Below are 41,266 nucleotides of genomic sequence, written 5' to 3' on the forward strand. Positions count from 1 at the left end.
CTGCCCACCGCGGTGGACGCCAGCGCCGTGGCGCTCTGGACCCCGACGTCACCGTGAACCCTCCGAGCTGATCAGGCTTTCACTCAGGACAAGGCCCAGCAACGCCGGGCCTTGTGCCTTGCCCCGCTAAGCCAAGCTGCTCCGGTCGGAAACGCCTATTTGAACCACGCCTCCTGGCGCCCACCACCGGGTGCCGGACGCGAGCGCTCGCGCGTCTGGCAGGGCTTCATCGACGCCGTACCTATTCGGTCAGGGCCTACCAGGTCGAGTACCTCTTGCTCGCTTTATCCTGTTGGTATAACGTAATTACAAAGTACCAATGATGGTTTGACAGCCGTGTGTTCTCTAGTTGGGTTTCATGGGGGCCATGGCTGCGCTGTTCAAAGTCGTCGCCACTATTGTCTTTCGTTATAATAAAAAACACATGGAGTTCGTTCATGATCGAAGTCATCAACCCCGCCACCGGGGCCGCCATCGCGACCTACTACACCCACACGCCGGCCCAGGTCGAAGCGCGCCTGGCCCAGGCCGCCGCGGCGCAGCGGTCATGGGCGGAGCGTCCTCTCACCGAGCGCTGCGCGGCTCTGGTACGCCTGGCCGCCATCTTGCGCGCCGGTCGCGATACCTATGCGCGGCTCATCGTCAACGAGATGGGCAAGCCGTTGGTGGAAGCCGAGGCGGAGATCGAGAAATCCGCGCTGACCTGCGAGTTCTACGCCGAGCGGGCGCCTGGCTTTCTCGCCGATACCCCGGTGGTCAGCGCCGCCGCCGACAGCCGGGTGGTCTACGATCCGCTGGGTGTGGTGCTCGCGGTGATGCCCTGGAACTATCCGTTCTGGCAGTTCGTCCGCTTCGCCGCACCGGCGCTGGCCGCCGGCAATGGCGCCATTCTCAAGCACGCCAGCAACGTGCCGGGCTGCGCCCTGGCGCTCGAGCAGGCGTTCGCCGAGGCTGGCCTGCCCACCGGCCTGGTGGCGACCCTGCTGATCGGCGCGCGTGACGTGGCCGGCGTGCTGGCCGATCCGCGTATCGCTGCCGTCACCCTGACCGGCTCCACCGCGGTCGGCCAGCAGGTGGCCAGCCAGGCCGGCGCGCTAATGAAGAAGCAGGTGCTGGAACTGGGCGGCTCGGACCCCTTCATCGTACTGGCCGATGCCGACGTGGCTCTGGCGGCGCAGACGGCGGTCAAGGCGCGCTTCGGCAACGCTGGTCAGAGCTGCATTTCCGCCAAGCGCTTCATCGTCGCCGAGGCAGTGGCCGATGCCTTCACCGAGGCCTTCGCCACCGCTGCCGCCAGCCTGCGGCTGGGCGATCCGCTGGAGCGTGCCACCCAGATCGGTCCGCTGGCCCGCGCCGGTCTGCGCGAGGATCTGCAGCGCCAGGTGACGCTCAGTCTCGCCGAAGGCGCGCGCCTGGTACTGGGCGGTACGCCCCTTCCAGGGCCGGGCTTCTTCTATCCGCCCACCGTGCTCGACCAGGTGACCCCGGAGATGACCGTGGCCCGCGAGGAGACCTTCGGGCCGGTGGCCGCGATCATCCGAATCGCCGACGAAGACGAGGCGATCCGCGTCGCCAACGCCAGCGAATTCGGCCTGGGCGCCGCCCTCTGGACCCGTGACCTGGCGAAAGCCCAGCGGCTCGCCCGGCGCCTCGAGGCCGGCGCAGTGTTCATCAATGCCCTGGTGGCCTCGGATCCACGGGTGCCCTTCGGCGGCATCAAGCAGTCCGGCTATGGCCGGGAGCTGGGCGAGTGGGGCATCCGCGAATTCACCAACGTCAAGACCGTCTGGCAAGGCGCCCAGTCCTGACCCAAGAAGACTTTAATGATCAAGACCGATTCCGCTGCCTGGCTGCTCAAACCCGAGGCCATCGCCAAGCACGACCGCGGCGGTGGCGCTGCTACCACGCCGCTGGTGACCGCCGGTCTGGGGGCGCGCACCTTCATCAACGGCTACACCGAATTCCAGGGTGGGGCGCAGATTCCCTTCCATTTCCACAATTGCGAAGAGAGCGTGATGCTGGTGGAGGGGCGGGCGATCTTCGACATCGACGGCCAGGAATTCGCCCTCGCACCCCAGGACGTCACCTATATCCCCGCCGGGGTGCCCCATCGCTTTCGCAATGCCTCGGCGACCGAGCCCATGAAGATCCTCTGGATCTACGGCTCGGCTGACGCCACCCGCACCCTGGTGGAAACGGGCGAGACGCGCCCGATCGCCGCCGAACACCGTACCCAGTCCTAGGAGATAGTCATGCCGGAAATCATCGTTCACGCCGTAAAGGGTCGTAGCGCCGAACAGAAGAAGTTGCTGATGAAGCACATCACCGAGGCGGTGGTGGATAGCTTCGGGGTGGCTGCCGACCGTGTCATCGTGCAGATCGTCGAGGCCGAGCCGGAAGACAAGGCGCGCGGCGGAGTGCCCTACAGCGAACGCTGAAACGGGCGCTGGCAAGCGTTCGCCAGGCACGAACGCTGCGTTGGCCAAAGGTCAATTTTCGCTGGGCAGCGGGTTGCCTAAGGTGGCGCAAGCGGGTCGGACGGTTGCCTTGGCGCGGACGTCGGACCCTTCCAGTCGGTGCCAGGAGAGCCCTATGTACGCCTATGTCGGCAGCCGAACCACCCGCGCCCGCCAGGCCCGCGGGGAGGGGATCAGCGTTTACCGGGTCACGCCCCAGGGCGCGCTGGACCTCGTCCAGGTGGTCGGCGACCTGATCAATCCGTCCTACCTGACCCTCAATCGGGCGGGTGACCGTCTCTATACGGTGCATGGCGACGAGCAGGCCGTCAGCGCCTTCGCGGTCGACCGGCAGAGCGGTTGCCTGACCCTGCTCAACCAGCAAGCCAGTGGCGGTCGCAATCCCGTGCACCTGGCGCTGGCGCCGGACGATCGCCACCTGGTGGTGAGCAATCATCTCGGTCGCAGTCTCGCTGTCCTGCCGGTGGCGGCGGATGGACGGCTGGAGCCACTGGTCCAGCTGCTGGAGCTGCAAGGCAAACCCGGGCCGCATCGCCAGGAACAACCCCATGCCAAGCCCCACTGCAATCCCTTCGACCCCAGTGGCCGCTTCGTGCTGGTGCCGGACAAGGGACTGGACCGGATCTTCAGCTTCGCCTTTCACGACGGACGCCTGGTGCCGGTGGCCGAGGTGGCGACCCGCGAGGGCGCGGGGCCACGGCACCTGGTCTGCCATCCGCACCTGCCGCGGGCCTATGTGGTCAACGAGCTGGATTCGACCCTCACCAGCTATGCCTTCGATGCCCGCTCCGGTGTTCTCGAACCCCTGGCCATCCACTCGACGCTGCCAGCCAGCTTCACCGGCAACAGCCGGGCGGCGGCCATCGAACTGGATCGCAGCGGGCGTCTGCTCTACACCTCCAATCGCGGCCACGACAGCCTGATGGTCTTCGCGCTGGATCCCCAGAGCGGGCTGCCGACGCCGCTCGGCAGCCTGGCGAGCGGTGGCTGCACGCCCCGCGCCTTCGCTCTGGCGCCGGATGGCCGCCAGTTGTTCGCCCTCAACGAAGACAGCGACAGCATCGTCACCTTCCTGGTCGACGAGACCCGGGGAATCCTCGAACCCACCGGCACGGCGGTGCGCTGCGGCAGCCCGGTGTGCCTGGTCTTCAGCCGCTGAAGATCGCCGCCGCATCCTACAACAACAAGATCGGCCGCCTCGTCGCGGCCCTGTGAGGCCATCATGAACACCACCCCCGTGAGCCGGGAGCAGGCCATCATCCGCAAGGTGACCTGGCGCATCATCCCCTTCGTCTTCCTGCTCTACATCGTCTCCTACCTGGATCGGGCCAACATCGGCTACGCGGCGTTGCAGATGAACGCCGAGCTGGCGCTGTCCAGCGAAGTCTTCGGCTTCGTCTCGGGTATCTTCTTCATCGGCTACTTCCTGTTCGAGGTGCCGAGCAACCTCTTGCTCGAACGCTTTGGCGCGCGGGTATGGATCGCGCGCATCCTGGTCACCTGGGGGGTGATCGCCGCGGCCACGGCCTTCGCCCAGACCGCCATGCACCTCTATGTCCTGCGCTTCCTGCTAGGTGTCGCGGAGGCGGGTTTCTTTCCCGGCATCATCGTCTACCTGACCTACTGGTTTCGCTCCCGCGAACTGGCCACCACGGTGGCACTCTTCACCGCGGCGATCCCGGTGCCCTACATCATCGGTGCGCCGCTCTCGACCTGGATCATGGACAACGTGCACTGGCTGGGCTGGAGTGGCTGGCGCTGGATGCTGTTCCTGGAAGGTATCCCGGCGGTGTTCCTCGGCGTGCTGTGCTATTTCTACCTCACCGATCGGCCCGAACAGGCGCGCTGGCTGACGACCGAGGAAAAGGCCTGGCTGCTGGCCGAGCTGGAGCGTGATCGCCAGGCGCGCAAGGACGTCAAGCATTTCGGCGCGCTCAAGGCCATGAGCAATCCCAAGGTGCTCTATCTGGCCTTCATCTACTTCGTCTACCAGTGCGGCAGCCTGGGCGTGGGTTATTGGATGCCGCAGATCATCAAGGGCTTCTCCTCCGCGCTGAGCCACACCCAGATCGGCTTGATCGCCACCATCCCCTACATCGTCGCCACCCTGGTGATGATCGCCTGGTCGCGGCGTTCGGATCGCCATGGCGAACGGCGTCTGCATTCGGCCATTCCGCTGGCGGTCGCGGCGGTGGCGCTGGTGGGTGCCGGCCTGGTGCACGATCCTTACCTGGCGATCGGCTTAATCAGCCTGGCGCTGGCCGGCCTGTACAGCTTCAAGTCGCCGTTCTGGGCGCTGCCGACACTGTTTCTCAGCCGCTCCACGGCCGCGGTATCCATCGCCGTGATCAATTCCATTGGCAACCTGGGCGGCTTTGTCGGACCCTTCATGATCGGCATGGTGAAGGGCAATACCCAGAGCGCCTCGGCGGGCCTGCTGTTTCTCAGTGCGCTGCTGGCGATCGCCTTCATCATGACCCTGCTGATCCGTCTCGACCGTGGCGACGACGATACCCGCGCCGCCGCGGTCACCACCTGACCTCCAAGGAGTTCTCCCATGACCCCCAGCTCAGCGGTACTCGCGGACCTCGCCCCCCAGGGCGCATTGCGGACGGCGATCAACTACGGCAATCCGGTGCTGGCGCAGCGCGGCGCCGATGGCCAGCCGGCCGGGGTCTCCGCGGCCCTGGCCCACGCCCTGGCCGAGCGCCTGGGCGTGCCCGTGCAGTTCAGCACCTACGACGCCGCCGGCAAGGTCTTCGCCGCCCTCGAAGACGAGGCCTGGGACCTGGCCTTCTTGGCCATCGAACCGGTGCGGGCGGCGCAGATCGACTTCAGCCATCCCTACGTCATCATCGAGGGCACCTATCTGCTGCAGGACGCCGATCCCGCCCAGGGCGTGGCCGAGCTGGATCGGGCCGACCGCCGCATCGCCGTGGGGCAGGGCGCCGCCTACGACCTCTACCTGAGCCGCACCCTGACCCAGGCCGAACTGGTGCGGGCGCCGACCTCGGCGGCGGCGGTGGACTGGTTCGTCGATCAGGGCCTGGACGCCGCCGCCGGCGTGCGCCAACCGCTTGAGGCCTATGCCCGGGCTCACGCCGGCTATCGGGTGCTGGCCGACAGCTTTACCGAAATCCGTCAGGCCATGGCCGTGCCCAAGGGGCGCAGCGCCGGCGCGGCCTTCGTCCGGGATTTTCTCGACGAGCAGATCCGCAATGGCTTCGTCGCCCGCGAACTGGCCGCCAGCGGTCAGTCCGAGGCACGGGTCGGGCCCGCATTGAACGCCTGACATCGGCTGGACCTGGCTGCGGGCACGTACCCGTAGCCAGGTCCAGCGGTCGCCGCACCGTCTCAGCCGGCGCTAGGGCGATTCCCTGGTCACCGGCTCGACCGAGCGTGCGCACCAGCGCCGATAGAGCGGTTCGGCCACCGCCATCACCACCACCAGCCGCAGGATCTGCATGGCGGTGACGGTGCCTACGCCCAGCCCCAGGGCCTCGGCCGTCAGGTACATCTCGGTGGTGCTACCCGGCGTCATGCCCAGGCCCAGGGTGGTGAAGGGCAGGGCGAACACCTGGGCCAGCAACCAGGCGATCAGGAAGGTGGCGACCAGGCAGAGCAGGGTGTAGAGGGTTGCCAGCAGCAGAAAGCGCGGCGAGCGGCGAAAGAAGGCGCGGTCGAAGTGACACCCCAGGGTGACGCCGATGAGCACCTGGGCCAGGTGGCTCAGCGTCGGCGGCAGGCTGGTGACCAGGCCGCTGGAGGCGGTGACCAGGCAGCACAGCGCCAGGGGGCCGAACATCCAGGGGTTGGGCCAGCCGCGACGCTTCCAGGCCAGGGCCGCCACCAGGCCGGCCGCCAGCAGCGGGGCCAGCCAGCGCCAGTCCGGCGGCGGTGGGACATGGGCGGCCTGGGCGATACCGGGGACGCCCCAGAGCATGGCCGGCGGCACCACCAGCACGATGATCACCAGCCGCAGGGTATGGGCGGCGGCGACCTTGGGTGCATCGGCGCCGTGGCGTTCGGCCAGATTGATCATCTCGGCGAAGTTGGCTGGCATGAAGGCGAAGAAGGCGGTCTTGGGTTCCGTGCCCAGGCGTTGCACGACGGTGATGCCGACAAGTGCGAGTACCAGGGTGGCGATGGCCGCCAAGGCCATCAGCGGCAGGTGCCTGACGACCTCGGTCAGTATCGCCGGGGTGAAGTGCAGGCCGATGGCCGTGGCGATCAGCCATTGCCCGGCGGGGCGACCGTGGGGAATGGCGGTGATGCGCCAGCCGAGGCAGCGACAGAGGGTCACCGCGATCAAGGCGCCGGTGATCCAGGGCAACGGCCAGTGCACCAGGCTGGCGAGCCAGCCGCCGAGCAGGCCGACGAAGGGAGTGGGCCACCAGGGGCCAGGGGCGAAGCGGGAGGTCGACATGGCGTGGTACAGGATCCGGTTGCAGGGTTCAGGGACGCAGATGACCGACAAAAGCCTTGGCCACCGGTGACAGCGCACTATAGCGTCGCACCACCACGACGATGGCGCGGCTGGCCCAGGCTTCGTCCAGCTCCAGGGCCACCAGTTTCATCGGCTTGAGATAAGGCCGCACGATGGACTCGGGCAGCACGCACAGGCCCAGGCGAATCGCCGCCAGCCGGCACATGGCCTCGAAGCTGCTGATGCGCACGCGTTGACGGATGCCGCGCTGGAGCAGCGCCGCCTGGCGCGAGAGCAGGGCGTTCATCGAGCTTTCCACGTGAGGGCCGATGAATTCGTGATCCAGGGTCTCGGCGAAGCTTACCCGGTCACGTCCGGCCAGAGGATGATCCGCAGCGGCAATCACCACCAGTCGCTCGCGGCGATAGGCGAAGGTCTCCAGGTCTAGGGCGGCGGTATCGGCCGCGACGATGCCCACATCCGCCCGGCCTTCCGCCACCGCCTGGACGATGCTGCTGCCCACACGCTCCTCGATGTCGAAATCCACCCGCGGATAAAGGCTCATGAAGCTGGCAAGATCGGGGGTCAGATGATTGGTCAGCGCCGAGGTGATGGCTTGCAGGCGGATATGGCCGGTGGCGCCGCTGCCGTGCTCGTTGAGTTCCAATTGCATGAGGCGCAGATCGCCATGCACCCGCTCGACGTAATGCAGCATGGTCTCGCCGGCGGGGGTGAGCCCCATGCCGCGGGCGTGGCGGATGAACAACGGCACCCCGACCTGGTCTTCCAGCTCGCTGATTCTCTTGCTCACGGCGGAGACCGCCAGATGGCAGAGCCGCGCGGCGCGGGTGACGTTACGCTCCTGGGCCACCACCCGAAAGACGTTCAGGCTGACCAGATCGTAGCGGGGCGCAGAGCCGCTCATGGGCGATCCTCGCAAGGGGTCAGGGGGCGACGGCCAGGGCCCGTTCGAAGAAGTCCGGCGTGCCGAAGTTGCCGGATTTGAGCGCCAGGGCGATGTCCCCCCGGGCGCCGCTGCCCAGGGTCCAGGGTACGCCCGGGGCGATGGGCGCACCGATGCGCAGGCTGGCGATCGCCAGGGCCTTGACCACCGCCCCCGAGGTTTCGCCGCCGGCCACCACCAGCCGCGTCACGCCACGCGTGTGCAGGCCCTGGGCGATGCGGGCCAGGGCGTCTTCCACCAACTGGCCGGCGCGCTCCACGCCCAGCTGTGCCTGGGCCTTGCGCACCTCTTCGGGGTCGGCACTGCCATAGATGAGCACCGGCCCGGTAGCCAGGCGCGCTTCGGCCCAGGCGAGCGCGGCACCGACCTGATCGTCGCCCGTGGCCAGGGCCAGCGGATCGAGGCGGAAGCCAGGGCGGTGCTCTAGCCAGAGGGCCACCTGGCCGCGGGTCGCGGTGGAACAGCTGCCCGACAGCACGGCAGCCAGACCGGGTGCAGCGGGCAGGGCTGATGCTTCGGCATGGGCGGCCAGCAGGCCGCGGCGGCGGAAGTTGGCCGGCAGCCCCAGGGCCACGCCGGAACCCCCGGTGACCAGTGGATGATCCGCCACGGCTGCACCTATGGCGTGCAGGTCGGCGTTGTCGATGGCGTCGACGATGGCATGGCGAACGCCCTGCGCCTGGAGGTCGGCCAGGGCCGTGGCCAGGGCTGCGCTGCCCTGACGCACCTGGGGCAGGCGTACCAGGCCGACGGGATGGGGTGTTTGTGCCTGTAGTACCCGCACCAGGTTGCTGTCGGTCATGGGGGTCAGCGGATGGTGGCGCATGCCCGACTCGGCCAGGGGCTGGTCGCCGACGAACAGCTGGCCGAGGTAGAGCGTCCGGCCGTTTTCGGGAAAAGCGGGGCAGGCGATACTCAACGTGGCGCCCAGGGCACCGGCCAGGGCATCGGCGACCGGTCCGATGTTGCCGGCCGCGGTGGAATCGAAGGTAGAGCAATACTTGAAGAAGAATTGACGGCACCCCAGCGCGCGCAGATAGGCCAGAGCCGCCAGAGACTCGGCGACCGCTTCGGCGGCAGGCAGGGTACGGGTCTTGAGGGCGACCACCACGGCGTCGACGTCGCTGGGCAGGGGACCGTCCGGCACGCCCAGTACCTGAACGGTGCGCATGCCCTGGGCCACCAGGGTGCTGGCGAGGTCGGTACCGCCGGTGAAGTCGTCGGCGATGCAGCCCAGGAGCGGCGTGGCCATGGAGATTCTCCTTGTTCTTGTCAGGGGGCTCTGGGGCGCGCACGCCCCGGAGAGGCGGGTATGACCTCAGCCGCGCAGGACCTGGGCCACTGCCTGGCCGAAGGCGGCGCAGCCCAGGCTGCCACCCAGGTCGGCGGTGCGCTTGGCCGGATCCTCCAGCACCTTGTCCACCGCCTGGTCGATCGCCGCGGCCGCTTCCTGCAGCTTGGCATTGCCACGGTGCTCGCCCATCCAGTGCAGCATCATGCCGATGGACAGGATCATCGACACCGGGTTGGCCTTGTCCTGACCGGCGATATCCGGCGCCGAGCCATGCTGGGCCTGGGCGCAGCAGTGGATGTTGCTCGCCATGATGGAGCCGGCGAGGCCCAGGCTGCCGGAGAGTTCGCTGGCCAGGTCGCTGATGATGTCGCCATAGAAGTTGGTGGCCACCAGCACGTCGAAGCGCTCGGGGTTGCGCACCAGGTGCGCGGTGGAGGCGTCCACCAGCAGATCGTCGAGCTGCACCTCGGGGAATTCCTTGGCCACGTTGCGCACGCATTCCAGGAACAGGCCGTCGGTCATGTGGAAGCTGTTGGCCTTGTGAATGGCGGTGACCTTGCGCCGGCGCTTCATCGCCAGCTCGAAGGCCTGGCGCGCGATACGCTCGCTGCAGTGACGGGTGATCTTGCGGGTGGACAGCGCCATGTCCGGGGAGGGCATCACCTCGCCCCAGCCGCGGCTCATGTTGCGATCCGGATAGAAGCCTTCGGTGGCCTCGCGCATGATCACCAGGTCCATGCTCTTGCCTTCCCTCATGTTGGAGGCGAGGAACGGCCGGGTGCGCGCCGGGCGCACGTTGGCATAGAGATCGAGGCCGATGCGAAAGCCGGCAGAGACGTTGCGACCGCCTTTTTCGGGCGCCGGGTAGTCGGCGTGGGATTGGGTGCCAAGGATCACGCCATCGTAGGTCTTGGCCTTTTCCAGGGTCTCGTCACGCAGGGTAATGCCGTGCTTCTCCAGGCTGGTGAAGCCGACGTCGTCGTAATCGAAGGTCAATCCCAGGCCGAACTTTTCGTTGGCGACATCCAGCACGGACATGGATGCTTGGATGATTTCGGGACCGATACCGTCGCAGGGCAGGACCAGAATACGCATTGTTTTCTCCTTGTAGATTCTGTGGGGACGTCGGCCTGATGGCTGAGCCTGAGGAGGTCACAACTTGGGCAGGACGATTTGTACTTTATGTCATCTAAAAACAATTCACGCAACGGTGCAGGACAAAAAAGGCGACATCGATTCGTGCCTGGCGAACGTGTGGGCTCAGCGCCCGTATGGGTGACGGGCGTGCAGGGGCATTGAGGGTCAGGCGCGCGGGCGAATCAGGCTGGCTGCTTTGCCGCGTCTTCTTCGGCGGCTTCCAGCTGGCGGTCTTGGGCGGCCTTGAGCCGGCTGACCACGTCGAGATGCTGGTGCAGGAAGAGCGCCGCTTCTTCGCGACTGCCGCCTTCGAGCAGGTCGAGGATATGCAGGTGTTCCTGACTCTGGCCGATCTGCCGCGAGCGTTCGACGTTGGAGCGGTAGGCCATGAAGCGACGCAGCTGATTCTGCCGGCGGATGGCTTCGAGTAGAAAGACATTGCCCGAGCAGCGCACCAGCAATTCGTGGAAGCTGGAGCCGATCTCGAACAGCTGGGCGCGGGACAGGGTGAACAGCTCCCCGTCCAGCAATCGTTGCTGCCGCTGGCGGGCCTGGGCGAAGGCGCGCTTGTCGATGCGATAGCCCGGCTCGCGCAGGGCGAAGGGCTCGATGGCCATGCGGAAGCGATAGCTCTGGATATGGGCTTCGCTGTCATGCAGGAAAGTATTGATCTCCCACCCCTGGCCGGGGCGGCGTTCGATCATGGCCTCGCTGGCCAGGCGGTTGAGCACCTTGAGCAACTGGCCGCGAGGGATCTGGTAGCGCCGCAGCAACTCGGCCTCGAAGAAGCTGCTGCGGATGTCGCCACGCAGCATGTCGTCCACCACCCGCAGGTAGAGCTCCTCATAGGGATCGTCCTCGCTGGGCAGGGCGGCCTGCTCGATGGTGGTGGCGTTGCGGGTGAGGAAGAAGCCGCGATTGGGCTCCTTGCGCGCCAGGCCCAATTGTTCCAGCAAGGCGAAGCCCCGTCGTACCGGCGAGCGGGAAACGCCCAGTTCCTTGGCGAAGGCCTCTTCGCGCAACGGATCACCGGCCTTCATCGAGCGGGCACGGGCAAGATCGATGATGCGCGGGGCGAGTTGTTCGGCGAGGTCTTTTTTCATCGGGAGTCTTCTGGACGACGGGTACCGGAGCGCAGGTACGGAAGAGGTTGGCCAGCCGGGTCTGGCGGAGCGCCCTGACGTTACCATAACCACGGCCCTCCGGAGCGGGCGACGGCGCCGGATGCACCGTCGCCGAGACCGTCAGCGGGCCGAGTAGAGCGGGAACAGCCCCAGCGCCATGGAGACCGCCATGAGCAGAAAGCTCAGGGCGAACGCCCATTTCATGGTGTATCTCTGGTGATCGCTGAACTCGACTCCGGCCAGGCCCACCAGCAGATAGGTGGACGCCACCAGCGGACTGAGCAGGTGCACCGGCTGCCCGATCAGCGAAGCCCGGCCGATCTCTGCCGCGCCTATGCCATAGGCTTCGGCCGCATGGGCCAGCACCGGCAGTACGCCATAGTAGAAGGCGTCGTTGGACATGAAGAAGGTGCCGGGAATGCTCAGCAGCGCGGTGATGGGCGCCAGGTAGTTGCCCCAGCTCTCCGGCAGGGCCCAGAGCAGCGAGCCGGACATGGCCTTGACCATGCCGGTCCCGGAGAGGATGCCGGCGAAGATGCCAGCGGCGATGAAGATCGAGATCTGCGTCAGGGCCGCGGGGGCATGGGCCGAGATGCGCCGACGCTGGTCGTCCATCTGCCGGTAGTTGATGGTCAGGGCAATGCAGAAGGCGACCATGAATAGGATCGGCAGTGGCAGCAGTTCGATCACCAGGCAGGTCATCAGCGCCAAGGTGAGCAGGGCATTGAACCAGAACAGCTTGGGCCGGCGCAGTTCGGCGTTCTCGTCGCTCAGCGTGAGCAGATCACCCATGTCTTCGTCCATGCCCGTCGCGCGCAGCGGATTGCCGCCCGGTGCCACCAGCAGGCCCAGACGGCGCCGCTCCTGCAACCCCAACCAGAAGGCCAGCGCCAGGACTCCGATGAAGCTGACGATCATCGGCGGGATCAGCGGGATGAACAGCTGGCTGGTTTCCACCTGCAGTGCCGCGGCGACCCGGGCCATGGGTCCGCTCCAGGGCAGCAGGTTGGTGACGCTGGCAGCGAGGATGACCACGCAAGGCAGGATCAGCGGATTCAGCCGCAGGCGGCGGAACAGCGGCAGCATGGCGGTCAGGGTGATCATGTAGGTGGTGGAACCGTCGCCGTCCAGGGACACCATGCCGGCCAGCAGGGTAGCGAAGAGCACGGCCTTCGCGGGATCGCCTTTGATCAGCTTGATGAAGGTGCGGATGATGGGATCGAACAGCCCGGTATCGAACATCAGGCCGAAATAGAGGATGGCGAACATCACCATGATGGCGGTGGGTGCGACCTTGCGCAGGCCATCGATCATCATCGGCCCCATCTCCGGTGCAAAGCCGCCGATGATGGCGAAGATGATGGGGATGATGGTCAAGGCCACCAAGGGCGGCAGCCGCTTGGTCATGATCAGCACCATGAAGGTCACGATCATTCCATAGCCGAGCAGAGAGAGCATCTGTATCTCCTGGTTCCAAAATACAACTTTTGTTGTGGTTGTCGTTGTGTTCGGTGGCGGAGTGGCGATCAGCTCATGTGGAGACCGCCATTGAGGGAGAAGTCCGCGCCGGTGGCGAAGGCCGATTCGTCCGACGCCAGCCAGGAGCACATGGAGGCGATCTCTTCCGGCGTGCCCAGGCGGCGCATGGGGATCTCGTGGACGATGCGATCCATGAGTTCGGTGCGGGTCAGGGCCTTGAGCCGTGGCGTGGCGATGTAGCCGGGCGAGACGGTGTTGACCGTGACCCCGCGGGCCGCCAGCTCGCGGGCCAGGGCGCGGGTGAAGCCGCGGATCGCCGACTTGGCGGTGGAATAGTTGACCTGGCCGACCTGACCGAGCTGGGCGTTGACCGAGGAGATGTTGATGATCCGTCCCCAGCCGCGGGAGGTCATGCCATCGATCACCTGGCGGGTGACGTTGAACAGGGAGTTGAGGTTGGTATCGATCACCGTCTGCCAGTCACCCGGTTGCATGTCGCGGAACACCACGTTGCAGGCGGTACCGGCGTTGTTGACCAGGACATCGACGGGGCCGACCTCGTCGCGAATCTTGGCAAAGGCAGCACGAGTGGATTCCCAGTCAGCGACGTTCCCTTCGGCCGCAATGAAGTCGAAGCCCAGCTTGCGTTGCTGTTCCAGCCAGTCGGCCTTGAGCGGTGAGTCCGGACCGCAGCCGGCGATGACGGTGAAGCCGTCCCGAGCCAGGCGTTGGCAGACGGCGGTTCCCAATCCGCCCATACCGGCGGTGACGAAGGCGATGCGCTTGCTCATGTGTAGCTCTCCTGTTGTCGTTCTTGTCGGGCGTGAGCCGTATAAGGCACGGTAAGACGAATCGAATTGTCTTGTAAATACACAAGATACAATTATGATGATGGGCGGTAGCTTTCGGTAGCTTTCGGTAGCTTTCGGTAGCTTTCGGTAGCTTTCGGTAGCTTTCGGTAGCTTTCGGTGGGTTTGGGCGTTTCGGCCTCGAGCTAGCGAGGCCCTGGATTCACATCCGTCCTTCGCTCAGGGTCTTGCGGATCACGTAGGGCAGGATGCCGCCCTGGCGCAGGTAGAGGATCTCCTGGTTGGAATCCAGCGGCAGTTCCAGGGTGACGCTGTCACTCTGGCCATCCGGGCGGGTGATCTGCAGCCTGATGAGGTTGATGCCTACCTGCAGTTCATCCAGGCCGGCGAAGTCCAAACGCTCGTCACCGCTCAGGCGCAGGCTTTCGGCGCCCTGCCCGGCGGGGAAGCGCACCGGGAAGATGCCCATGCCGATCAGGTTGCTGCGGTGGATGCGCTCGAAGCTCTGCGCCACCACCAGCCTGACGCCCAGGGTAGCCTGCGCCTTGGCCGCCCAGTCGCGACTGGAGCCGGCGCCGTAGTTGAGGCCGGCGAACACCACCAGCGGCGTGCCCTGGCGGACCCAGCTGAGGGCGGCGTCGTACACCGGCAGCACCTCGCCGTCGGCCGCCCGCGCCCAGCCGCCCTGGCCCGGATGCGCCGGCAGCAGGCGATTCTTCACCGCGCGGTTGACGAAGGCACCGCGCATCATCACCTCGTGATTGCTGCGCCGGGTCGAATACTGGTTGAGGTCTTCCGGCGCCTCGCCATGGGCGACCAACCAACGGCCCGCCGGGCTGTCCAGGGGGATGGCACTGGCGGGCGAGATGTGGTCGGTAGTGATGTTGTCGCCCAGCACCATCAGCGTGCGGGCGTCGCGCACGGCCAACGACGTGGGCGGCTCTGGGGTGATCCCCTGCAGATAGATCGGCCGGCGCAGATAGGTCGAGCTGGGCGACCAGGGAAAGCGCACGCTGCCTTCGGCGGACAACGCCTGCCAGTGGTGGGTCCCTTCCCAGAGAGTGGTGTTGCGCTGGCGGAACAATTCCGGGCGCACTGTCTCGCGGACCAGCGCCTGGACCTCGTCATCGCCCGGCAGCAGATCGCGTAGGTAGACGGGCTGACCGGCTTGATCCAGCCCCAGCACGGCCTGTTCGAGATCGACGTCGATGCTGCCCGCCAGGGCATAGGCGACCACCAGGGCCGGCGAGGCGAGGTAACCGAACTGCGCCTTGGGATTGACCCGACCTTCGAAATTGCGATTGCCCGAGAGCACCACCACTGTCTTCAGGCCCTGGTCGGCGAAGGCTTCCATGTGGGCTTCGAAGGTGCCCGAGTTGCCGATGCAGGTCATGCAGCCGAAGCCGGCCAGGTCGAAACCGAGGGCGGCGAAGTCGCTCAGCAGATCGGCCTCGCGCAGGTAGTCCGCCACCACGCGAGAGCCAGGGGAGAGCGAGGTCTTTACCCAGGGCTTGCGGGTGAGGCCACGTTCGCGCGCCCTTCGCGCCAGGAGTCCGGCCTGGATCATCTGGCTCGGGTTGGCGGTGTTGGTGCAGCTGGTGATGGCGGCGATGGATATGGCACCATGGGTCAGCGGCTGGCCGAAGCTCGGCTCGAAGTAGTCCGCCGTAGCTCCGGTGGAACGCGCGATCAGACCGGCGTCCGGGTTGGTCGGCACCTCGGCTCGAAAGGAGTCGCGGGCTTTGGCCAGCGGTTGCCATTGGTGCGGCTGGTGCGGACCGGCCACGCTGGGCTCGATGCTGGCGAGGTCCAGCGGAATGACCTCGGTGAAGACCGGCTCGGGATCGCTGTCGTGGCGCCACAGGGTCTGGGCTTCCAGGTAGGCCGCGACCCGCTCGCGCAGCTCCGGGGTGCGGCCAGTGAGCTCGAGGTACTCCATGGTCACCGTATCGAAGGGGAAGAACACCACGGTCGCGCCGTATTCCGGTGCCATGTTGGAGAGGGTGCCGCGGGCGGCCCAGCTCAGGCCCGACAGGCCCGGTCCGCAGAACTCGACGAACTTGCCCACCACGCCGCGCTGGCGCAGCAACTGGGTGACTTTCAAGGAAAGGTCAGTGGCGGTCACTCCCGGACGTAGCGCATTGGTCACACGGATACCGATGACCTCGGGAAAACTGATCGGTACCGGCTCGCCCAGCATGGCCGCCTGGCCTTCCAGACCGCCCACGCCCCAACCGAGGATGCCGATGGCGTTGATCATCGGCGTATGGCTGTCGGTGGCGACCATGTCGTCCGGGTGCAGCAGCGGTTGGCCGTCGCTGGTCTCGCTTTCCCAGACCACGGTGCCCAGGGACTCCATGTTGACCTGGTGGATGATGCCGGTGCCCGGTGGAACCACCTTGAAGTTGTCCAGGCTTTTCTGCGCCCACTTGATGAACTGGTAGCGCTCGGTGTTGCGGCGGTAGTCGATGTTCAGATTGGCTTCCACCGCGTCCGGCTCGGCGAAGCGTTCGACGATCACCGAGTGGTCGATGGTCAGCACCGCCGGGATGCGTGGATTCATCCGGCTCGGATCGCCGCCCAGTTCGGCCACCATGTCGCGCATGCCGGCGAAGTCGGCCAGGGCGGGCAGGCAGGTGGTGTCGTGGAACATCAGGCGGTTGGGCAGGAAGGGCGCTTCGCACGGCGGGCCTTCACCACGGGCACGGGCCAATACCGGCGGTAGCGCCTCCGGAAAGCAGCGGGCGACGTTTTCCACCAGCAGACGCAGGGAGTAGGGCAGGCGCGCCAGGGTGTCGGCGTCGAACAGACGCTTGAGGTCGACATAGGCGTAATGCCGGTCGCCGAGGGTGAGCTGGCCGGTGTAGGTGGAATCCAGGGCAAACTTCATGGGCTGTCCGGTCTAGTTGTCGTGATCGTGGGGGTGAGCGCCATGCTAGGAAAGCTGGCAGTCACTCGAAATTGGTATCTGGCTAACGCAGCGTTCTCGGTCGGCGAACGCTGGAATTCAGGCATGGCCAATATTGTCCTGTATTGATATAAAAGACAATAATAGTGACCTGAAATCATTACGGGCTGTTGCTGCCCAAGGGACGTCAGCTCCTAAATAGACGAGGTCCACCTTGCTTACCGCCCTGTCCGATCCGGTCTTCCTGACCAGTCTGCTCCAGATCGTCATCATCGATATCCTGCTCGGCGGCGACAACGCCGTGGTGATCGCCCTGGCCTGTCGGCGTCTGCCGGAAGCGCAACGCCGCAAGGCCATCCTGGGCGGGGTGGCGGGTGCCGTGATCCTGCGCATCCTGCTGCTGTTCGTCGCCAGCTACGTGCTGGGCTGGCCACTGCTCAAGGTGGTGGGCGGCGTGCTGCTGCTGTGGATCGGCATCAAGTTGCTGGTGCCCGAGAACGACGAGGCCGACGTCAAGGCCGGTACCACCCTGGGCCAGGCCATCTGGATCATCATGGTGGCCGATGTGGTGATGAGTCTGGACAACGTCATCGCCGTGGCCGGCGCAGCCCAGGGCCATTTGGGCCTGGCCGTCACCGGAGTGCTCATCAGCATCCCCATCATCATCTTCGGCAGCCAGCTCATCCTGCGCCTGATGGAACGCTTCCGCTGGCTGGTCATGGCCGGGGCGGCCCTGCTCGGCTGGATCGCTGGCAAGCTGATCGCCAGCGACGAACTCCTGCAGGCTTGGCTCGGTACCGGAGACCTGCACTGGGTTCCCTATGCGGCCGGCGTCGCCGGCGTCCTCATCGTGCTCGTGACTGGCCAGCTACTGGCACGGCGAACGGTTACGGCCTGACCGATCTTTCGACCACCAAGGAGCAACACCATGACCTTCAAGACCACTGACCTGTGCGACGAGCATGGCGACCAGGCGCGAGTCCTGCAGCCGATCTTCCAGGACCTGGGCGGTCGCACCGATTTCGCCGGACCGGCGCTGACGGTCAGGTGCTTCGAGGACAACTCGCGGATCAAGGAATTGAGCCAGCAGCCGGGCGAGGGACGCGTGCTGGTGGTTGATGGTGGTGGCAGCGACCGTTGCGCGCTGCTCGGCGACATCATCGCCGAGGACCTGGTGAAGAACGGCTGGGCCGGTGCGCTCATCTATGGCCAGGTCCGCGACAAGGCGGTGCTGGCGGGGCTGCCGCTGGCGGTCAAGGCCCTGGGCGTCTCGCCGCGCAAATCGGTCAAGCGCAACGAAGGCCAGATCGGCGAGGCGGTGACCTTCGCTGGGCAGACGATCCGCAGTGGTGATCAACTCTATGCCGATGCCGACGGCGTGATCATTCTCGACGCCCGCTAGGTGCGCCTATCGGCCCCCGTTCAGGCGGCCCTACACGAGTGCTTTCGCCATGACTGCCGCCAAACGGATCTTTCTGATTCACGCCACCCGCATCGCCATCGAGCCCATCAACGCAGCCTTCGCCCAGGGGTGGCCCGAGGCGCTGCGCTTCGATCTCTGGGACGACTCGCTGTCGAAAGACGCCAGCACCGCTGGCGGCAGTACGACAGCGCTGGACCAGCGCATCCAGGACCTGGCCGAGCATGCCTTTCGCGCCCAGGCCGATGCCGTGCTCTTTACCTGCTCGGCCTTTTCCAATGCCATCGAAGCCTGCCAGCGCCGTTATCAAAAGCCGGTCCTCAAGCCCAACGAGGCCATGGTGCAGGAGGCCCTGGCCAAAGGCGGGCGCATCGCTGCCCTGACCACCTTCGGTCCGGCGGGCGCGGCCATCGTCAACGACTTCGAGCTCGAGGCAAGCCGCCGTGGCCAGACAGCGGACATCACACCGATCCTCTGCGAAGGCGCGCTGGAAGTCCTGCATGCGGGTGACCAGGCCCGCCACGACGCCCTTATCGCCGCGGCTGCAGAGCGGCTACGCGGCGACTACGACGTGCTCTGCTTCGCGCAGTTTTCCATGACCGCCGCGCAATCGGCCAGCGAAGCCGCCTGGGGCGGCTCGGTGCTTACCACGCCGACCAGCGCCGTGCGGCGGCTGCGGCAGCTGCTCGAAGGGTAGGACCGGTCTAATGGTCGAACACTCACCCAGTTCCGCATCTGCGTGCATATGGTTATATAAATTCTGTCTTTACCAAAAGTTATAACAGCTCATTAGCCTATAACGCTTTCGGATGGCCAGTCGGCACGGAGCGTAAGGATGAGCAGGGTAGGGAAGGGCTTGGCGGTGATCGCCGCCGTGGTAGGTGCCCTGGGCTTCGCGGGCAGTGCCGCCGCCGAGGGCAGGATCAGCATCGCCCAGCAATTCGGCATCGGCTATCTGATCCTCGACGTGGTGCGCGATCAGCAGTTGATCGAGAAGCACGGCAAGGCCGCCGGCCTGGATATCCAGGTGGACTGGAACAGCATCTCCGGCGCCACTGCCATGAACGAGGCGCTGCTGGCCGGCTCGCTCGACGTGGTCTCCGCCGGGGTACCGCCGATGCTGACGGTCTGGGATCGCACCCGCGGACGACAGAACGTCAAGGCCATCGCCGCCCTGGGCGCCATGCCCAACTACCTGCTGAGCAATCGCGCCGAGGTCAGGTCGATAAAGGATTTGACCGACCAGGATCGCATCGCCGTGCCGGCGGCGGGCGTGGGCTTCCAGTCGCGCACCCTGCAGATCGAGACTGCCAAGGTCTTCGGCGACGCCCAGTTCAAGAAATTCGATGCCATCAGCGTGAGTCTGCCGCACCCGGATGCCAGCGCTGCCCTGATGGCGGGCGGCTCCGAGATCACTACCCATTTCTCCAGCCCACCGTTCCAGTACCAGGCGCTGGAGAATCCCCGGGTCCATCGCATCCTCAGCAGCTACAACGTCCTCGGCGGACCAGGCACCTTCAACGTGCTTTACACCACCGAGAAATTCCACGACGAGAATCCCAAGACCTACCGCGCCTTCTATGACGCCCTGGTGGAAGCCGCCGCCTTCATCCGCGCCAACAAGGCCGCGGCCGCCGAGGCCTATATCCGCGTCGAGCATTCCAAGCTGCCGCTGGCCCTGGTGCAGCGCATCGTCGAGGACCCGGAGATCGAGTTCACCGTCGAGCCCCAGCGGACCTTCGTCTACGCCCAGAAGCTGCATGAGCTGGGCGTGCTGAAACACCAGGCTGCCTCCTGGCAGGACTACTTCTTCCCCGAAGCCCACGAGCGTCCCGGCAGCTGAGCTGGACCACCAAGGAGAACACTCCAATGACTCTCGCTTCCCCCCGTCCGGCCGCCGGCCAGACTTTCGAGATCCGGCCCTTCGGCAACCTGGGCGCCGAGATCCTCGGCATCGATCTGGCCCAGCCGCTCAATGCCGAAGACTTCGCCCGCGTTCATCGCGCCCACCTGGACCACCATGTGGTGGTGTTCCGCGACCAGCGCATCACCCCCGAAGAGCAGATCGCCTTCAGTCGCCGCTTCGGCGAGTTGCAGATCCATGTGCTCAAGCAATTCCACCTGGCCGGCCACCCGGAGATCCTCATCGTCTCCAACATCGTCGAAGGCGGTCGGCCGATCGGCCTGGGCGATGCCGGCAAGTTCTGGCACTCGGATCTCTCCTACAAGGAGCTGCCGAGCCTGGGTTCCATGCTGCATGCCCAGGAATTGCCGGAGGAGGGCGGCGATACCCTCTTCGCCAACATGCACCTGGCCTACGACACCCTGCCAGCGGCGCTCAAGCGCCAGGTAGAGGGTCTCCAGGCCGAGCATTCCTATACCGCCACCTACGCCAAGCCCAAGTTCGAGGGCAACTGGCGGCCGACCCTGACCGCCGCGCAGCTGGCCGAGGTCAAGGCGGTGGTGCATCCGGTGGTACGTACTCATCCGGAAAATGGCCGCAAGGCGCTGTTCGTCAGCGAGGGGTTCACCACCCACATCGTCGGCCTGCCGGAAGACGAGAGTCGCGAGCTGCTGGCCGAGCTCTATGCCCACAGCGTCAAGCCCGAGCACCTCTATCGCCACCAGTGGCAGCCCCACGACCTGGTGTTCTGGGACAACCGCTCGCTGCTGCACCTGGCGGCCGGCTGCCCCAATCATCTGCGGCGCAAGCTGTATCGCACCACCATCCAGGGCGATGCGCCGTTTTAAGGTAGGAGACGACCATGAATGCCCCTCTAGCTTCCCGTCCGCACCTGACCCTGGCGCAGACCCAGCCGCTGCTGCAGGTGCAGGATCTCGACCTCGAATACCGCACCCGCGAACGCCGGGTGCGGGCTACCCACCAGGTATCTTTCGAGGTGCATGGCGCCGACCGTTTCGTGCTGCTCGGGCCGTCCGGCTGCGGCAAGTCCAGTCTGCTCAAGTCGGTGGCGGGCTTTCTGCCGCCGCTGCACGGTGAGATCCGTCTGGACGGCCAGCCGGTCAAGGGACCGGGGCCGGATCGCATCGTGGTGTTCCAGGAATTCGACCAGCTGCCGCCGTGGAAGACGGTGCTGGAGAACACCATGTTCCCGCTGCTCGCCAGTCGCCAGGCCAGTCGTGGCGAGGCGCGCGAGCGGGCGCTGCACTACCTGGACAAGGTCGGTCTGGCGCGCTTCGTCGACGCCTATCCGCATCATCTTTCCGGCGGCATGAAGCAGCGGGTGGCCATCGCTCGCGCCCTGGCCATGCAGCCCAAGATCCTGCTGATGGACGAACCCTTCGCCGCCCTGGACGCCCTGACTCGCCGCAAGATGCAGGAAGAGCTCCTGGCGCTCTGGGACGAGGTGCGCTTCACCCTGCTGTTCGTCACCCACTCCATCGAGGAGGCGCTGGTGGTGGGCAATCGCATCCTGCTGCTGTCGCCCCATCCGGGCCGGGTCCGCGCGGAACTCAACTGCCACCAGTTCGGCCTCGAGGACTTCGGCGGCGCCGAATTCCAGAGTACCGCGCTGCGCATCCACAACCTGCTGTTCCCCGACGACGTTCAGACCCTGCCGCCGGAGGTCGCCGACGAGCGCCTGCGCCTGCAGCAGGCCATCGTCCAGGGCCGCATTTCCTACTAGTTTCGAGGTGGACCCATGACTCGACAGCCCCCGGTGCGGGCCGAATACCAACGGGACCTCGCGCCCCTCAACGACTTGCCGCTGGCGGTGGAGCTCCCTCTGGCCACGCGCCTGTGGAGCCAAGCCTGGCTGCGCAAGCTGGTGATCCTGGCGATCCTCATGCTGGCCTGGGAAGTGGCCGCCCGCTGGCAGGGCAACGACCTGCTGCTGCCCAGCTTCCTGCAGACCGCCGCGGCCTTCTGGGATGGGCTGGTCACTGGTGAGTTACCCGCCAAGGTCGCCATCTCTCTGGGTACCTTGCTCAAGGGCTATCTGCTGGGCGTGGTGCTGGCCCTGGCGCTGAGCGCCCTGGCCGTCTCCACCCAGTTCGGTCGCGACCTGCTCGGCACCCTGACCTCGATGTTCAATCCGCTGCCGGCCATCGCCTTGTTGCCGCTGGCGCTGCTTTGGTTCGGCCTGGGCGAAAACAGCCTGGTGTTCGTGCTGGTACATTCGGTGCTCTGGCCCATGGCGCTGAACACCTACTCGGGCTTTCTCGGCGTCTCCGACACCCTGCGCATGGCCGGGCGCAACTATGGCCTCAAGGGGCTGAGGTACGTCGGGCTGATCCTCATTCCGGCGGCGCTGCCGGCCATCGTTTCGGGCCTCAAGATCGGCTGGGCCTTCGCCTGGCGCACCCTGATCGCCGCCGAGCTGGTGTTCGGCGCCTCCAGCGGCAAGGGCGGCCTGGGCTGGTACATCTTCCAGAATCGCAACGAGCTCTACACCGACCGCGTCTTCGCTGGCCTCGCCGCGGTGATCATCATAGGCCTGCTGGTGGAAGGCCTGGTGTTCGCCACCTTGGAGCGGCTGACGGTGAAGAAGTGGGGGATGCAGCGGTAGGGCTGGGTATCTTCTTGTTGGGCTTCGCTGCGCTCAACCCAACCTACGGCATAGCCCCGTAGGTTGGGTCGAGACGGCTTTATCGTCGAAGTCCAACAGATCGCGGGTTGCTGTTCGCCAGTAGTACATGGCGGCTTGCAGTCTTGGCGGTCCGCAGGGCTATCGCTCCTATGAAGAATTTCTGTTCAAAGACCAACATCCTCTAACACCGATAACCCGCCGCTGTTCTACCGCTGTACCCTGATCTAGCCTTAATAGAGGCACTCCCTCACAGAGGTTTCGTTCATGTATGCCTTCCGTATCGAGCCCCTGACGCCACTGACTGCATCGACCTCAGTACCCCATCTGAGCGCGGTGTGCATCACGACACAGCGTCAGTCCGCTCGGTCCAAAAGGAAGGTCTTTCATGTCCAAAGAAGTGCTTGGAATCTTCGCCATCGCCCTGATGATCATCGGCGAAGGCTGCATCATCTACGCCGAATTGGCAGCGGCGCGGTTGGCGGCTGCGGTCGGTCTCGATTGGCATGATGCGCTGCTATTGGCAGGGCTCGCTTGCTTTTCCGGTCTCTGCCTGTTGCTGGCGTACGGCCTGGGCTATCGGGCTACCGGTGATATCTGGGTGGTCGCGGTCGTTTCCGTACTGGTGTTATTGGTCTGCGAGCCGTTGCTGATCTGGCTGCTATTCCAGGAGTTACCGGGTCGGGGCGCTCTGGTAGGTTTCATCCTCGGCGCCCTGGGGTTGGCGGCTACGGCCTGGCTTTGAAGACCGTCAGCGTAGTATGAGTGATTGGCCAATCGCGGCCATGGGCCGCTCCTACGGGTAGGTGGCTGCGGTCGACGAGGTCTTCTCGGATCGACTGAGACCGGTATTCGCTCGATTTAACCCTTCAGGAGAATGTGGAGGCGAGGGCGCCCTTGTGGCTGAACTACCTGGTGGAAAAAAGCTACGCCGTTTCCACGCTACGGCGCTTGGTCGTTGGGCTTCGCTGCGCTCAACCCAACCTACGACATAGCCCCGTAGGTTGGGTTGAGACGGCTTTATCGTCGAAGCCCAACAGGCCACGGATTTGGTCCAGGAACAACGACTTTCAACCCTCACTCGGATAACCCCCTCTCCCTTGGGGAGAGGGCTGGGGTGAGGGCGCCCCTCGCACCGAAGGCCCCGGTGGAAAAGGCTAACGCTTTTTCCATGCCGAGGCGTCCTGGGATCGTTTGGGCGATCGCGGCCATGGGCCGCTCCTACAAAACGAGGAAGTACTGCTGTTTCTACCCTTGAAGAGCGTCGCCTCATGAGGCAAGCCACCATCTTTAAATGCATGTTTCAAATAAAACAATAATTAGGATATGCGCATAAGGAATTTCCTTCTTATGCCCTGGTTGCCTAAGGTGGAACCCAGCCAACGCCTTCCTGAAGGCGTCCCCTTACCTCGGCACGGGATTCACCACCATGAGCGTCCAATTCCTCGGCATGATCGGCCACCGCCTCACCTCGGAGATCATCGCCCCCTCCGGTCCCATCTTCGACAAGGGCTATATCACCCGCTTCGCCCAGGCCCATGAGCAGGCCGGCTTCGATCGCATCCTGGTCGGCTACTGGTCCGACCAGCCCGATGGCTTCCTGGTCACTGCCCTGGCGGGGCAGGCCACCCGGACGCTCAAGTTCCTACTGGCCCACCGTCCCGGTTTCGTCGCCCCGACCCTGGCGGCGCGTAAGCTGGCGACCCTCGATCATCTGCTCGACGGTCGCCTGGCGGTGCACATCATCAGTGGTGGCAGCGATGGGGAGCAGCGCAAGGACGGCGACTGGCTCGACCACGACCAGCGCTATGCCCGCACCGAGGAATTCCTCGACGTGGTCCGCCAGGAGTGGACCAGCACCCAGCCCTTCGATCACGAGGGCGAGCACTACCGGGTGGCGAAGGGCTTCTCCGCCATCAAGCCGCTGCAGCAGCCGAGCCTGCCGGTCTATTTCGGCGGCTCCTCGCCAGCCGCATTGCGGGTGGCCGGCAAGCACGCCGACGTCTTCGCGCTGTGGGGCGAATCCCTGGCCCAGACCCGCGAGACCATCGCTGCGGTCCGCGCCGAGGCGGCGCGCCATGGCCGTACCCCAAAATTCAACGTGTCCTTCCGGGTGATCCTTGGCAACACCGAGGATGATGCCTGGGCCAAGGCCGAGGCCATTCGCCAGCAGGCCAAGGCGCGCCTCGCCGCCGACGGCGCCGTGCATCCCGCCAAACCCGAAGCGGTCGGGGCACAACGTCTGCGCGATACCGTGGCCTTGGGCGACCGTGTGGATCGCCGGCTCTGGACCGGCATCGCCGCCCTGGTCGGCGGCGGGCACAACTCCACCGCCCTGGTGGGCACCGCCGAGCAGGTGGCCGATGTCCTGCTGGACTACTACGACCTGGGCGTCGCCAGCTTCCTGATCCGCGGCTTCGATCCGCTCAACGACGCCGTCGAGTACGGCCGCGAACTGATTCCCCTGACCCGGCAGAAGGTCGCCGCGCGCCTGGCCGGTGCCCGCCGCACCGGCTGAACCCCGACATCTGACACCTGCGCGACCGTACCCACGGAGCGCTCCCGATACCTTCGAGGAGACGCCTTCGTGATCAAGGGATTGCTATTCGCCGCCGGCCTGCTGGCTGGCACCTCCGCCAACCTGGCCCAGGCGGTCACCCTCTCCATCGGTGACCAGTTCTACTACAGCAGCACCCTGCTGGAGCAGGCAGGTGAACTCAAGGACCTGCCGTACGAGATCCAGTGGAAGAGGTTCAACGCCGGTGGCCCGGTGGTGGAGGCGCTCAATGTCGGCTCCATCGACCTGGGCATCGTCGGCGACACCCCGGTGATCGCCCTGGCCGCCCGGGGTGGGCCGATCAAGGTGGTGGCAGTGACCCGCAATAGACCGGACGGCACTGCCATCGTGGTCGGCAAGGATTCACCCATCAAGACGGTGGCGGACTTGGCCGGCAAGCGCGTGGCCATCTGGAAGGGCTCCTGGAGCCAGCAACTGGTCTACTCGGCGTTGGAGCAGGCGGGAGTGCCCAGCGATGCGCCGCGCTACAGCTACCTGATGCCTACCGAGGCGGTCGCCGCCTTGAGCCAGGGCACCCTCGATGCCACCGCCACCTGGGAGCCCTACGTGAGCATGGTAGAGCGCCAGGGCGGACGGGTGCTGATCACCGCCAAGGACCTGATGCCGGCGCCGGTCTATGTGGTGGCCAACACCCAGCGCCTGGACGAGAACCGCGCCGCCATCGGCGATTTCATCGCCCGCTTGCAACGTGCTCGCAGCTGGGCGCGCGACCACGTCGACGTCTATGCCCAGGCCTGGGCCAGGCGCAACAACTCCGATCCGGCCATCGCCGAACGCTGGTTCCGCCGCGACGCCACCTGGGTCGAACCGATCAGCGCCCAGGCCTTGAGCGACGGCCAGAAGACCGCCGATTTCCTGGTCAAGGCCGGGGTGCTGCAACAGCCGTACGACGTCAAGCCGCTCTATGACCAGAGCTTCAACCGCTACCTGCAGACGCCCCGGGAGGCCAGCCGATGAGTCGCCAATTGCACCTCGCCGGCTTCCTGCTGGCTGGTCCGGTCGTCCATAGCCACGCCGTCTGGCGCCATCCCGAAACCCAGGGCGACTTCCTCGACCCGGACTATTACGTCCGCGCGGCCAAGGCGCTGGAGGAGGGGCTGTTCGACTTCCTGTTCTTCGCCGACCGCCTGGCCGTGGGCGACCAGCTCGGCGGCTCACGGGAGACCGCCCTGCGCCTAGGGGCCCAGGACGCCACCCGACTCGATCCGCTGCCGCTGTTGTCCTATCTGGTGGCTCACACCCGCCACCTTGGGCTGGGTTGCACCCGCTCCACCACCTACTACGAACCGGCCCACGTCGCCCGGGCCTTCGCCACCCTCGATCACCTGTCCCGCGGGCGCGCCGCCTGGAACATCGTCACCTCCATGAACGACAGCGAGGGCCGGCTGTTCGGCAGGGAGCGCCACCTGGAGCACGACCTGCGCTACGACCGTGCCGACGAATTCGTCGAGGTGGCCGTCAAGCTCTGGCGTAGTTGGGGACCTGGCGCGCTGCGCCTGGATCGAGACGCCGGCGTGCTGGCCGATCCCGCGCAGGTGCGTGCCCTCGATCACCAGGGCGACTGGTTCCGGGTGGAGGGCCCGCTCAACATCCCGCGCAGTCCGCAAGGGCGGCCGGTACTGATCCAGGCCGGCTCCAGTGGTCGTGGCCGGCGCTTCGGCGCACGTTGGGCCGAGGCCATCTTCACCATCCAGCCCAACCTCGCCGCCATGCGCGCCTTTCGCGACGACGTCCGCCGCCAGGTGCTGGAGCAGGGGCGCTCCCCCGACGGCTGCAAGATCCTCACCTCGGTCATGCCCTTCATCGGCGGCAGCGAAGCCGAAGCACGGGCCAAGCAGGAAAGGCACAACGCCCTGGCGCAACCCGAGGTGGGGCTGATCACCCTCTGCTCCCAGCTCAATATCGACCTGTCCCGCTTTACCCTTGATACCGCCCTGGGTGAGGTGGCCGAGGTCGGCGGCCTGCCACCGGCCGCTGCCGAAAAACTCCTGGCGCTGGGGTCGCGGACCACCCTGGCCGAATTGGGTCGCAGCTATGCCGCCAGCGTGCGGGTGCCGCAACTGGTGGGCACCGGCGCCCAGATCGCCGAACAGCTGGCCGAGCTGTTCGAAGCCGGCGGCTGCGACGGCTTCGTGATTTCCCCCGGCTACCTGCCGGGGTCCTTCGTCGAGTTCAGCGAAAGCGTGGTGCCGCACCTGCAGCGCCGCGGCCTGTTCCGACGCCAGTACCAGGGCACGACCCTGAGAGACCACCTGGGCCTCGGCCCCCTGGAGGACTAGATGAGCACCATTAAGGATACTGAGGCTTGGCTGACGCTGGCCCGCGAGATCGGCGCGGAATTCGCTGCCCGGGTGGTGGCTGACGAACGCGACCGCATTCGTCCCGATGCCCAGCTGCAAAGACTCAAGGACAGCGGCCTGACCAACCTGGTCATACCCGTGCATCTTGGTGGCGCCGGCCAGCCCTGGTCACTGGCCATGCGCGTACTGCGCGAGATTGCTGCCGGCGACGGCTCGGTCGGCCTGCTCTTTGGCTATCACCTGCTCAATACGGTGAACCTGCGCCGCGAGCCCCAGCCACGGCGCGACCGCCTGCTGGCGGAAATCGCCGAGGGCCGGCTGTGGCTGGCCGGAGTGGTCAATCCACGGGATGACGACATCCTCGCCACGCCCGTTGCCGGCGGTGGCTATCGCCTGACCGGGCGCAAGGGCTTCTGCAGCGGCGCCGTCTTCGCCGATCGCCTCACCATCAGTGCCCGCGACCGGCAGAGCGGGGCGCGGCTGATGGTCACCCTGCCAGGGGATCGCGCGGGGCTGGCCTATGCCGAGGACTGGGACCACTTCGGCGTGGCGCGCAGCGACAGTGGCAGCTTTACCCTGACCGACGTCTGGGCCAGTGCCGAGGAGGCCCAAGTCTGCGACCTGGAAGATGCCGGTGACTTTGCCGCGGTGATCCGCACCCCGGTCAACCAGTCGGCCTTCACCCAGTACTACCTGGGTGCCGCCCAGGGCGCGCTGCGCGAGGCGCGGCGCTATCTGCATGCAGAGGCGCGGCCTTGGGTGCATTCCCTGGCCGCCAGCGCCAGCGAGGATCAACTGGTGTTGAGCCAGATGGGCGAACTCTGGATCGCCCTGCAGGGCGCCGTGGCCCTCGCCGACGTGGCAGCACGGCGGGTGGATGACCTGCTCGAGGCCGATGCCACCTTTACCGCCGACCTGCGCGGCGAGACGGCCATCGCCGTGGCCAGCGCCAAGGTGCTGGCTGCCCGTACCGCCCTGGACGTCACCACCCGGGTGTTCGACGCCCTGGGTGCCCGCGCCACCCACAACCGCCTCGGTCTGGATCGCTTCTGGCGCGACGTGCGCACCCACAGCCTGCACGACCCCCTGGCCTACAAGGTGCTGGAGGTCGGCCGTTATGCGGTCAATGGCCAGTACCCCGATATCCGTGCCTATACCTGACGAGAGGCTTCCCATGCTACGCAAGACCCTTGTTGGCCTCACCCTCGGCCTGCTCGCCGCTACCCAGACGTTGGCTACCACGCTGGTGGTGGGCGATCAGAGCTATAACACCCGTACCGTGATGGAAGCCGCCGGTGTCCTCGACGACCTGCCGTACCAGCTGGACTGGAAGCAATTCACCGCCGGTTCGCCGGTGGCCGAGGCGCTCAACGTCGGCAGCCTCGACCTGGGCCTGCTGGGCGATGCGCCGCCGCTGTTCCTTGGCGCCCTCGGCGCGCCGATCAAGGTGGTCGGCATCAGTCGTCAGAGCCTTGACGGGGTGGCAGTGCTGGTGCGCGGCGATTCCAGCATCCGTAGCCTGGCGGATCTGCAGGGCAAGACGGTGGCCATCTGGAAGGGCTCCTGGAGCCAGCAATTGGCCTTGTCCGCCCTGGATCGCGCGGGCGTACCACGCGATCGGGTGAGCTTCCGCTACCTCAACGCCCTGGATGCCTCCCATGCGCTGGAGGGCGGCTCGGTGGACGCCATCGCCACCTGGGAGCCCTATGTCACCCAGGCCCAGCGCCATGGCGCCCGGGTGCTCACCACCGCCGAAGATCTGATACCGGCACAGAGTTTCGTGGTGGCCAGCCAGCGCGCCCTGGAGGATGCCGCCAAGCACCGTGCCATCGGCGACTTCCTGCAGCGGCTGCAACGGGCACGGACCTGGGCCAATGCCGATCCGGCGCATACGGCGCGTTATGCCCGCGCCTGGGCCGAGCGCACCCGCGCTGATGCGGCCATCGCCCAGGCCTGGTTCGCCCGTGCCCGCACCAGCATCGGGCCAGTCACTCCTGCAGCCATTGCCCAGGCGCAGCGCACCGTCGACTTCTTCGCGGGCGAAGGGCTGGTCAAGGGCTATGACGCCAGCCGTCTGTTCTACGATGGCTTCGGCACGAGCCTGGCCCCGCTCGCGCAGACGGCGCAACGCTGAGCACCGGGCAGCGGAGGAGGTGTTGCGTTATGCTTGAGGCGCATATCCACCAGCAGGAAGTCAGACGCCTCCTCATGAAGACGGACGATATCGAAGCCTTCGTCGCGGTGCTCCGCAGCGGCTCCCTCAACGCCGCCGCGCACACGTTGGGCCTCACCCAGCCGGCCATCACCCGGCGCCTGCAGAGCCTGGAGCAGGATCTCGGGGTCGAGTTGCTCGACCGCCACACCAAGCCGCTCAAGCCAACGCGCCTGGGTCAGGAGGTCTACGGTCATTGCCGTGCCATTCTGCGCGAGATGGATGCCCTGCGCGAGCGGGTGGCGGGTGATACCCCGCCGTCTGGACTGCTGCGCCTGGGCGTACCCCAGACCCTGGGCGATGCGCTGTTGCTGGAGGCCGTGAAAGACATCCGCACCCGCTACCCGGAGCTGCGCACCCAGGTGGCGACCGGCTGGGGCAGCGTACTGGTGAGCCGGATCGAGCACGGCGAACTGGACGGCGCCCTGGTGCTGTTTCCGGCCAACAAGGTCTTTCCCGACGGTATCGAGGCCCAGGCCCTGGGCGCCATGCCCTTGCAGGTGGTCTGCGCCCGCGCGCAGGCGCCGGCCAAACCCAAGCGCCTGGCCGACCTCCAAACGCAGGGCTGGGTGCTCAATCCCGATGGCTGCGGCTTTCGCGCCAGTCTGCAGCGCACCCTGGCCGAGCAGGGCCAGGCGCTGCGCATCAACCTGGAAACCTATGGCACCGAACTCCAGCTCGGTCTGGTGGCGGATGGCCAGGGCCTCGGCCTGGTCCCGGCACCGCTGCTGGCCTTGAGCGCCCATCGCGAACGGCTGGCGGTGATTCCCTTGAAGGACTTCAAGCCGGAGATCCAGCTGTGGCTGGTCCACCCACGCTTTCTCGGGCCGCTGCAGGAGGTGGTCGAGGGCTTCGGGCGGGCGGCGAGTCAGCTGTTGGCAGCCTCCTGACAGCAGAACGCCCGGCAGCCAGGCTGCCGGGCGTCCGCTAACGCCTGCTTAGGCCGCAGGTTTCGCTAAGAACTCCCGCAGCACGTAGTGCAGGATGCCGCCGGCCTTGAAGTAGCTCACTTCATTGAGCGTGTCGATGCGGCAGAGCACCTCGACGCTTTCCAGGCTGCCATCCTCACGGGTGACTTCCAGGGTCAGCGGCATGCGCGGGCGCAACTCGACGCCGTCGATGCCCAGCACGGCGATCTTTTCCTTGCCGGTCAGCCCCAGGGACTTGCGATCGACGCCGTCCTTGAACTGCAGCGGCAGCACGCCCATGCCCACCAGGTTGGATCTGTGGATGCGCTCGAAGCTCTCGGCGACCACGGCCTTCACGCCCAGCAGGTTGGTGCCCTTGGCCGCCCAGTCACGGGAGGAACCCGTGCCGTATTCCTTGCCGGCGATGATCACCAGCGGCGTGTTCTCTAGCTCGTACTTCATGGCCGCGTCGTAGATCGACAGCTTTTCGCCAGTGGGGACGTGGAAGGTGTTGCCGCCTTCCTCGCCGCCCAACATCTCGTTCTTGATGCGGATGTTGGCGAAGGTGCCACGCATCATGACTTCGTGGTTGCCACGACGGGAGCCGTAGGAGTTGAAGTCGGCATAGTCCACGCCGTGCTCGGCGAGGTAGCGACCGGCGGGGCTGTCCTTCTTGATGTTGCCGGCAGGGGAGATGTGGTCGGTGGTGACCGAATCGCCCAGCAAAGCCAGGATGCGAGCATCGTGGATGTCGGCGATACGCGGCGGATCGCCGGCAATCGTCTCGAAGAAGGGCGGATTCTGGATGTAGGTGGAGTCGGCATCCCAGACATAGGTCTCGGCGTCCGGCACCTGGATCGCCTGCCACTTCTCGTCACCGTCGAAGACGGCGCCGTATTGTTTGTGGAACATGGCGGTGTCGAGCTTCTGCACGGCGTCGGCCACTTCCTGCTGGCTGGGCCAGACGTCTTTCAGATAGACCGGCTGACCGTCGTTACCCATGCCCAGCGGCTCCTGGGTCAGATCGACCTTGACGCTGCCGGCCAAGGCATAGGCCACCACCAGCGGCGGGGAGGCCAGCCAGTTGGTCTTGACTAGCGGATGCACCCGGCCTTCGAAGTTGCGGTTGCCGGAGAGCACCGAGGCCACGGTGAGGTCGGCGTCCTGGATCGCCTTTTCGATGGGATCGAGCAGCGGGCCGGAGTTGCCGATGCAGGTGGTGCAGCCATAGCCGACCAGATCGAAACCGAGGTCGTTGAGATAGGGGGTGAGACCGGCGGCGTTGTAGTAGTCGGTCACCACCTTGGAGCCGGGGGCCAGCGACGACTTCACCCAGGGCTTGCGCATCAGGCCCTTCTCGGCGGCTTTCTTCGCCAGCAGACCGGCGGCCATCATCACGCTGGGGTTGGAGGTGTTGGTGCAGGAAGTGATGGCGGCGATCACCACGGCACCGTCCTCCAGCTGGAAGGTCTGGCCATCAAGCTGGACTTCCACGCCACTGCCCACCTTGGGGGCCTCGGCTTTTTTCGGTGCCAGGGCAGTGAAATCGCCAAAGGTCTTGGCGACTTCGCCGAGCAGCACACGATCCTGTGGTCGCTTGGGGCCGGCCAGGCTGGATTGGACTTCGCCCATGTCCAGCTCCAGCACGTCGGTGAACACCGGCTCGTCGCCGGGATTGCGCCACAGGCCCTGGGCCTGGGTGTAGGCTTCCACCAGTTGCACGGTCTCCTCGGGGCGACCGGACAGGCGCAGGTAATCCAGGGTGATCTGGTCCACGGGGAAGAAACCGCAGGTGGCGCCGTACTCCGGCGCCATGTTGCCAATGGTGGCGCGGTCGGCCAGGGGCAGGGTGGCCAGGCCATCACCAAAGAATTCGACGAACTTGCCCACCACGCCCTTCTTGCGCAGCATCTGGGTCACGGTCAGCACCAGGTCGGTGGCAGTGATGCCCTCGCGCAGCTTGCCGGTGAGCTTGAAGCCCACCACCTCGGGGATCAGCATGGACACCGGCTGGCCGAGCATGGCCGCCTCGGCCTCGATACCGCCCACGCCCCAGCCCAGCACGCCCAGGCCATTGATCATGGTGGTGTGGGAGTCGGTGCCGACCAGGGTGTCGGGGAAGGCATAGGTGCGGCCGTCCTCGTCCTTGGTCCAGACGGTGCGGCCCAGGTACTCCAGGTTGACCTGGTGACAGATACCGGTGCCCGGCGGGACCACGCGGAAGTTGTCGAAGGCGTTCTGGCCCCAGCGCAGGAAAGCATAGCGCTCGCCATTACGCTCCATCTCGATCTCGACGTTCTCGTGGTAGGCGTTTTCGCTGGCGTAGCGATCCACCATCACCGAGTGGTCGATCACCAGGTCGACGGGGGAAAGCGGATTGATCCGCTGCGGATCGCCACCGGCCTTGGCCACGGCTTCGCGCATGGCGGCCAGGTCGACCACTGCCGGTACGCCAGTGAAGTCCTGCATCAGCACCCGCGCCGGCCGGTACTGGATCTCGCGATTGGCGGAGCGGGTCTTGGTCCAGTCGGCCAGGGCCTGGAGGTCCTCGCCGGTAACGGTCTGGTTGTCTTCCCAGCGCAGCAGGTTCTCCAGCAGCACCTTGAGGGACTTGGGCAGCTGGTCGAGAGTGCCCAGGGTCTTGGCCGCGTCGGGCAGGCTGTAATAGTGGTAGGTGCGCTCGCCTACCTGCAGGGTCTTGAGGCTTTTTAGGCTGTCCAGGGCTGGCATCAGGGTCTCCTTATCGACGGTTGCCCGCTGGCCGTTCGGGCCTCGAAAGGCAGACAAGACCCGTTCCAGCGCTGCGCGGACTGATTTTTCTAGGTGTAGTACTGGACCGACAGCCGCCGCTGGCGTTCCCCAGCGGGCGCGCTGGGGTATAGTGCGCGCCCTGCGTGACCGCTTGAGGAAGCCCTGTCGTGAATACCCTGTTGCTGCTGTGCCGTACCGGATTCGAAGGCGAGGTCTGCGCCGAGCTCGGCGAGCGGGCGGCGCTGCTCGGCGTGGGCGGATACGCCAAGGGCAAGCCGGGTGCGGCCTATGCGGAATTCGTCTGTGGCGACGCCGAGGGTGCCGCCCGGTTGATGCAGAACATCACCTTCGGCGAGCTGATCTTCCCTCGTCAGTGGTCCCGTGGCGCCTTTCTCAGCCTGCCCGAGCAGGACCGCATCGGTCCGCTGCTGGAGCTGCTGGCCAGCTATCCCGTCTGCGGCAGCCTGGCTCTGGAGATGCCCGATACCAATGACGGCAAGGCGCTCTCCACCTTCTGCAAGAAATTCGAGCGCCCCCTGACTCTGGCGCTGCGCAAGGCAGGTCGTCTGGTGGACGATGCCCGGGCGCCACGCCTGCAGCTGACCTTTCTCAGTGGCCGCGAGGTTTTCGTCGGCGTGGTCGAGCCGGACAACGCCGCGCTCTGGCCCATGGGCATCCCACGGCTGAAGTTTCCTCGCGAGGCCCCCAGTCGCTCGACGCTCAAACTGGAAGAAGCCTGGCACCAGTTCATTCCCCGCGCCGAATGGGAGACCCGTCTGGCGCCGGAGATGCGTGCCGTGGACCTGGGCGCAGCGCCTGGTGGCTGGACCTGGCAGCTGGTGGCCCGCGAGATGCTGGTGACGGCGGTGGACAATGGTCCGATGAACGAGACGCTGATGGACAGCGGCCTGGTGGAGCACCTGCAGGTCGACGGCTATGCCTATGTTCCCAAGCGCCCGGTGGACTGGATGGTCTGCGACATCGTCGAGAAGCCCGCGCGTACCGCGGCACTGATCGAGCGCTGGATCGGCGAAGGTCATTGCCGCGAGGCGGTGGTCAATCTCAAGTTGCCGATGAAGCAGCGCTATCGCGAAGTGGCCGGCATCCTCGAACGCCTGCGCGACCATTTCGAAGGTCGCGGCCAGCGCGTAGTCATCGGCTGCAAGCAGCTCTACCACGACCGCGAGGAAGTGACCTGTCATCTGCGCCGGCTGGATCGGAAACCCTAGACCGCCATCAGGCTCTGAATGCAGATCGCTGTAACCGTTTTATCCCTGGAGACCCCATGACCCTCGAAGCCGATGCCACCCTCGACGCCAGCGGGCTGAACTGCCCGGAGCCGGTGATGATGCTGCACAACAAGGTGCGCGACATCGCCCCCGGCGCCCTGCTCAAGGTCATCGCCACCGACCCCTCCACCCAGCGCGACATCCCCAAGTTCTGCGTCTTCCTCGGTCATGAACTGGTGGAAAAGAGCGAAGGGGACGGGCGTTATCTGTATTGGATTCGCAAGAAGTTGGAGTGAGGGTTGCGCGAAAGCTCGCTTTGATATTGTGAATTGGCTCACAATAAGTGATCTAGCAAGCAAGGAAGCCTTTTTATGAAAGCCAGGATGCTGGGTGTTGTCTCGCTCATTCTCGCGGGGTGCACGTCGGTACAGGTCCAGCCCGTCGCCGTACGCCCGGATTTGGTATGTATCCAGGAGAATCCTGCGGTTTGGGTGAAGGACTTTCTCCCCGTGGTCCGGGCCGGCTTTGCTCGGCACAGCGTGCCTACCGAGAGCTATACGCAGGTGCCACGCGAGTGCCCATACATTCTTGAGTACACCGCGCGGCAAACCTGGGACGGCGTGCCTTACTTATCAGCTGCCGAGCTGACCCTGCGTGACGCCAGTGGGCGCCTGGTGGGTCAGGCTGACTATCACCTGCGGGGTAAGGGTGGTTTCTCCCTTATGAAGTGGCAGGGGACCGCAACAAAGATCAATCCGGTGGTAGATGAGCTCTTAGGTCAGATGCGTCCCGCACCTGTCACTAGACCGACCACGAGTGCTGTCCCTACCTCCGCACCTGCCGGGCTGACCTTTGAAGACGAATTGGCTGCGCTTCAGGCAAAAAACCTCAGCTATCAGGACTACAGCAATCAGTACCGTGCGCTTCGGCAGCGCTATGGTCTGGATCGCTGACTTCAATGTCGAGCCCGTAACGTTGGGCTTCGCTTACGCTCAGCCTGCCTACGACGCGTAGCCAAGGCCCCACCGCACGGGGTTGGCTTTCGTAGGTTGGGTTGAGACGGCTCCATCGTCGAAGCCCAACAGGACGATGCCCGTCACCCCGTAACGTGTAAAACCGCGCAGCGTTTTCTACCGTCGAGCCCCGAACCCGTGAACAAGGGCATGCCGTTGTCCAGCCTACGCTTAGGCAGCATCCAAGCCTTTGACCACGCCCAGCAGATGCTCCCCTAGCCGGCGATGCTGGTCCGCCTCGAAATGCACGCCGTCCACTGGGCTTACCTGGATGATTTCCCCGGCATTGACGAAGGTCGCGCCCTGGGCTTCGGCCACCTGGCGATAGCGCGCGGCTAACTGGCGAGACTTGGCGGCGCCGCCAGCGAAGATCTCGCCGAGAAAGCCCACTTCCTCGATGGGCGCCGGGGCCATGACGACAAGCCTGGGCGTAGCGCCGTCCGGGCCGGCATTGCAGCGCTTGATCTCTTCCAGCAGCACCTGCAGGGCACTGGCGATGTCCGCGGGCGTCACCGACAGCCGCGCCTTGAGGTCGTTGGTACCCAGCATCAGCAGCAGGACATCCACGGGCAACTGGCTTTCCAGGCAGGGCCGGAGATAGCTGAGGCCGTTCTTGTGGTTGCCGTCGATGGGGTCGTCATGCACCGTGGTCCGCGCCGGCAGGCCTTCTTCGATCACCCGCCAGTCGCTGCCCAGGCCGCGGGCCAGGACGCCGGTCCAGCGTTCCTCCCAGCCGAAGCGTTCGAGTACGCCGGGCTGGGTCAGCGGCCGGGTGCCGTGGGTGTTGGAGTCGCCATAGCAGAGCAGGGTACGCAGGGGCATGTCGGGGACCTCGCCAGGACAGAGTGACGTCCACCCTAGAGGCTTTTCCGCAGCGCCGCGAGAACCGACGGTCGTGGCAGCGACCTCAGCCTTCGCTCGGCGCTTCGCTGCCCCGCGTCGCCTGGTCCAGTGGCGAGCCGCCCACCTCGTAGCGTACGTTCATGCGTGGCGAGGCCAGTTCGATGCCGGCGTCGTCCAGGTAGCGCTTGAGTTTGAGGTTGAAGGCTCGCGAGACCTCCCACTGCTTGATCGGCGCAGTCTTGAAACGGAATCTCAGGATGGCCATGCCGGAATCGAAGCTCTCCACCCCCTGCAGCTCCAGCGGTGACCAGATGTCCCGGCCCATCAGCGGGTCCTGGCGCAGCGAGCGGCCGACGTCCTGAACCATCTCGATGGCCTTGTCCACCGACAGCGCCTGGGGGATCGGCAGGCGGAAGATGGCGTAGCCGAATTGCCGCGAGTAGTTCTGGATGCTCTTGATCTCGCTGAAGGGGATGGTGTGGACGATGCCGTCGATATCCCTGAGTCGCACGGTGCGGATGGTCAGGCCCTCGACGGTACCCAGGTGGTTGCCGACGTCGACATAGTCGCCGATGGCCAGGGAGTCCTCGATGATGATGAACAGCCCGGTGATGAGGTCGGCTACCAGGCTTTGAGCGCCGAAGCCCACCGCCAGGCCGATGACGCCGGCACCGGCCAGCAGCGGAGTGACGTTCACGCCCATGTTGGCCAGGGCGACGATCAGGGCGATGACGAAGATGGTCAGGAACAGCACGTTGCGGATCAGCGGCAACATGGTCTGGGCGCGGGCGTTGTTGGGGCTGACGCGGTGCAGATTGAGGCCGCGGTGGATGGCGGTGTCGGCCAGGATCCACACCAGCCAGGCCAGCAGCAGGGTGCCGCCCAGGCCAAAGAACTTGCTGGCGACCGCATGACCGTCGCCCTGGCTGAATCTCAGCAGCGAGAGATTCCAGGCGCGCAGGGCCAGCTCGATGCCTACCAGCCAGATGACGATGCCCAGCACCAGCACGAAGAAGGCGCGCAGCCGTTCGGCATAGGCTTCCTGGATGCGTCCACTGGGCCGGCGGCGCAGCAGCCGCGCCCGTACCAACGCATTCAGGCCCAGGGCGGCGCCCATGGTCACGGCGAACAGCAGCGCGCGACGCAGGGCGTCGCTGGTGTCGCCGGCGGAGACGAAGGTGGCCACCACCGATACCGCCACCAGGATCAGCAGCGGCAGGTGCCAGAGCCGGGCGATCAGGTGGCGCACGCCCTGCAGGCCACGCAGGGCCTGCCGTTTGGCCAGCGGCTGGTTGCGGATCAGGTGGGCGATGGGGCGGCGGAATCTCAAGGCGAACTGCGCGGTGAGCAGCGCCGCGCAGATATTGGCCCCGATGGCGATGACGGCGGCCAGGTGTGGCCCTAGGGTCTCGGCCAGGTGCGGATCGCTGGCGGCGCCGCCGAGGGCGGCCAGGCTGCCGATGATCCACAGTGGACGGAAGGCGCGTCGGCGCAGGATCAACAGGGCGCGGTTGCGATGGGCGCCGCTGGGGAGGGAGCAGATCACCACCACGGTGGCGGCGAACAGCGGACCGGTGACGGCGGCATAGGCCAGGGCGACGGCCACCGTCTTGCCCAGTGAATCCGGCAGCCACAGGGACACCACCAGGGTCAGGATGAAGGCCAGCAGCCAGGGCGCCAGCTTGCGCAGGGCGAAACGCACCAGATCCAGGGTCCGCGGCTGGAGCGGCAACTCCTCCGCCAGTCCGAATCTCACCCGCAGGCGGTGACTGATGCTTTTCAAGCCCAGGGCGCAGCCGGCCCAGAAGGCCAGGGTGATGACGAAGCCGGAGAGCAGGTTGAGGCGCTGCTCGGGCGCCGGTGCCAGTGCGGCCAGTTCGGCACCGGCCTGCTCCAGCTGGTACTGCCAGCGTTGGCGCAGGTTGTCGCGCTGCAGCTGTTGCTCGACCACCGTCATGGTGTCGGTGATCAGGCCGATCACGCCCTGGGAGGCGCTGGGTTCGGCCTTGGCCTGGGCCGCCTGCAGCTTCTTGAGATCCGCCAGCAGGCGATTGCGCTGCTGCTCGCTTTCCAGGGTCTTGATGACCTGGTCCAGGGACTGACCGAATTGCGGATCGACCTGGTCCTTCTGGGTGCCCGGCAGCCCCGGCAGGGCGGCCTGGACCGGGCCGATGAGCAGAAAGCAGAGGCAGAGGAGTTGTAGCAGGCGAAAGATCATCGAAGCCGCACGCTCACGAAAGAGGGAAACCCTCGTCCCGGTCGGCAGGGCAGCCGTCCGCGACGAGGTGGCCAGTGTAGCAAGGGCAGCGCGCTAGGCGCTGTGGATGCGTCGACGGGCGCTGCGGGCCAGGCGTACCGACAGCAGGATGGCCGCGCAGGTCAGGCCCAGCACCAGCCCCTGCCACAGCCCGGCTGGGCCGCGCGGTGCCCCGAACCAGTCGCTCAGGCCCAGCGCCCAGCCCACCGGCAAGCCCACGCCCCAGTAGGCCAGCAGGGTGATGACCATGGTCGCCCGGGTGTCCTGATAGCCGCGCAGGGCGCCGGCGGCGGTGACCTGGATGGCGTCGGAGAATTGGAAGATACCGGCGAACACCAGCAGCGAGGCCGCCAGCTGGATCACCGCCAGGTCCTGGGAGTAGAGGCCGGCGATGAAGGTGCGCGCGGTCAGCATCAGGGTGCAGGAGACGCAGGCGCAGAGCAGCCCCGCGGCCATGCCGACGCCGGCGGCGAAGCGGGCCTCGCGCGGCTCACCGCGACCCAGTGCCTGGCCGACGCGGACGGTCACCGCCATCCCCAGCGCCAGGGGCACCATGAATACCAGGCCGGAGAAGTTGAGTGCCACCTGGTGACCGGCGACCACGGTCGGCCCCAGCTCGCCGATCAGCAGGGCCACCACGGAAAAGATACTGGATTCGGCGAACACCGCGATGCCGATGGGTACGCCGATGGCCAGCAGGGCGCGCAGCGTTGGGCCGTGCGGCCGCTCGAAGCGGGCGAAGAGGGCGCAGGCGCGATAGCGTTCGGTGCGGATGATCGCCAGCATGGCCAGCAGCATCGCCCACATCACCGTGCCCGAGGCGAAGCCGCACCCAGCGCCGCCCAGGGCCGGCAGCCCCAGGTGCCCATGGATGAAGATCCAGTTCAGCGGCACGTTCAGCGCCAGACCGGCGATGCCCACCAGCATCGCCGGCCGGGTGCGCCCGAGGCCATCGCTGAAGCAGCGCAGCACATAGTAGAAGGCGGTGGCCGGCAGGCCCATGGCGATGCCCTTGAGATAGAGCAGGGTCGGGCCGATCAGCTGGGCGTCGACATGCATGGCCACCAGCAGGGGGCGGGCGTTGAGCAGCAGCAGGCTGGCGATGAGGCCGCAACCCAGGGCCAGCCACAGCGCCTGGCGCACCAGCGGACCGATCTCCTGGCTGCGACCGCCGCCGTGGCGCTCGGCCACCTTGGGCGTGGTCGCCAGCAGGATGCCGGTCATCAGCAAAAACACCGGAATCCACACGGAATTGCCCAGGGCGACGGCGGCGAGGTCCAGGGGGCCGACGCGACCGGCCATGACGGCGTCGACGAAGCCCATGGCCGAATGGGAGAGCTGGGCGATGACGATGGGCGCGGCCAGGGAGAGCAGGGCGCCGAATTCACGTCTGATGCGGGGCAGGGAGGAGGTCACTTGATCGTTCGGTCAGCTTCGGGGCCGATAGTCTAGTCCTCATGGCCCGGGTGGCAACCCTCGCGGCGACCGTTGCCTGCCGCCGATGGCCTGCTAAAGTGCCGGTCCCCGCCCTTGCGAGTGCCCAGGCATGCACATTCTCGCCGACGAAAACATTCCGCTGCTGGACGCCTTCTTCGGGCCCCACGCCACCCTCGAACGCCTTCCCGGCCGCGCCTTCGATCGCGCCGCGGTGAGTCGCGCCGATGCGCTGCTGGTGCGTTCCATCACCCGTGTCGACGCGGCGCTGCTGGCCGGGTCCAGGGTCGGCTTCGTCGGCACCTGCACCATAGGCACCGATCACCTGGACCTGGGCTATCTCGACCAGGCCGGCATCCGCTGGAGCAATGCGCCCGGCTGCAATGCCCGCGGCGTGGTGGACTGGGTGCTCGGCGCCCTGCTGGCACTGGCCGATGGCGCCGGCGCCGAGCTGGCCCGGCGCACCTATGGCATCGTCGGCGCCGGGCAGGTCGGTGGCCGCCTGGCCGAGGTGCTGCGCGGACTGGGCTGGACGGTGCTGGTCTGCGATCCGCCACGGCAGGCGACCGAGCCGGGCGACTTCCACAGCCTGGACGAGTTGATCGAGCGCTGCGACGTGCTCTGTCTGCATACCCCGCTGGTCCGTGATGGCGAACAGCGCACCCTGCATCTGTTCGATGCGACGCGCCTGGCAAGATTGCGTCCGGGCAGCTGGCTGCTCAATGCCTGCCGGGGCGAGGTAGTCGACAACGCCGCGCTGCGTGCGCATCTGGCCGGTGGCGCCGAGCTGAAGGTGGCCTTGGATGTCTGGGAAGGCGAGCCAGGTATCGATCCTGAACTGGCCCGTCTCTGTCAGCTGGTGACGCCCCATATCGCCGGGCACAGCCTGGAAGGCAAGTGGCGCGGCACCGCGCAGATCTATGCGGCGTTCTGTGCCTGGGCGGGAGAGACGCCACGGTTGAGTCTGGACGAGCTGTTGCCACCGCAGCAGCTAAAGCGCCTGGTGTTCAGCGGAGATGCGCCCGAGGCGACGGCCTTCAGGCGTGTCTGTCGCGCGGTCTACGATCCGCGCGACGACGATGCGGCGCTACGCGCGACCCTCGGCCTGCCGGCCCTGGCGCGCGCCCAGGCGTTCGACGCCCTGCGCAAGGGCTAT

General features: G+C 66.2%; 37 protein-coding genes (1 of these 37 cut by a window edge). 25 read left to right on the forward strand and 12 right to left on the reverse strand.

The genetic code is table 11. The features are described from left to right. The 7 genes from C722_RS0106075 to C722_RS0106105 all read left to right on the forward strand — a co-directional run. Nucleotides 1-57, forward strand: partial view of an aliphatic sulfonate ABC transporter substrate-binding protein gene (locus C722_RS0106075; RefSeq protein WP_371099770.1) — the 3' portion only. The gene continues 906 nt to the left of window position 1, outside the view; 57 of the gene's 963 nt are visible here — the last part of the coding sequence; the start codon falls outside the window, past its left edge; the stop codon is at nucleotides 55-57. Nucleotides 58-437: 380 nt separating this feature from the next. Further along, on the forward strand, nucleotides 438-1,808 hold the full coding sequence (locus C722_RS0106080; protein ID WP_017639651.1) for an NAD-dependent succinate-semialdehyde dehydrogenase: 1,371 nt from the start codon (nucleotides 438-440) through the stop codon (nucleotides 1,806-1,808). Nucleotides 1,809-1,823: 15 nt separating this feature from the next. After that, nucleotides 1,824-2,243: a cupin domain-containing protein gene (locus C722_RS0106085; protein WP_017639652.1), complete on the forward strand. Its 420-nt coding sequence runs from the start codon at nucleotides 1,824-1,826 to the stop codon at nucleotides 2,241-2,243. 9 nt (nucleotides 2,244-2,252) lie between these two features. Next, the gene (locus C722_RS0106090; RefSeq protein WP_017639653.1) at nucleotides 2,253-2,438 is read left to right on the forward strand and encodes a tautomerase family protein; all 186 of its coding nucleotides are present in this window, start codon (nucleotides 2,253-2,255) and stop codon (nucleotides 2,436-2,438) included. A 154-nt stretch (nucleotides 2,439-2,592) separates the two neighbouring features. Further along, the gene (locus C722_RS0106095; protein ID WP_017639654.1) at nucleotides 2,593-3,636 is read left to right on the forward strand and encodes a lactonase family protein; all 1,044 of its coding nucleotides are present in this window, start codon (nucleotides 2,593-2,595) and stop codon (nucleotides 3,634-3,636) included. Nucleotides 3,637-3,699: 63 nt separating this feature from the next. Beyond that, nucleotides 3,700-5,016, forward strand: coding sequence for an MFS transporter (locus tag C722_RS0106100; protein ID WP_017639655.1), 1,317 nt, complete (start codon nucleotides 3,700-3,702; stop codon nucleotides 5,014-5,016). A gap of 18 nt (nucleotides 5,017-5,034) precedes the next feature. Continuing rightward, the gene (locus C722_RS0106105) at nucleotides 5,035-5,769 is read left to right on the forward strand and encodes a transporter substrate-binding domain-containing protein (protein WP_017639656.1); all 735 of its coding nucleotides are present in this window, start codon (nucleotides 5,035-5,037) and stop codon (nucleotides 5,767-5,769) included. Nucleotides 5,770-5,841: 72 nt separating this feature from the next. On the opposite strand, the gene C722_RS0106110 is transcribed toward C722_RS0106105, so the two are convergent. From C722_RS0106110 to acnA (C722_RS0106145), 8 genes are all read right to left on the reverse strand, one after another. Further along, nucleotides 5,842-6,903, reverse strand: coding sequence for an AbrB family transcriptional regulator (locus tag C722_RS0106110; RefSeq protein ID WP_017639657.1), 1,062 nt, complete (start codon nucleotides 6,901-6,903; stop codon nucleotides 5,842-5,844). 28 nt (nucleotides 6,904-6,931) lie between these two features. Next, a complete protein-coding gene (locus C722_RS0106115; protein ID WP_017639658.1) occupies nucleotides 6,932-7,828 on the reverse strand; it encodes a LysR family transcriptional regulator in 897 nt (298 codons plus the stop codon). A gap of 19 nt (nucleotides 7,829-7,847) precedes the next feature. Beyond that, on the reverse strand, nucleotides 7,848-9,119 hold the full coding sequence (gene otnK / locus C722_RS0106120) for a 3-oxo-tetronate kinase (protein WP_017639659.1): 1,272 nt from the start codon (nucleotides 9,117-9,119) through the stop codon (nucleotides 7,848-7,850). A 66-nt stretch (nucleotides 9,120-9,185) separates the two neighbouring features. Continuing rightward, the gene (locus C722_RS0106125; protein ID WP_017639660.1) at nucleotides 9,186-10,256 is read right to left on the reverse strand and encodes an isocitrate/isopropylmalate dehydrogenase family protein; all 1,071 of its coding nucleotides are present in this window, start codon (nucleotides 10,254-10,256) and stop codon (nucleotides 9,186-9,188) included. 224 nt (nucleotides 10,257-10,480) lie between these two features. After that, the gene (locus C722_RS0106130) at nucleotides 10,481-11,401 is read right to left on the reverse strand and encodes a GntR family transcriptional regulator (RefSeq protein WP_017639661.1); all 921 of its coding nucleotides are present in this window, start codon (nucleotides 11,399-11,401) and stop codon (nucleotides 10,481-10,483) included. Nucleotides 11,402-11,542: 141 nt separating this feature from the next. Beyond that, nucleotides 11,543-12,880 (reverse strand): CitMHS family transporter, encoded by a 1,338-nt coding sequence (locus C722_RS0106135; RefSeq protein WP_017639662.1) that lies wholly within the window; start codon nucleotides 12,878-12,880, stop codon nucleotides 11,543-11,545. Between the two features lie 68 nt (nucleotides 12,881-12,948). Continuing rightward, complete coding sequence (gene phbB, locus C722_RS0106140) at nucleotides 12,949-13,692, reverse strand: acetoacetyl-CoA reductase (RefSeq protein WP_017639663.1); 744 nt, start codon at nucleotides 13,690-13,692, stop codon at nucleotides 12,949-12,951. A 220-nt stretch (nucleotides 13,693-13,912) separates the two neighbouring features. Continuing rightward, nucleotides 13,913-16,600 carry an aconitate hydratase AcnA gene (gene acnA, locus C722_RS0106145; RefSeq protein WP_017639664.1) on the reverse strand — a complete coding sequence of 896 codons (2,688 nt, stop codon included), beginning with the start codon at nucleotides 16,598-16,600 and terminating at the stop codon, nucleotides 13,913-13,915. A gap of 232 nt (nucleotides 16,601-16,832) precedes the next feature. Between acnA (C722_RS0106145) and C722_RS0106150 the strand changes: the two genes are divergently transcribed. From C722_RS0106150 to C722_RS0106220, 14 genes are all read left to right on the forward strand, one after another. Further along, nucleotides 16,833-17,516, forward strand: a complete 684-nt coding sequence (locus tag C722_RS0106150) for a TerC family protein (RefSeq protein ID WP_017639665.1) — start codon at nucleotides 16,833-16,835, stop codon at nucleotides 17,514-17,516. Nucleotides 17,517-17,546: 30 nt separating this feature from the next. Beyond that, complete coding sequence (rraA, locus tag C722_RS0106155; RefSeq protein ID WP_017639666.1) at nucleotides 17,547-18,020, forward strand: ribonuclease E activity regulator RraA; 474 nt, start codon at nucleotides 17,547-17,549, stop codon at nucleotides 18,018-18,020. A 49-nt stretch (nucleotides 18,021-18,069) separates the two neighbouring features. Next, nucleotides 18,070-18,735: an aspartate/glutamate racemase family protein gene (locus tag C722_RS0106160; RefSeq protein ID WP_017639667.1), complete on the forward strand. Its 666-nt coding sequence runs from the start codon at nucleotides 18,070-18,072 to the stop codon at nucleotides 18,733-18,735. Between the two features lie 138 nt (nucleotides 18,736-18,873). Further along, nucleotides 18,874-19,881 carry an ABC transporter substrate-binding protein gene (locus C722_RS0106165; protein WP_026083683.1) on the forward strand — a complete coding sequence of 336 codons (1,008 nt, stop codon included), beginning with the start codon at nucleotides 18,874-18,876 and terminating at the stop codon, nucleotides 19,879-19,881. Nucleotides 19,882-19,907: 26 nt separating this feature from the next. Next, nucleotides 19,908-20,789: a TauD/TfdA family dioxygenase gene (locus C722_RS0106170; RefSeq protein WP_017639669.1), complete on the forward strand. Its 882-nt coding sequence runs from the start codon at nucleotides 19,908-19,910 to the stop codon at nucleotides 20,787-20,789. 14 nt (nucleotides 20,790-20,803) lie between these two features. Further along, nucleotides 20,804-21,685, forward strand: coding sequence for an ABC transporter ATP-binding protein (locus C722_RS0106175; RefSeq protein WP_017639670.1), 882 nt, complete (start codon nucleotides 20,804-20,806; stop codon nucleotides 21,683-21,685). Nucleotides 21,686-21,700: 15 nt separating this feature from the next. Continuing rightward, nucleotides 21,701-22,567: an ABC transporter permease gene (locus C722_RS0106180; protein ID WP_017639671.1), complete on the forward strand. Its 867-nt coding sequence runs from the start codon at nucleotides 21,701-21,703 to the stop codon at nucleotides 22,565-22,567. Between the two features lie 406 nt (nucleotides 22,568-22,973). After that, a complete protein-coding gene (locus C722_RS0106185; RefSeq protein ID WP_017639672.1) occupies nucleotides 22,974-23,330 on the forward strand; it encodes a hypothetical protein in 357 nt (118 codons plus the stop codon). Between the two features lie 684 nt (nucleotides 23,331-24,014). Then, the gene (locus C722_RS0106195) at nucleotides 24,015-25,103 is read left to right on the forward strand and encodes an LLM class flavin-dependent oxidoreductase (protein ID WP_017639674.1); all 1,089 of its coding nucleotides are present in this window, start codon (nucleotides 24,015-24,017) and stop codon (nucleotides 25,101-25,103) included. A 69-nt stretch (nucleotides 25,104-25,172) separates the two neighbouring features. After that, nucleotides 25,173-26,120, forward strand: a complete 948-nt coding sequence (locus tag C722_RS24660) for an ABC transporter substrate-binding protein (protein WP_017639675.1) — start codon at nucleotides 25,173-25,175, stop codon at nucleotides 26,118-26,120. Further along, entirely contained in the window at nucleotides 26,117-27,442 is a 1,326-nt protein-coding gene (locus C722_RS0106205) for an LLM class flavin-dependent oxidoreductase (protein WP_017639676.1), read from the forward strand. Before C722_RS24660 ends, C722_RS0106205 begins: the two co-directional genes overlap by 4 nt. Continuing rightward, complete coding sequence (locus C722_RS0106210; protein WP_017639677.1) at nucleotides 27,443-28,624, forward strand: acyl-CoA dehydrogenase family protein; 1,182 nt, start codon at nucleotides 27,443-27,445, stop codon at nucleotides 28,622-28,624. A 13-nt stretch (nucleotides 28,625-28,637) separates the two neighbouring features. Next, nucleotides 28,638-29,597, forward strand: coding sequence for an ABC transporter substrate-binding protein (locus C722_RS0106215; RefSeq protein ID WP_017639678.1), 960 nt, complete (start codon nucleotides 28,638-28,640; stop codon nucleotides 29,595-29,597). A gap of 74 nt (nucleotides 29,598-29,671) precedes the next feature. Then, nucleotides 29,672-30,565: a LysR family transcriptional regulator gene (locus tag C722_RS0106220; protein WP_026083686.1), complete on the forward strand. Its 894-nt coding sequence runs from the start codon at nucleotides 29,672-29,674 to the stop codon at nucleotides 30,563-30,565. Between the two features lie 48 nt (nucleotides 30,566-30,613). Here the strand turns inward: C722_RS0106220 and acnA (C722_RS0106225) are convergent, their stop codons facing one another. After that, nucleotides 30,614-33,313, reverse strand: a complete 2,700-nt coding sequence (gene acnA, locus C722_RS0106225; RefSeq protein WP_017639680.1) for an aconitate hydratase AcnA — start codon at nucleotides 33,311-33,313, stop codon at nucleotides 30,614-30,616. A 188-nt stretch (nucleotides 33,314-33,501) separates the two neighbouring features. On the opposite strand from acnA (C722_RS0106225), the gene rlmM reads away from it, so the two are divergent. From rlmM to C722_RS0106240, 3 genes are all read left to right on the forward strand, one after another. Then, complete coding sequence (rlmM, locus tag C722_RS0106230) at nucleotides 33,502-34,563, forward strand: 23S rRNA (cytidine(2498)-2'-O)-methyltransferase RlmM (protein WP_017639681.1); 1,062 nt, start codon at nucleotides 33,502-33,504, stop codon at nucleotides 34,561-34,563. Nucleotides 34,564-34,619: 56 nt separating this feature from the next. Beyond that, entirely contained in the window at nucleotides 34,620-34,859 is a 240-nt protein-coding gene (tusA, locus tag C722_RS0106235; RefSeq protein WP_017639682.1) for a sulfurtransferase TusA, read from the forward strand. 75 nt (nucleotides 34,860-34,934) lie between these two features. Further along, the gene (locus tag C722_RS0106240) at nucleotides 34,935-35,516 is read left to right on the forward strand and encodes an Sbal_3080 family lipoprotein (protein WP_017639683.1); all 582 of its coding nucleotides are present in this window, start codon (nucleotides 34,935-34,937) and stop codon (nucleotides 35,514-35,516) included. A gap of 231 nt (nucleotides 35,517-35,747) precedes the next feature. Here the strand turns inward: C722_RS0106240 and C722_RS0106245 are convergent, their stop codons facing one another. From C722_RS0106245 to C722_RS0106255, 3 genes are all read right to left on the reverse strand, one after another. Then, on the reverse strand, nucleotides 35,748-36,398 hold the full coding sequence (locus tag C722_RS0106245; RefSeq protein ID WP_017639684.1) for an SGNH/GDSL hydrolase family protein: 651 nt from the start codon (nucleotides 36,396-36,398) through the stop codon (nucleotides 35,748-35,750). An 85-nt stretch (nucleotides 36,399-36,483) separates the two neighbouring features. Beyond that, nucleotides 36,484-38,637, reverse strand: coding sequence for a mechanosensitive ion channel family protein (locus C722_RS0106250; protein ID WP_017639685.1), 2,154 nt, complete (start codon nucleotides 38,635-38,637; stop codon nucleotides 36,484-36,486). Between the two features lie 93 nt (nucleotides 38,638-38,730). Continuing rightward, nucleotides 38,731-40,092, reverse strand: a complete 1,362-nt coding sequence (locus tag C722_RS0106255; protein WP_017639686.1) for an MATE family efflux transporter — start codon at nucleotides 40,090-40,092, stop codon at nucleotides 38,731-38,733. A gap of 130 nt (nucleotides 40,093-40,222) precedes the next feature. Here C722_RS0106255 and pdxB point away from each other — a divergent pair. Then, nucleotides 40,223-41,266: 4-phosphoerythronate dehydrogenase PdxB (gene pdxB, locus C722_RS0106260; RefSeq protein ID WP_017639687.1), on the forward strand; the 1,044-nt coding region annotated here is incomplete at its 3' end.

Origin of the sequence: Pseudomonas sp. 313 (assembly GCF_000316965.1) — a bacterium.
GTDB lineage: Bacteria > Pseudomonadota > Gammaproteobacteria > Pseudomonadales > Pseudomonadaceae > Chryseomonas > Chryseomonas benzopyrenica.

Coding starts and splice junctions, on each gene's coding strand:
- C722_RS0106080 (WP_017639651.1), top strand. CDS start 438: ATGATCGAAGTCATCAACCCCGCCACCGGGGCCGCCATCGCGACCTAC.
- C722_RS0106085 (WP_017639652.1), top strand. CDS start 1,824: ATGATCAAGACCGATTCCGCTGCCTGGCTGCTCAAACCCGAGGCCATC.
- C722_RS0106090 (WP_017639653.1), top strand. CDS start 2,253: ATGCCGGAAATCATCGTTCACGCCGTAAAGGGTCGTAGCGCCGAACAG.
- C722_RS0106095 (WP_017639654.1), top strand. CDS start 2,593: ATGTACGCCTATGTCGGCAGCCGAACCACCCGCGCCCGCCAGGCCCGC.
- C722_RS0106100 (WP_017639655.1), top strand. CDS start 3,700: ATGAACACCACCCCCGTGAGCCGGGAGCAGGCCATCATCCGCAAGGTG.
- C722_RS0106105 (WP_017639656.1), top strand. CDS start 5,035: ATGACCCCCAGCTCAGCGGTACTCGCGGACCTCGCCCCCCAGGGCGCA.
- C722_RS0106110 (WP_017639657.1), bottom strand. CDS start 6,903: ATGTCGACCTCCCGCTTCGCCCCTGGCCCCTGGTGGCCCACTCCCTTC.
- C722_RS0106115 (WP_017639658.1), bottom strand. CDS start 7,828: ATGAGCGGCTCTGCGCCCCGCTACGATCTGGTCAGCCTGAACGTCTTT.
- otnK (WP_017639659.1), bottom strand. CDS start 9,119: ATGGCCACGCCGCTCCTGGGCTGCATCGCCGACGACTTCACCGGCGGT.
- C722_RS0106125 (WP_017639660.1), bottom strand. CDS start 10,256: ATGCGTATTCTGGTCCTGCCCTGCGACGGTATCGGTCCCGAAATCATC.
- C722_RS0106130 (WP_017639661.1), bottom strand. CDS start 11,401: ATGAAAAAAGACCTCGCCGAACAACTCGCCCCGCGCATCATCGATCTT.
- C722_RS0106135 (WP_017639662.1), bottom strand. CDS start 12,880: ATGCTCTCTCTGCTCGGCTATGGAATGATCGTGACCTTCATGGTGCTG.
- phbB (WP_017639663.1), bottom strand. CDS start 13,692: ATGAGCAAGCGCATCGCCTTCGTCACCGCCGGTATGGGCGGATTGGGA.
- acnA (WP_017639664.1), bottom strand. CDS start 16,600: ATGAAGTTTGCCCTGGATTCCACCTACACCGGCCAGCTCACCCTCGGC.
- rraA (WP_017639666.1), top strand. CDS start 17,547: ATGACCTTCAAGACCACTGACCTGTGCGACGAGCATGGCGACCAGGCG.
- C722_RS0106160 (WP_017639667.1), top strand. CDS start 18,070: ATGACTGCCGCCAAACGGATCTTTCTGATTCACGCCACCCGCATCGCC.
- C722_RS0106165 (WP_026083683.1), top strand. CDS start 18,874: ATGAGCAGGGTAGGGAAGGGCTTGGCGGTGATCGCCGCCGTGGTAGGT.
- C722_RS0106170 (WP_017639669.1), top strand. CDS start 19,908: ATGACTCTCGCTTCCCCCCGTCCGGCCGCCGGCCAGACTTTCGAGATC.
- C722_RS0106175 (WP_017639670.1), top strand. CDS start 20,804: ATGAATGCCCCTCTAGCTTCCCGTCCGCACCTGACCCTGGCGCAGACC.
- C722_RS0106180 (WP_017639671.1), top strand. CDS start 21,701: ATGACTCGACAGCCCCCGGTGCGGGCCGAATACCAACGGGACCTCGCG.
- C722_RS0106185 (WP_017639672.1), top strand. CDS start 22,974: ATGTCCAAAGAAGTGCTTGGAATCTTCGCCATCGCCCTGATGATCATC.
- C722_RS0106195 (WP_017639674.1), top strand. CDS start 24,015: ATGAGCGTCCAATTCCTCGGCATGATCGGCCACCGCCTCACCTCGGAG.
- C722_RS0106205 (WP_017639676.1), top strand. CDS start 26,117: ATGAGTCGCCAATTGCACCTCGCCGGCTTCCTGCTGGCTGGTCCGGTC.
- C722_RS0106210 (WP_017639677.1), top strand. CDS start 27,443: ATGAGCACCATTAAGGATACTGAGGCTTGGCTGACGCTGGCCCGCGAG.
- C722_RS0106215 (WP_017639678.1), top strand. CDS start 28,638: ATGCTACGCAAGACCCTTGTTGGCCTCACCCTCGGCCTGCTCGCCGCT.
- C722_RS0106220 (WP_026083686.1), top strand. CDS start 29,672: ATGAAGACGGACGATATCGAAGCCTTCGTCGCGGTGCTCCGCAGCGGC.
- acnA (WP_017639680.1), bottom strand. CDS start 33,313: ATGCCAGCCCTGGACAGCCTAAAAAGCCTCAAGACCCTGCAGGTAGGC.
- tusA (WP_017639682.1), top strand. CDS start 34,620: ATGACCCTCGAAGCCGATGCCACCCTCGACGCCAGCGGGCTGAACTGC.
- C722_RS0106240 (WP_017639683.1), top strand. CDS start 34,935: ATGAAAGCCAGGATGCTGGGTGTTGTCTCGCTCATTCTCGCGGGGTGC.
- C722_RS0106245 (WP_017639684.1), bottom strand. CDS start 36,398: ATGCCCCTGCGTACCCTGCTCTGCTATGGCGACTCCAACACCCACGGC.
- C722_RS0106250 (WP_017639685.1), bottom strand. CDS start 38,637: ATGATCTTTCGCCTGCTACAACTCCTCTGCCTCTGCTTTCTGCTCATC.